Source organism: Chryseobacterium sp. CP-77 (genome assembly GCF_036362765.1).
GTDB lineage: Bacteria > Bacteroidota > Bacteroidia > Flavobacteriales > Weeksellaceae > Chryseobacterium > Chryseobacterium cupriresistens.
Genome location: NZ_CP143637.1, coordinates 3,114,258 through 3,171,928 on the forward strand (window position 1 = coordinate 3,114,258; position 57,671 = coordinate 3,171,928).

Annotated in this window: 50 protein-coding genes and 2 riboswitches (2 of these 52 cut by a window edge); of the genes, 18 read left to right on the forward strand and 32 right to left on the reverse strand. The window is 37.6% G+C overall.

Annotated features, from left to right (window positions below):
* The 4 genes in view from V0410_RS13840 to V0410_RS13855 are tightly spaced (at most 53 nt apart) and all read left to right on the forward strand, a layout consistent with a single transcriptional unit that may run on beyond the window.
* On the forward strand, positions 1 to 445 hold the 3' portion of the coding sequence (locus V0410_RS13840; protein ID WP_110009877.1) for an enoyl-CoA hydratase/isomerase family protein. Its footprint begins 323 nt before the window's first position; 445 of the gene's 768 nt are visible here — the last part of the coding sequence; the start codon falls outside the window, past its left edge; the stop codon is at positions 443 to 445.
* 53 nt (positions 446 to 498) lie between these two features.
* Positions 499 to 921 (forward strand): deoxycytidylate deaminase, encoded by a 423-nt coding sequence (locus tag V0410_RS13845; RefSeq protein ID WP_007844123.1) that lies wholly within the window; start codon positions 499 to 501, stop codon positions 919 to 921.
* 6 nt (positions 922 to 927) lie between these two features.
* Positions 928 to 1,842 (forward strand): site-specific tyrosine recombinase XerD, encoded by a 915-nt coding sequence (xerD, locus tag V0410_RS13850; RefSeq protein WP_047428930.1) that lies wholly within the window; start codon positions 928 to 930, stop codon positions 1,840 to 1,842.
* Entirely contained in the window at positions 1,839 to 2,351 is a 513-nt protein-coding gene (locus V0410_RS13855) for an NUDIX hydrolase (RefSeq protein WP_330744236.1), read from the forward strand. The genes xerD and V0410_RS13855 overlap by 4 nt, the downstream gene beginning before the upstream one ends.
* A 101-nt stretch (positions 2,352 to 2,452) precedes the next feature.
* Here V0410_RS13855 and V0410_RS13860 read toward each other — a convergent pair whose 3' ends face one another.
* The 8 genes from V0410_RS13860 to V0410_RS13895 all read right to left on the reverse strand — a co-directional run bounded on the left by V0410_RS13860 (position 2,453) and on the right by V0410_RS13895 (position 11,976).
* Positions 2,453 to 2,911, reverse strand: coding sequence for a heme-binding domain-containing protein (locus V0410_RS13860; protein ID WP_330744238.1), 459 nt, complete (start codon positions 2,909 to 2,911; stop codon positions 2,453 to 2,455).
* Positions 2,912 to 2,915: 4 nt separating this feature from the next.
* Positions 2,916 to 4,715, reverse strand: a complete 1,800-nt coding sequence (locus V0410_RS13865; protein ID WP_330744240.1) for an Ig-like domain-containing protein — start codon at positions 4,713 to 4,715, stop codon at positions 2,916 to 2,918.
* Positions 4,716 to 4,740: 25 nt separating this feature from the next.
* Positions 4,741 to 6,003, reverse strand: a complete 1,263-nt coding sequence (locus tag V0410_RS13870; RefSeq protein ID WP_330744241.1) for a serine hydrolase domain-containing protein — start codon at positions 6,001 to 6,003, stop codon at positions 4,741 to 4,743.
* A gap of 177 nt (positions 6,004 to 6,180) precedes the next feature.
* Positions 6,181 to 7,110: a 2-hydroxyacid dehydrogenase gene (locus tag V0410_RS13875; protein ID WP_330744243.1), complete on the reverse strand. Its 930-nt coding sequence runs from the start codon at positions 7,108 to 7,110 to the stop codon at positions 6,181 to 6,183.
* A gap of 163 nt (positions 7,111 to 7,273) precedes the next feature.
* The gene (locus tag V0410_RS13880) at positions 7,274 to 7,816 is read right to left on the reverse strand and encodes an acyl-CoA thioesterase (protein ID WP_002983813.1); all 543 of its coding nucleotides are present in this window, start codon (positions 7,814 to 7,816) and stop codon (positions 7,274 to 7,276) included.
* Entirely contained in the window at positions 7,804 to 8,556 is a 753-nt protein-coding gene (locus V0410_RS13885) for a hypothetical protein (RefSeq protein WP_330744245.1), read from the reverse strand. Before V0410_RS13885 ends, V0410_RS13880 begins: the two co-directional genes overlap by 13 nt.
* Positions 8,557 to 8,732: 176 nt before the next feature.
* Positions 8,733 to 10,850, reverse strand: a complete 2,118-nt coding sequence (locus V0410_RS13890) for a TonB-dependent receptor (RefSeq protein WP_330744247.1) — start codon at positions 10,848 to 10,850, stop codon at positions 8,733 to 8,735.
* 355 nt (positions 10,851 to 11,205) lie between these two features.
* Positions 11,206 to 11,976 (reverse strand): WG repeat-containing protein, encoded by a 771-nt coding sequence (locus V0410_RS13895; protein WP_330744248.1) that lies wholly within the window; start codon positions 11,974 to 11,976, stop codon positions 11,206 to 11,208.
* A gap of 287 nt (positions 11,977 to 12,263) precedes the next feature.
* Between V0410_RS13895 and V0410_RS13900 the strand changes: the two genes are divergently transcribed.
* Complete coding sequence (locus V0410_RS13900; RefSeq protein WP_330744251.1) at positions 12,264 to 15,047, forward strand: bifunctional aconitate hydratase 2/2-methylisocitrate dehydratase; 2,784 nt, start codon at positions 12,264 to 12,266, stop codon at positions 15,045 to 15,047.
* Positions 15,048 to 15,363: 316 nt separating this feature from the next.
* The gene (locus V0410_RS13905) at positions 15,364 to 17,631 is read left to right on the forward strand and encodes an aconitate hydratase (RefSeq protein ID WP_330744252.1); all 2,268 of its coding nucleotides are present in this window, start codon (positions 15,364 to 15,366) and stop codon (positions 17,629 to 17,631) included.
* A 154-nt stretch (positions 17,632 to 17,785) separates the two neighbouring features.
* Here the strand turns inward: V0410_RS13905 and V0410_RS13910 are convergent, their stop codons facing one another.
* Positions 17,786 to 18,460, reverse strand: coding sequence for a LytR/AlgR family response regulator transcription factor (locus tag V0410_RS13910; RefSeq protein ID WP_330744254.1), 675 nt, complete (start codon positions 18,458 to 18,460; stop codon positions 17,786 to 17,788).
* Positions 18,453 to 19,472, reverse strand: coding sequence for a sensor histidine kinase (locus V0410_RS13915; protein WP_330744256.1), 1,020 nt, complete (start codon positions 19,470 to 19,472; stop codon positions 18,453 to 18,455). The genes V0410_RS13910 and V0410_RS13915 overlap by 8 nt, the downstream gene beginning before the upstream one ends.
* Positions 19,473 to 19,661: 189 nt before the next feature.
* On the opposite strand from V0410_RS13915, the gene V0410_RS13920 reads away from it, so the two are divergent.
* Both V0410_RS13920 and V0410_RS13925 read left to right on the forward strand, forming a co-directional pair.
* Positions 19,662 to 21,785, forward strand: a complete 2,124-nt coding sequence (locus tag V0410_RS13920) for an outer membrane beta-barrel family protein (protein WP_330744258.1) — start codon at positions 19,662 to 19,664, stop codon at positions 21,783 to 21,785.
* Positions 21,786 to 21,819: 34 nt separating this feature from the next.
* Positions 21,820 to 22,659, forward strand: a complete 840-nt coding sequence (locus V0410_RS13925) for a DUF5694 domain-containing protein (protein ID WP_330744260.1) — start codon at positions 21,820 to 21,822, stop codon at positions 22,657 to 22,659.
* Positions 22,660 to 22,714: 55 nt separating this feature from the next.
* Here V0410_RS13925 and V0410_RS13930 read toward each other — a convergent pair whose 3' ends face one another.
* A complete protein-coding gene (locus tag V0410_RS13930) occupies positions 22,715 to 25,459 on the reverse strand; it encodes a TonB-dependent receptor plug domain-containing protein (RefSeq protein ID WP_330744262.1) in 2,745 nt (914 codons plus the stop codon).
* 297 nt (positions 25,460 to 25,756) lie between these two features.
* A riboswitch (SAM-I-IV-variant riboswitch) is annotated at positions 25,757 to 25,854 on the reverse strand.
* 118 nt (positions 25,855 to 25,972) lie between these two features.
* Here V0410_RS13930 and V0410_RS13935 point away from each other — a divergent pair.
* Positions 25,973 to 28,198 carry an outer membrane beta-barrel protein gene (locus V0410_RS13935; protein WP_330744265.1) on the forward strand — a complete coding sequence of 742 codons (2,226 nt, stop codon included), beginning with the start codon at positions 25,973 to 25,975 and terminating at the stop codon, positions 28,196 to 28,198.
* 272 nt (positions 28,199 to 28,470) lie between these two features.
* Here the strand turns inward: V0410_RS13935 and V0410_RS13940 are convergent, their stop codons facing one another.
* The 12 genes from V0410_RS13940 to V0410_RS13995 all read right to left on the reverse strand — a co-directional run bounded on the left by V0410_RS13940 (position 28,471) and on the right by V0410_RS13995 (position 38,045).
* Positions 28,471 to 29,187, reverse strand: coding sequence for a HesA/MoeB/ThiF family protein (locus V0410_RS13940; protein WP_330744267.1), 717 nt, complete (start codon positions 29,185 to 29,187; stop codon positions 28,471 to 28,473).
* Between the two features lie 130 nt (positions 29,188 to 29,317).
* Positions 29,318 to 30,436, reverse strand: a complete 1,119-nt coding sequence (thiH, locus tag V0410_RS13945) for a 2-iminoacetate synthase ThiH (protein ID WP_330744269.1) — start codon at positions 30,434 to 30,436, stop codon at positions 29,318 to 29,320.
* An 8-nt stretch (positions 30,437 to 30,444) separates the two neighbouring features.
* Positions 30,445 to 31,221 carry a thiazole synthase gene (locus tag V0410_RS13950; RefSeq protein WP_330744272.1) on the reverse strand — a complete coding sequence of 259 codons (777 nt, stop codon included), beginning with the start codon at positions 31,219 to 31,221 and terminating at the stop codon, positions 30,445 to 30,447.
* Positions 31,218 to 31,832, reverse strand: a complete 615-nt coding sequence (locus V0410_RS13955) for a thiamine phosphate synthase (RefSeq protein ID WP_330744274.1) — start codon at positions 31,830 to 31,832, stop codon at positions 31,218 to 31,220. Before V0410_RS13955 ends, V0410_RS13950 begins: the two co-directional genes overlap by 4 nt.
* 4 nt (positions 31,833 to 31,836) lie before the next feature.
* On the reverse strand, positions 31,837 to 32,574 hold the full coding sequence (locus tag V0410_RS13960) for a hydroxymethylpyrimidine/phosphomethylpyrimidine kinase (RefSeq protein ID WP_330744276.1): 738 nt from the start codon (positions 32,572 to 32,574) through the stop codon (positions 31,837 to 31,839).
* Positions 32,550 to 33,137 (reverse strand): thiamine phosphate synthase, encoded by a 588-nt coding sequence (locus V0410_RS13965; RefSeq protein ID WP_330744279.1) that lies wholly within the window; start codon positions 33,135 to 33,137, stop codon positions 32,550 to 32,552. Before V0410_RS13965 ends, V0410_RS13960 begins: the two co-directional genes overlap by 25 nt.
* Positions 33,134 to 34,945: a phosphomethylpyrimidine synthase ThiC gene (gene thiC, locus V0410_RS13970; protein ID WP_330744280.1), complete on the reverse strand. Its 1,812-nt coding sequence runs from the start codon at positions 34,943 to 34,945 to the stop codon at positions 33,134 to 33,136. The genes V0410_RS13965 and thiC overlap by 4 nt, the downstream gene beginning before the upstream one ends.
* Positions 34,946 to 34,969: 24 nt before the next feature.
* Positions 34,970 to 35,176 (reverse strand): sulfur carrier protein ThiS, encoded by a 207-nt coding sequence (gene thiS, locus V0410_RS13975; protein ID WP_227942644.1) that lies wholly within the window; start codon positions 35,174 to 35,176, stop codon positions 34,970 to 34,972.
* Positions 35,177 to 35,233: 57 nt separating this feature from the next.
* A riboswitch (TPP riboswitch) is annotated at positions 35,234 to 35,330 on the reverse strand.
* Between the two features lie 117 nt (positions 35,331 to 35,447).
* Complete coding sequence (locus V0410_RS13980) at positions 35,448 to 36,125, reverse strand: RluA family pseudouridine synthase (protein WP_114821650.1); 678 nt, start codon at positions 36,123 to 36,125, stop codon at positions 35,448 to 35,450.
* 11 nt (positions 36,126 to 36,136) lie between these two features.
* On the reverse strand, positions 36,137 to 36,451 hold the full coding sequence (locus V0410_RS13985; protein WP_047377337.1) for a hypothetical protein: 315 nt from the start codon (positions 36,449 to 36,451) through the stop codon (positions 36,137 to 36,139).
* Positions 36,452 to 36,454: 3 nt separating this feature from the next.
* On the reverse strand, positions 36,455 to 37,270 hold the full coding sequence (panB, locus tag V0410_RS13990; protein WP_110009902.1) for a 3-methyl-2-oxobutanoate hydroxymethyltransferase: 816 nt from the start codon (positions 37,268 to 37,270) through the stop codon (positions 36,455 to 36,457).
* Positions 37,271 to 37,331: 61 nt separating this feature from the next.
* A complete protein-coding gene (locus V0410_RS13995) occupies positions 37,332 to 38,045 on the reverse strand; it encodes a Crp/Fnr family transcriptional regulator (protein ID WP_047424695.1) in 714 nt (237 codons plus the stop codon).
* A gap of 88 nt (positions 38,046 to 38,133) precedes the next feature.
* Here V0410_RS13995 and V0410_RS14000 point away from each other — a divergent pair, with 88 nt between their 5' ends.
* The 9 genes from V0410_RS14000 (at position 38,134) to V0410_RS14040 (ending at position 47,716) form a co-directional block, all read left to right on the forward strand.
* On the forward strand, positions 38,134 to 40,512 hold the full coding sequence (locus V0410_RS14000; protein ID WP_202839973.1) for a heavy metal translocating P-type ATPase: 2,379 nt from the start codon (positions 38,134 to 38,136) through the stop codon (positions 40,510 to 40,512).
* Between the two features lie 109 nt (positions 40,513 to 40,621).
* Positions 40,622 to 40,834, forward strand: coding sequence for a cbb3-type cytochrome oxidase assembly protein CcoS (gene ccoS, locus V0410_RS14005; RefSeq protein WP_110009904.1), 213 nt, complete (start codon positions 40,622 to 40,624; stop codon positions 40,832 to 40,834).
* A 21-nt stretch (positions 40,835 to 40,855) separates the two neighbouring features.
* The gene (ccoN, locus tag V0410_RS14010) at positions 40,856 to 43,117 is read left to right on the forward strand and encodes a cytochrome-c oxidase, cbb3-type subunit I (protein ID WP_227942646.1); all 2,262 of its coding nucleotides are present in this window, start codon (positions 40,856 to 40,858) and stop codon (positions 43,115 to 43,117) included.
* Between the two features lie 22 nt (positions 43,118 to 43,139).
* On the forward strand, positions 43,140 to 43,340 hold the full coding sequence (locus V0410_RS14015; RefSeq protein ID WP_002983870.1) for a cbb3-type cytochrome oxidase subunit 3: 201 nt from the start codon (positions 43,140 to 43,142) through the stop codon (positions 43,338 to 43,340).
* Between the two features lie 10 nt (positions 43,341 to 43,350).
* Positions 43,351 to 44,232 carry a cbb3-type cytochrome c oxidase N-terminal domain-containing protein gene (locus V0410_RS14020; RefSeq protein ID WP_062676011.1) on the forward strand — a complete coding sequence of 294 codons (882 nt, stop codon included), beginning with the start codon at positions 43,351 to 43,353 and terminating at the stop codon, positions 44,230 to 44,232.
* Positions 44,233 to 44,326: 94 nt separating this feature from the next.
* Positions 44,327 to 45,781 carry a cytochrome c oxidase accessory protein CcoG gene (ccoG, locus tag V0410_RS14025; RefSeq protein WP_202839975.1) on the forward strand — a complete coding sequence of 485 codons (1,455 nt, stop codon included), beginning with the start codon at positions 44,327 to 44,329 and terminating at the stop codon, positions 45,779 to 45,781.
* Positions 45,782 to 45,791: 10 nt separating this feature from the next.
* Complete coding sequence (locus tag V0410_RS14030; protein ID WP_227942648.1) at positions 45,792 to 46,244, forward strand: FixH family protein; 453 nt, start codon at positions 45,792 to 45,794, stop codon at positions 46,242 to 46,244.
* Positions 46,235 to 46,960 carry a sulfite exporter TauE/SafE family protein gene (locus V0410_RS14035; RefSeq protein ID WP_330744299.1) on the forward strand — a complete coding sequence of 242 codons (726 nt, stop codon included), beginning with the start codon at positions 46,235 to 46,237 and terminating at the stop codon, positions 46,958 to 46,960. The genes V0410_RS14030 and V0410_RS14035 overlap by 10 nt, the downstream gene beginning before the upstream one ends.
* A gap of 18 nt (positions 46,961 to 46,978) precedes the next feature.
* A complete protein-coding gene (locus tag V0410_RS14040) occupies positions 46,979 to 47,716 on the forward strand; it encodes a hypothetical protein (protein ID WP_330744302.1) in 738 nt (245 codons plus the stop codon).
* 64 nt (positions 47,717 to 47,780) lie between these two features.
* On the opposite strand, the gene V0410_RS14045 is transcribed toward V0410_RS14040, so the two are convergent.
* The 9 genes from V0410_RS14045 to V0410_RS14085 form a co-directional block, all read right to left on the reverse strand.
* The gene (locus tag V0410_RS14045) at positions 47,781 to 48,479 is read right to left on the reverse strand and encodes a hypothetical protein (RefSeq protein ID WP_330744303.1); all 699 of its coding nucleotides are present in this window, start codon (positions 48,477 to 48,479) and stop codon (positions 47,781 to 47,783) included.
* 334 nt (positions 48,480 to 48,813) lie between these two features.
* Positions 48,814 to 50,082: a serine--tRNA ligase gene (gene serS / locus V0410_RS14050; RefSeq protein ID WP_330744305.1), complete on the reverse strand. Its 1,269-nt coding sequence runs from the start codon at positions 50,080 to 50,082 to the stop codon at positions 48,814 to 48,816.
* 65 nt (positions 50,083 to 50,147) lie between these two features.
* Positions 50,148 to 50,666, reverse strand: coding sequence for a hypothetical protein (locus V0410_RS14055; RefSeq protein WP_330744307.1), 519 nt, complete (start codon positions 50,664 to 50,666; stop codon positions 50,148 to 50,150).
* A gap of 38 nt (positions 50,667 to 50,704) precedes the next feature.
* A complete protein-coding gene (gene asnB / locus V0410_RS14060) occupies positions 50,705 to 52,603 on the reverse strand; it encodes an asparagine synthase (glutamine-hydrolyzing) (RefSeq protein ID WP_330744309.1) in 1,899 nt (632 codons plus the stop codon).
* A 66-nt stretch (positions 52,604 to 52,669) separates the two neighbouring features.
* Complete coding sequence (locus tag V0410_RS14065; RefSeq protein WP_330744311.1) at positions 52,670 to 53,923, reverse strand: lipopolysaccharide biosynthesis protein; 1,254 nt, start codon at positions 53,921 to 53,923, stop codon at positions 52,670 to 52,672.
* An 8-nt stretch (positions 53,924 to 53,931) separates the two neighbouring features.
* Positions 53,932 to 55,062: a glycosyltransferase gene (locus V0410_RS14070; RefSeq protein ID WP_330744313.1), complete on the reverse strand. Its 1,131-nt coding sequence runs from the start codon at positions 55,060 to 55,062 to the stop codon at positions 53,932 to 53,934.
* Between the two features lie 98 nt (positions 55,063 to 55,160).
* Positions 55,161 to 55,649, reverse strand: coding sequence for a hypothetical protein (locus V0410_RS14075; protein WP_330744314.1), 489 nt, complete (start codon positions 55,647 to 55,649; stop codon positions 55,161 to 55,163).
* A gap of 86 nt (positions 55,650 to 55,735) precedes the next feature.
* Positions 55,736 to 56,872: a hypothetical protein gene (locus tag V0410_RS14080; protein ID WP_330744316.1), complete on the reverse strand. Its 1,137-nt coding sequence runs from the start codon at positions 56,870 to 56,872 to the stop codon at positions 55,736 to 55,738.
* 20 nt (positions 56,873 to 56,892) lie between these two features.
* Positions 56,893 to 57,671, reverse strand: partial view of a (Fe-S)-binding protein gene (locus tag V0410_RS14085; protein ID WP_076595410.1) — the 3' portion only. The gene runs 7 nt beyond the window's last position; only the last 779 of its 786 coding nucleotides appear in the window; its start codon lies off the right edge, out of view; its stop codon occupies positions 56,893 to 56,895.

Below are 57,671 nucleotides of genomic sequence, written 5' to 3' on the forward strand. Positions count from 1 at the left end.
TGCATTAGGAGGAGGTTTGGAGCTTGCTATGGCATGCCACATCAGATATGCATCGGAAAACGCCAGATTAGGGCTTCCTGAAGTAACACTTGGATTGATTCCGGGATATGGAGGAACCCAGAGGCTTCCGAAGCTTGTAGGAAAAGGTATTGCCAACGAAATGATCTTCTCAGCCAAAATGATTCTGGCTCAAAAAGCAAAAGAAATCGGACTGGTGAATGAAGTTTACCCTATTGAAGAATTATTAACCAAAACGAGAGAATTAGCAAACACGATTGCCTACAATTCACCAATGGCAATATCGAAGGCTATAAACGCCGTGAATTTATCGGATACGGAGAAAGGTTTTGAAACTGAAATCAAATATTTCGGAGAACTTTTTGAAATGGAAGATAAGAAAGAAGGAGTTACTGCGTTTCTAGAGAAGAGAAAACCTAACTTCTAAATCTTTCTAAAAGATTTTAATCCAAATTATTTCGAAAAAAACAATGCTGCGGTATGAATAAGTTTGATAAAGCTTATCTAAAAATGGCTCAGGAATGGGCAAAACTCTCCTACTGTAAGAGAAAACAGGTGGGAGCTCTTATCGTAAAAGATAGGATGATTATTTCAGATGGTTACAACGGGACTCCTTCGGGATTCGAAAACTGCTGTGAAGATGAAGACGGAAAAACACACTGGTACGTATTGCATGCGGAAGCCAACGCTATATTAAAGCTGGCGGCCTCTACCCAATCTGCAAAAGGAGCAACGTTATATTTAACGCTGTCTCCCTGTAAAGAATGCAGCAAGCTGATTCTGCAGGCAGGGATTACAAGACTGGTGTATATTAATGAGTATTCGGATGACGATGGAATATCGTTCCTGAGAAACCATAATATTGAAATAGAACAAATATCGGACTGTGAACTAAAAAAATAAGCACAAATGACTTGGGATGAAAAGATCAAAGATTTTGAAATATTTCTTCGTTTCGAAAGAAATTTTTCAGAAAACACGCTCGACGCCTATGTTCGGGACATTAAGAAATTAAAAGATTACGCAGAAGAGGATCTGGAAAACGTCGGTCCAGACTCCATCGGTTACGAAAACCTGCAGGAATACATTTTCAATCTTTCCAAACAGAAATTCAGTGAGAGATCACAGGCAAGATGGATATCTTCCATCAAAGCTTTCTTCAAATTTCTGCTGGAGGATGAATATCGTGAAGACAATCCTGCGGCGTTACTTGAAGGCCCTAAACTGGGATTATATCTACCTGATACTTTAAGCCTGCCTGATATCAACAAAATTATTGCTGCTATTGAGGTGAATACAGATCTAGGAAAAAGAAACCAATGCATTATAGAGGTTCTATATGGCTGCGGACTTCGTGTTTCCGAACTGATCGATCTGAAGATATCCAATATCAACTTCAAAGAGCAATACATCAAGGTACACGGAAAAGGAAACAAAACCCGTTTTGTCCCTTTAGCTGATTATACGGCTGATCTGCTTGAAAGTTATATCAAAGAGGTTCGTTCTAAAGGTAAAATCAATAAGAAATATGAAGATACTCTGTTTTTGAACAGCCGTGGAACTTCCATGTCCAGGGTAATCGTATTTCTTATTATTAAAGAACTTACAGATAAAGCAGGGGTTAACAAAAAAATATCGCCACACACATTCAGACATTCATTTGCAACCCATTTATTACAGAATGGGGCCGATTTACGTTATATTCAGGAAATGCTGGGACATTCCAGTATTACAACAACGGAGATCTACACGCACCTGAAAACAGAAGAATTAAGGGATGTTATTTTGAGTTATCACCCGAGAAATATTAATATTACTCAATGAAACTATTGAAATATTGCCCAAGCTGCGGCAAAGAGTCCTTACACTGGGATGGTGAAAAGAAATGGAGCTGTCCGGAATGTGGTTTTACTTTGTATAATAATGTGGCAGGCGCGGTAGCGGTTGTCATCAGATGTGGAGACGAAATTTACCTTACCAGAAGAAACAGAGACCCTAAAAAAGGAAAGCTGGATCTCGCGGGAGGATTTGTTGACCCTAAGGAAAGTGCAAAGGAAACCTGTAAAAGAGAACTTTTTGAAGAGCTTCAGCTTGATATCGATATTTCTAACCTGAAATACCTTACCAGTCTTCCCAACATTTATCAATATAAAGAAATTGATTACAATACGATCGATCTCTTTTATGAATACAATGTTCCGGAAAAATTTGAGGTAAGTCTTGAACTCTCTGAAATCTCAGAAGCAGTCTGGATTCCTTTACAGGATCTGGATCTTGAAGATATCGCTTTCGATTCTCAGAAGAGATTTTTTGAGAGCTATATAAAGAAATAATTTTTGTAAAATATTCTCCCGTAGATTTTACAGATCAGGCAGATCATTGTTTAAACAATATGCTTGGTTTGTAAAATCTGCGGGAGTTTTTTTAGGAGAAACTAATAGGTTTTAGTCTTCAGCATTTCTTCAAAATACTGAATCAGCAATGCTCTTTCAGCTTCTGAAAGATTGGCTTCTTTATGATAAACAATATAACCGGGCATCGGCATTGTTTTATTCTGAATGGTCTGAATGGATTTAGTCAGCATATTCTCCTTCAAATCCTTATTATAAGTTCCCCAGGTAGAAAAATTAAGATGTTCCCTACCTTCATTCACATGGCTTTTTACAGACCATGAAATGGGTGCGATAAAAGCATATTTCGGATAAACCGTTTCATTGGAATGGCAGTCATAGCAAGCGTTTTTAAGCAACGTTCTGACTTTTTCCGGTGATTTCCTTGAATCAACAAAGTTAACCGCAGAAACAACAGGTTTATTCACCCTGTCAACAGGGAAAAACTGAATCAGGGCAAACGCCACCAATGTCCAGAATACTATTTTCTTAGCCATCTTCATCTGCTTACTTAGCTGGAGTTAAAACAGCATTACCGGATTTAAATTCTTTTTTCTGCACTTGCTTCGTTGCTGCAGGTTCTGCAGATACCGGAGTTTCTGACGGAGATGGAGTGGCAGGTGCCGGAGCCGGCGTTGTTACAGTTGGTAATTTCGGACTATCAAGTGTTCTGGTATCTTTCAGATCCCAGTCCTCTCTCGTTTCCCATAAGGCTCTGACAACAACTTTTTTATAGAATATGTAAGCATCTTCAGCAAAAATATCATTCGCGAAATCTGCTTCGTCCCAATATTTATTTCCGTTATTATCCACCAGAATCCTTACGACATATTCTCCAGGTCTGAGTATATCAAACTTTACCTTATCTCCTTTAGTATATTTCTGATAAGCTACCTTGTCAGAATCCATTAGCTGAATCCAATAATTCGCTTCCGGTGCATTGGAAACAGAGAACTCAACACTTCCAAACTGATCTACTTTGGCGACATCAAAGTCAAAACGCTTTGATTGGGTATTTTTGGCATAGAATGAAGATACGGTTTCCTTAGGAACTGTAAGTTCATAGCTTTTGCCCATCACAAAGTCGGATTGAACATGAATCTGGTAAGGATTTGTTTCCGATATTTTAGCAGTGAACGGTAAAGTTGTTAAACTGTCTCCTTTGGCTCTTAAAGTCCATTTTGAAGGGTCAATTTTATCAACAATATAGTTTGATGCAATTTTCAGATCTGCCTTTGGAGCGATAGAAGTTCCGTCATTATCACTAAAGACATCCATAGCATTTTTCTTATTATATCTGTAAAATAAAGAAACGCTGTAGGCACTGTCTTTTTTCGGACCTTTATTATGGGTGAAGATCAGCTTTTCATTTGCTTCCTGCCCTACATTATCCTTTACAGCATCAAACCAGATTCTTACAGAGTCTGATTTCGGATTGTGTGTTATCTTGACATCCTTTAATTTGTCGTTCAGCGACTGTACCTTTACTTCATCAGGATTTCCTTCAAAGGTCATCAGAACTCCTCCGGCTATCTCTTTCATTTCTACATACTTCACCGGTTTTTTGGAAGGGTATACCTTTAAGTTTAATCCTGAAATGGATTTCTCAACATTCACCGGATCTTTCTGGAACCCTACTTTTTCTTTTCCGGGATCATACATTGAATTTCCGTTCTCATCTTCAAAAGCAATAATTTTGTATTTTCCGGGAGTCAGATAATTTAATTCGTAATATCCATCTTCATCTACCTTAGTGATATAGTAAGGCTTTTTCTTGTAATCCATGGTGTCTTTTACCTGATACAATCCTACCACTAGCTTATTTTCTGTTGTAGTTCCGGTTTTCTTTTTAGTATCGAGGGCATCCTTTACTTCGCCACTGATATACAAATCATCCAATTTGTCTCCTGTGGAAAAAGCAAAATTGAAATACCTAAGTATATTAGATTCGTTATTATCAACAATTGAATTTCCAAAATTGAAATTATATGTGGTATTGGCCTGAAGGGTATCTGTCCACTGAATCAGAACAAATTTGTTGGCAATATTCGATGGAAGTATCCTCGTTATTCCTTTAATAGGAGGTGAAATAATCAGGTTTTTATTGATATCCTTCAATGTCACATATTCATCAAAATCCAGACGGAGTTCACGAATATCTCTTTTGACATTGATTCTTGTTGTATCAATGTTTGAGCTTAAAAACTTTGGTGCCAGAGTATCTTTAGGCCCTCCGACAGGAGATCCTACTCTTGCACATGAATGTACAAGAAAACAGATAATGAGTAATAAAAGAAACCTTTTCATGAAAATGTTTAGGCAAAAGTAAACATTATTCTCCAAAAACTTCCTGTCCGGAATTCAAAGTATCTTTATTGTCGTGCATAACGGTATGCAGCTTTTCCTTCTGCAAAGGGAAATCTTCGAATAAACCTGACAATGCAAGAGCCGTATATACTTTGTTTGAATATTTATTTCCAATAGCTACAATGGTAACCTTAGATTTTAAAAGATGGGCAAATACAGAGTTTGTACCATGCCACCATCCGTTGTGATAGGTCAGCTTCTCCCCATTATCGAATATTTTCATTCTGAAACCTAATCCATAATTATTCATTCCTGCTTTTTCATTGCTGTAAGGAGTGAATACCATCTGCATCAGTTCCGGTTTCAGGAAATTTTTGGAAAACATTGCTTTTGAGAAGTTGTATAAATCTCTTGGCGTAGTGTACACATTTTTATCTCCGTAAATCAGATCAAGTCTGTCTAAAGGATACAACTTATTTCCTCCATAATAGAAAGACTGTGAAGCTGTAGGAATATCTTTTTCCTGAAAGATGTACGTGTTATTCATTTTCAATGGTGTGAAAACCATTTCTTTCATCGCCTGAGGGAAAGGAGTTTTAGTCACTTTCTCAATTAATAAAGCCAATAAAGCAAAATTCGTGTTGCAATACATGAATCCTGTATCCGTATCTCTTGCCAGATCTGGTTTATACTTGATAATCATATTCAAAACATCTTCGTTGGTAATGAAAGGTTTTGAAAGTTCTGCCGGAGCAGGCTGTATTTTGGTGATAAAATATTCGTATTTCGGAAGACCGCTTCTTTGATCCAGCAAAGTCTGAACGGTAACATTCGGGTATGGAAACCCCGGAAAAAACTGAGTAAGATGATCCGTTAATTTTATTTTTCCGGCCTCTATCAGCTTCATCATTGCCATTGCCGTTAAAGTCTTTGAAACTGAAGCTACATGCAACGGTGTATTTTTGTCGATCGGCATCTGGTTTCCTTCTCTTCCGAAGCCTCTGTAATTTTCGTAAAGGATTTCATCTCCTTTGGCAACAAGAATTCCACCGCTAAGATCTCCTCCTTCCCATATTTTTTTATAATACTGGTCTATATAGCTTACGGTAGTCTGCCTGTTCAGAAGCTGTCCGTCACCTTTAGTAAAAATATCACCCAGATCTACATTTCCATAGTTGGGCAGATTGGTTGCATTTTCAGCAGAAACTTCTTTAGCTTCAGCCTTTTTTTTACAGGAAAATATAGATAAAAAAACAGTTAGGATAAGTACAAAATTACGCGTCGTCATGAGATTCAAAAATGAGCGGCAATTTAATAAAACTCAAAATAAATAATAAATATGAGGTGGATATTATGAATTATTTAACACATATGGATGGAGAAGTAAAAGTTGGAAGGGTAAAATCACAAAAAACGGATTCACTTTTTGTAAATCCGCTTTTTGTATTATATTTTTTTCAATTGCTTAACAATGTGAAGCTACAATCTTATCTACAATAAACTGAGCCAGTTTTTCTTTACTTTGATGGGTCCATCCGGCAATGTGGGGTGTGACAATGGCTTTCTCCGATTCAAGAAGATATTTCAGATCTTCATTTTCTGATTCAATGTTCTCGAAAGAAGACTTTTCATATTCCAGTACATCAAGACATGCACCTTTTACTTTTCCGGACTTCAATCCTTCTACTAAACTTTTAGTTTCCACGTTTTTTCCTCTTGCTGTATTGACAAAATAAAAATCGTTTTTCATCTCTGCAATGAAAGCTTCGTCAATAAGATAGTGGGTTTCTGAAGTTAAAGGAATATGCAGGCTTACGACCTCTGCAGACTGTTTCAGTTCTTCCAGTGAAACCTGTGTTGCATATTCATCTGAAAGATCAGGAAGAATATCGTGGAAAATCACCTTACATCCGAACCCTGAAAGTCTTTTTGCAGTAGCTTTTCCCATGTTACCATAGCCAATCAATCCCACTGTTTTTCCCAACAGTTCATCTCCTCTGTTTTCTTCACGTTTCCAGATCCCGTTTTTCACTTCCTGGGAAGCAATAAAAAGTCTGTTCATGATCACCAGAAGCATTCCCACAACGTGTTCGGCCACGGAATCTCTGTTTCCTTCAGGAGAATTGATCAATTGAATTCCCAGTTTTTCTGCAACAGGAATATCAATATTTTCCATTCCGGCCCCTACTCTTGCGATGAACTTCAGATTCTTCCCTTTCTCCAGAAAATTCCGGTCTAATGGAATACGGCTTCTGATGATAATTCCGTCGTAGTTCTCAATTTTATTGCAAACCTCATCATAAGACGATGTAAAATCCTCTTCCAGGATAAAATTCTTAGCCAAAAGCTGTTCAGTGATGAGAGGATGGTTTTTATCTAAAAGAAGTATTTTCATTTTTTATTAATGATTTTAGAGATAGGAACAGATTCCTAAATGATTACAATTTTATTCTACCGCAAAGTTCGCAAATTTCTGAAAAAACAAATGCTTTTAAGCTCGCAAAGGCGTTAGCACTCAGCAAAGTTTAAAAGCATTTTTATTGATAAAGTATATAAGCTTACTTTTTATCTTTCTTAGATTCCTGTGGTTCCTGGAATAGTTTTTTAAGCTCTACAGACTCCAAAGGTTTCATTCTTCCGGAAAGGATTAATGAAAGTTCTTTTCTACGAAATGCCGCTGCAAATCTTTCTTTCTCCTCATCTGTTTCAGGAATCATTTCCGGAATAGGAATCGGACGGTTGAATTCATCTACTGCAACGAAAGTATAAATCCCGGCATTCGTATGAACTTTCTTCTGGTTGATTGGATCATCCAACCATACATCTACATACACTTCCATGGAAGTAGAAAATGCTCTGGAAACTTTAGATTCCAGTACAACTACACCACCTTCCGGGATCGGATGGTTGAAAGATACGTGGTTTACTGAAGCTGTTACTACTCTTCTTTCGCAGTGTCTTGCTGCTGAAATAGACGCACAACGGTCCATTTTTGCTAAAAGCTCACCACCGAAAAGGTTTCTTAAAGAGTTGGTTTCGTTCGGAAGAACGATATTGGTCATAATGGTCAGAGATTCTGACGCTTTTTTTATTTTTGCCATCTAGTCTTAGTGTTGTTTGGGACAACCGGAGCAGATTGTTTTTCTTTTCCGGCGGGTTTTACTAATGAATCTTTTTTCAAAGAATCTGTAACGGGTGTTTCCGGAGTATGTACTTTCATCTTCACCGTATCTTTTACGATTCTATGGGTAGAGGTCTGTACTGAAACATTATTGAAAGATTTTTTTCCGAAAAGAAGTTCCTGCTGGGTAAACGCCAGGTATACAATTCCAAGAACCGGGATAATCAGAAGGAAAAGCCAAAGAATTGTTTTTTTGAATTTAAAATCCTTTTCACGATTCACTGAAGCATTTACTTTTTCCCCGTTATTGATATCTGAAAATCTGATTTCTTCCAATCCGTAAAAGTCCGGACGTCCGGATTCTATTCTTTTTCCCTTAAAATGGGTATGTCCTTCTTCAATGAAAACGGTTCCAAGATTCTGAATGTCAAGAACCTGTTCGGCCTGAAGTTTTTTCTTCCAAAAATCAGTCTGAATTTTAAGATCACTTCTTGAAGCTTCCAGAGACATCTGTTTTTGTTCTGCAATAAAAGCAGTAAGGTCTTCAGCCCGGACTTCATAGTCTATGGCAAATTCAATCTGACTGGCCGGAGGTAAGATACTTCCGTTTTCAGAATTGATAATTGCCTTAGAATTTTTCAGTGAAAACACCCCAAAGCCTGGAACTGTGGCAGTTCCAAATTGTTTTAAGTATTCTAAAATATATGCTGAAATATTCATTTGGCAGCAAATTTATAACTTTTTCGGGACTTTTTGTAATATTTAATGGATATAAAAAAGACTGCCGGAACAGTCTTTTGATTATTCTGTATTAAAACAGATATACTGTTATTTAAACTGCTTTTTTTAAGTTTAAAAATGGTAAATCTACTAAAAAGCAAACACCGATTTGTCAATTACTGAATTTTCCAGCTTACTCCAAACATAAAGTTCGTTCCTGCCTGTGAAAAATAATATGGCTGTCCTTCATAAACAGATCCATTGTTCACATATTTCTTATTGAACATGTTATTCACCAATAGCTTTAATGCAATTTCATTATTGGCAATTTTAAACTGGTACTGAGCATTGAAATCTGTCAGGAAATAATCTTTAAGCTGAAGATTGGCATCTGCGGTATTGTCCAGATATTGTTTTCCAACATACTGATTCATTAAAGCAAACTGGAAATTTTTTGTAGGATTGAATTTCAGTCCTAAATTGGCTATAACATTCGGGGAAAAAGAAATCTGGGTATTTCCAAGGCTCTTAGGCACATCTCCATTCTGAATATTAAAATCCTGGTTTCTGTTCTGGCTTAATGTTACGTTACCGGAAACCTCCCATTGTTTGGATAATTTTGCCAAAGCACCAATCTCAATACCTCTTCTGTAGCTCTTCCCTGAGTTTGTTCTGATAAATGCTCCTACGTTATTCAGTTCTCCGTTCAGAACCAACTGATTGACGTAATACATATAATAAACATTGGCCGTCAATGAAACAATTCCGAACTGTTTTTCAAAACCGGCTTCAATATCATGAAGCTTTTCTGCTTTTACATCATTATTGGCCATCAGGTCATCTCTGTTAGGTTCACGATGGGCGTGGGCGTAGGAAAGGAATATTTTACCTCCGTCAATTCTGTAATTTACTCCGGCTTTTGGATTAAAAAACAGCCAGTTTTTACTTAAATCTGCTCCTTCACCATCACCGGCCGTCAGAATCTTTGTGTTGTAATTGATTTTTCTGAGCTGCAAATCACCAAAGAATTCAAAATTATTCAATCTTAATAAAGCTTTTGCAAAACCAGACACCTCATTCTTTACAGAGCGGTTTCTGTAGTATTCACTTTCCTCAATCTGAGGAAAAAATACCCCTGTTACATTTCCATAGTGTCTTCCGTAATACTGATTGACCACAGCTCCAAAGTTCAGATCGAGATTTTCAAATTTCCCGTAAAGCGTTGAAACCATTCCGTAGAAATCGTTGTTCAGCCATTTTTTTCTGATAAAGTCTGAATATTTTACCGTTTGTCCTCCTTCTGTTATATTGGGAAGGTTATATCTTGAAAAAGGATCTCCCTGCTTGTAATTTTCGTAATATCCTTTTCCTTTTGTATAGTGAAATGTGGTTTCAAGATTCCAGCGGTCGCTGAATTTTTGTTCCCACAGCAACTGATAATGATTCTGTCTGTAGTTATCCGTTTCATTATCATAGAAACTTACAATATTCTCCCAACTGGCATCGTAAATAGCCCCTGAAATATTGAATTTGGGATCAGTCTCCCAGGTTTTACGATCAATCCCGTTCCATGCCTGATAGGTTTTCTCTTTTCCACCAAAAGCCATTAAACGTAATTTTGTATTTCCTTCTTCAAATAAAGCGGTGAAATTATAAGAATGTAAGCTGGATGAAGCCCTGTCGATATAGCCGTCGGAGTGAATATGGGTATATCTTCCCATCACAGAAAGTCGGTTTTTCCAGAATTTCCCTGAGCCAATTTCTGCTGAATATTTATAAGTATTAAATGATCCGTAGCTGTCATCCGTTTTAAAATAAAATTTCTCTTCAGGATCCTTAGAAAGTACGTTAATACTTGCTCCGAAGGCAGAAACCCCGTTATTGGAAGTTCCTACTCCTCTCTGAATGACAATCTGTGAGGCAGAACTTGTCAAATCCGGAACGTTGACAAAAAACGTTCCCTGGCTTTCAGAGTCGTTGTATGGAACACCATTCATCATCACATTGATGGCACTTCCCGAAACACCACGAATTCGGAAACCTGTATATCCTACCCCGTTTCCGGCATCTGACGTCGAAATAATGGAAGTTTGGTTTTTCAAAAGAATAGGAAGATCCTGTCCCAGATTCTTACTGTCCAGATCTTTCTGTACATTGATGATTTCCTTTGCTACCGGCAGCCTCTTGGTAAAGTTGACAGCTTCAATTTCCCTCACCTTTAGGGAATCTTTATTCTGAGCCTGTATAAAAGCTACTGAGGCTACACTAAGCCCTAAAAAAAATAATCCTTTCATTCTATAAATCTTTAACATTTAATGAATAAAAGGGGTTGAGCAATAATGTAACAATTTTATTAATTTAACAGTCTAGCAATTGGTATATTGTTATACTGTTTCATTGGTACATTTTCAATTCCCTAAACAGCATTACCTGTTCCAGGTTCATTGGGTATAATCTCAGCCTGTTAAAGCACCCCTTTATTTCAGTGGCAAAATTACAAAAAATATATGAATTGGAATTCGGGTTTCGAGATGCGGGATAGTGGGTTGCGAGGTGCGAGATGCGGGGTGTTAGGTTGCAGGTTACGTAATGGAAAAATACTACGAAAAATAGGAGTTATCAAATGAATCATTTATCATTTATCATTCTCTAGTAAGTTTTGTTGTTGGCATCGATATAATAGTAATTTGAGCCGTCTTTTGTCACCTCAAACATTTTACCCAGTTTCCAGCTGAAATTTCTTTTAATATTGGAATATTCAAACGGAATGATAATTTTATTATTAACGTCAATGATTCCGAATTTATCATTATTGGAGGCAACAATCATCGGATTCGCAACATCATCCCCCTCAAGAATAAAAAGATACTGATATTGTGGATAGATCTGATACTGTCTGTAGTCGGCCGCATTTACAAATTTTGATTTTTCAATAATTCCATAAAAACCATTGAGGATATACGCCTGGAATAGCTGTTGTTTATATTCTTCAAATTTACATTTTCCAAAATCGGTATCTTTGAATTGATAGACTCTCTTCCCGGACTGATCTATACGGTAAGAAATCATATTTTTCTCTACGGTTGCATAATCTTTTGTTCCAAATTTTCTCACTTTTTCATTGGGTGAATTCAGAAGATTACAGTCTTCATAAAAAAATACGGCAATATGATATTCCGGCTGGATAATAAATTTCCCGTTCTGATTGACATACCCGAACTGATCTCCTTTTTTCTTAGGAATCAAAACAGGAAGATCTTTATTGATCACTACCAGATCAGCATTAGGTTTGCTGGCTGAAGCTGCTTTTTTAAGCGTGGTTCTTGTTCCTTTTTTCACAGGAATTTTCTTCACAGATTTGGTCTGCGAGAAAACGAAAATCGAAATAAAAACACATAAAACATTCAGGATATTTTTCATATTCTCCATTTGATTACAAAAATACGACCAAAAATAGATATTATAAAATTCATATTTATAAAGAATCTAAATAATTTCGTTCTTATAAAATTGTAAAATTTCGTAATTTTGGGAACATTTTGAAATGTTTGATAATTTTAAAAAACTTTTGAAAAAGTGTGGATTATGCTGACTTTATTCGGTTAATGTTGCATCAAAATGCGAGAACTCAAAATGTCATTAATTGTATTTATACACACCGGTAAAGAAAAAGCTGACCTAGCTTTAATTTTGAAAGACCTTCTATTATGAGTATTTATAAGGATTACATCAAAGAGATTGAAGAAAGAAAAACCCAGGGGCTTCATCCAAAGCCAATTGATGGTGCTGAATTACTAAGCGAAATCATTGCACAAATTAAAGATTCAGATAATGCTGACCGATCGGACTCTCTTAAATTTTTCATTTATAACACACTACCCGGAACTACGAGTGCAGCGGGAGTAAAAGCAAAATTTTTAAAAGAAATTATTCTGGGTGAATCCGTAGTAGAAGAAATTTCCCCGGCATTTGCCTTTGAATTATTATCTCATATGAAAGGCGGACCTTCTATTGAGGTTCTGCTGGACCTTGCTTTAGGCAACGATGCAGCTATTGCTAAAGAAGCTGCCAACGTTCTTAAAACTCAGGTTTTCCTTTATGAAGCAGATACGAACCGTTTGAAAGAAGCATTCCACAGCGGTAACGAAATTGCAAAAGAAATCCTTGAAAGCTACGCAAAAGCTGAATTCTTCACTAAACTTCCTGAAGTTGCTGAAGAAATCAAAGTAGTTACTTATATTGCTGGTGAAGGAGATATTTCTACAGATTTACTTTCTCCGGGTAACCAGGCTCACTCAAGATCAGACCGTGAACTTCACGGTAAATGTATGATCACTCCTGAAGCTCAGGAAGAAATCAAAGCTTTACAGGCAAAGCATCCTGATGCAAGCGTTATGCTTATTGCTGAAAAAGGAACAATGGGTGTAGGATCATCCAGAATGTCAGGAGTAAACAACGTTGCTCTTTGGACAGGAAAACAGGCAAGCCCATACGTACCATTCGTCAACATTGCTCCTATTGTAGGAGGTACAAACGGTATTTCTCCGATCTTCCTTACCACAGTAGACGTTACCGGAGGTATTGGTATTGACCTGAAAAACTGGGTAAAGAAAGTAGATGAGAACGGAAACCCGGTTCGTAATGAAAACGGTGACATTGTTCTTGAAGAAGCTTACTCAGTAGCAACAGGAACTGTTTTAACGATTAATACAAAAGAAAAGAAATTATATAACGGCGATAAAGAACTGATCGATCTTACCAAATCTTTCACTCCGCAAAAGATGGAATTCATCAGAGCAGGAGGATCTTATGCAGTCGTATTTGGTAAAAAACTACAGACTTTTGCAGCTCAGCTTTTAGGTATTGAAGCGCCAACGGTTTTTGCTCCGTCAAAAGAAATCTCTCATGAAGGACAAGGACTTACGGCTGTAGAAAAGATTTTCAACAGAAATGCTGTTGGAACTACTCCGGGAAAAGTATTACACGCCGGTTCTGACGTTCGTGTACAGGTCAATATTGTTGGATCTCAGGACACAACAGGTTTGATGACCGCTCAGGAATTAGAATCAATGGCAGCAACTGTGATTTCTCCAATCGTAGATGGTGCTTACCAGTCGGGATGCCACACGGCTTCTGTTTGGGATAAAAAAGCTCAGGCTAACATTCCTAAGCTGATGAAATTCATGAACGAATTTGGTTTGATTACAGCCCGTGACCCGAAAGGTGAATACCACGCCATGACTGACGTTATCCACAAAGTTCTTAACGATATCACTGTAGACGAGTGGGCTATCATTATTGGTGGTGACTCTCACACCAGAATGTCTAAAGGAGTGGCTTTTGGAGCTGACTCAGGAACTGTAGCGCTTGCATTGGCTACCGGTGAAGCATCCATGCCGATCCCTGAATCTGTAAAAGTAACTTTCAAAGGTGAAATGAAGCCTCACATGGATTTCCGTGATGTGGTACATGCAACGCAGGCTCAGATGTTGAAGCAGTTTGGAGGAGAAAACGTATTCCAGGGTAGAATCATTGAGGTTCATATCGGAACACTTCCTGCTGACCAGGCATTTACCTTTACAGACTGGACTGCTGAAATGAAGGCAAAAGCTTCTATCAACATTTCTGAAGATAGCACTCTGATCGAATCACTGGAAATTGCAAAAGGCAGAATCCAGATCATGATCGACAAGGGAATGGATAATAACAATAAAGTTCTCCAGGGATTAATTGACAAAGCCAATAAGAGAATTGCAGAAATCAGATCAGGTGAAAAACCTGCTTTGACTCCTGATGCAAACGCTAAATATTATGCTGAAGTTGTTGTAGATCTTGATGTAATTGTTGAGCCAATGATTGCTGACCCGGATGTAAACAATGACGATGTATCTAAAAGATATACTCACGATACCATCAGAGATCTTTCTTACTATGGAGGTGAGAAAAAAGTAGACCTTGGTTTCGTAGGATCCTGTATGGTTCACAAAGGAGACCTTAAGATCGTTTCCCAGATGTTGAGAAACCTTGAAAAACAACAAGGAAAAGTAGAATTCAATGCTCCGCTTATAGTGGCTGCTCCTACTTATAATATCATTGATGAATTAAAAGCTGAAGGAGACTGGGAATTACTGGAAAAATATTCCGGTTTTGAATTTGATGACAACGCTCCAAAAGGAGAAGCCCGTACGGAATACAAAAACGTAATGTACCTAGAGCGCCCGGGATGTAACCTTTGTATGGGTAACCAGGAAAAAGCAGCTAAAGGAGATACTGTTTTAGCAACTTCTACCCGTCTTTTCCAGGGAAGAGTAGTTGAAGATTCTGAACGTAAAAAAGGAGAATCCCTGCTTGCTTCAACTCCGGTTGTTGTTCTTTCCGCAATCATCGGAAGAATTCCTAGCATCGATGAGTATAAAACGGCTGTTGAGGGAATTGACCTTACGACTTTCGTTCCTTCTATTAAAGAATTAACAAGTACAAGCGCTCACTAAGAGATTGATAATAAGTCGCAAGACTATTGAATAACTATATTATTGGAAGATTTTAGTCCTTAAGGATTTAAAATCTTCCAATTTTTTGTTTAGAACGTTTCTATTTTAAGATAATTACGTTTTTTTTTCGATAAAAGCCGGAAAATAAATTCTAATTTTTCTTAAATTGAAAGTTATAAAATCTATTGATTTTAGAATCAAAAATGCCCTGTTGATAGATTATAGGAACGTTTTTTGATGCATAGATAAATGATTTTTCTTTTTCAACATCTGAGAAAGAAGCATTAAAAGAACAAGAACAAAACTAAAATACGATATGACTTTTGATATTGATATGATCAAAAAGGTGTACGAACGTTACCCTGAAAGAATTGCAGCAGCAAGACAAATCGTGGGAAAACCTCTTACCCTCTCAGAAAAAATCCTTTACACCCACCTTTGGGAAGGAAATGCTACACAAGCGTATGAAAGAGGAAACTCTTATGTGGACTTTGCACCGGACAGAGTAGCGATGCAGGATGCTACCGCACAGATGGCACTTTTACAATTTATGCAGGCAGGAAAAGCTAAAGTAGCGGTTCCTTCTACTGCACATGCAGATCACCTTATCCAGGCTAAAGTAGGTGCTGATAAAGACTTACAGGAAGGGATCAACAAAAACTCCGAGGTATTCAACTTCTTAAGCTCTGTATGTGATAAATACGGAATCGGATTCTGGAAACCGGGAGCAGGTATTATACACCAGGTTGTTCTGGAAAACTATGCATTTCCCGGAGGAATGATGATTGGTACCGACTCGCATACGGTAAACGCCGGCGGACTGGGAATGGTAGCCATTGGTGTAGGAGGTGCTGATGCGGTAGACGTAATGGCAGGAATGGCCTGGGAGCTTAAAATGCCTAAACTTATCGGAGTAAAATTAACCGGTAAAATGAACGGATGGACCTCAGCAAAAGATGTCATCTTAAAAGTAGCAGGGATCCTTACGGTAAAAGGAGGTACAGGATGTATTGTAGAATATTTCGGTGAAGGTGCAGAATCTCTTTCCGCAACGGGTAAAGGAACGATCTGTAACATGGGTGCTGAAATCGGGGCTACCACTTCTACTTTCGGATATGATGATTCTATGAGAAGATATCTTTCCGCTACAGGAAGACAGGACGTAGTAGATGCCGCTGATAAAATTGCTGAACACTTAACGGGGGATGCTGAAGTATATGCTAACCCTGAACAATATTTCGATCAGTTAATAGAAATCAACCTTTCTGAACTGACGCCTCACTTAAACGGACCTTTCACTCCGGACTTAGCGACTCCTGTTGCTGAATTCAGAGCTAAAGCTGAAGCTAACGGATGGCCTTTGGAAGTTGAATGGGCTCTTATCGGTTCCTGTACCAACTCTTCTTATGAAGATTTATCAAGAGCGGCTTCAATTGTTGAAGATGCCGTTTCAAAAGGAGTAAAACCTAAAGCTATCCTGGGAATCAACCCTGGTTCTGAACAGGTGAAATTCACTGCGGAAAGAGATGGTTTCTTAGATTCTTTCAGAAAATTCGAAAACGCAAGAATCTTTACCAACGCTTGCGGACCATGTATTGGACAATGGGACAGAGAAGGAGCAGAAAAAGGAGAGAAAAACTCTATTATCCACTCTTTCAACAGAAACTTTGCCAAAAGAGCTGACGGTAACCCGAATACCCATGCTTTTGTAGCTTCTCCGGAAATGGTTGCTGCAGTTGCAATATCAGGCAGACTTGACTTCAATCCAATTACAGATACTTTAACTAACGAAGCTGGCGAGCAGGTAAAACTTGATGAGCCTAAAGGGTATGAACTTCCTTCAAAAGGTTTTGCAGTAGATGACAATGGATATCAGGCGCCATCAGAAGATGGATCTAAAGTTGTTGTTAACGTAAGCCCAACTTCAGACAGGCTTCAGTTACTGGAAGAATTCCCGGCCTGGGATGGTAAAAACATTACCGGAGCCAGAGTATTGATCAAAGCTTTCGGAAAATGTACTACCGACCACATTTCTATGGCTGGACCATGGCTGAAATACAGAGGTCACTTAGATAATATTTCAAACAACATGTTGATCGGGGCGGTAAATGCTTACAACATGGAAACCAATAAAGTTAAAAACGAATTAACCGGTGAATACGGTGAAGTGCCGGCTGTACAGAGAGCTTACAAAGCTGCCGGGATCCCGACAATTGTTGTGGGAGACCAGAACTATGGTGAAGGTTCTTCAAGAGAGCATGCTGCCATGGAGCCGAGACATTTAGGAGTAAAAGCCGTATTGGTAAAATCATTCGCGAGAATCCACGAAACCAACCTTAAAAAACAAGGAATGCTTGGAATTACTTTCGCTAATGAGGCAGACTATGACAAGATTCTTGAAGACGATGTTGTTAATTTCTTAGATCTTGATCAGTTCGCTCCGGGAAAACAACTTACTTTAGAGTTCATTCATACTGACGGAACTAAAGATATCATCATGGCAAACCACACTTATAACGATCAGCAAATTGATTGGTTTAAGGCAGGTTCTGCTCTGAACCTGATCAAACAACAGGAAAAATAAGATTAATTGTTAGATTAATTAATATAAGACGGCTTCAAATGAAGCCGTCTTTTTATTTTAAATGTCTTTAAATTTTCCTTTGCTGAACTTCGTGGTATATATTTCAAACCTTACAGGTTTTAAAAACCTGTAAGGTTTGGCTCTCATATGTATATTATGATATTCTATCAAGAAGACCTGCTCTATAGCTTTCTCCAATAGGAATCTCATATTCAGAAAGAATCACTTTTTTAGCCCCAATACTTTTCACTTTATCCAGATTGACAATGAAAGATTTATGAATTCTTACAAATTTTTCAGGAAGCTGGCTTTCCATTGATTTAAGAGTATCCAGAACGATAAACTCATCATTTTCCGTCCGGATATTAATATAGTCCTTGATACTTTCAACGTAAAGAATCTCGTGAAAGCCTATGCGATGTTTTTGTCCCGATGACTTCACAAAGAAATGGGTATTTTCTTCCTGAAAAGAAAAACGCTCCTGAGCCTTTAAAACACTTTTTTGAAATCTTTCAAAAGAAACAGGTTTCAGAAGGTAATCCACGACATTATGCTCATAGCCTTCCAGTGCATATTCAGAATAGGCTGTTGTTAAAATATATTTCTGATGGGTTCCTACAATTTTCATAAAATTGATTCCCGTAAGCTCCGGCATCTGAATATCGAGAAAGATAAGATCTGAATCATTTTTCTGAAGGTATTCAAGGGCGTGAATCGGATTTTCTGTGGAAAAAACCAGTTCAAGAAAAGGAATTTTTTCCACATAATGTTCAAGAAGTGAGATGGCCAGCGGCTCATCATCCACGATAATGCATTTTAACTTATTCATCCCTTAAATCAATTTTTAAATCTACAATAAATTCCGTTTCCGAATCTTTGATCTCAAGCTGGTGTTTGGGATACAGAATTTCCAGTCTTTTTTTCACATTTTGAATTCCTATTCCTGAAACAGTATCTTTTATTTTCTGTGTTTTAAAATTTAAAAGATAAAAATGCAGAACTTTATGATGATCTGAGATTTTCATTTCAAAACCTTTATCACGGAAATCCCCATGTTTAAAGGCATTTTCCACGAAAGGAACCAACAGCATCGGAGAAATTTTAAGGTGAGGATGCTGAATATTTTTCTCTATGATTAACAGTTCGGGATTTCTGATCCTGAGTTTCTCCAGTGCAATAAGACTATCAATATATCCGATTTCTTTATCAAGCGAAATGGAATCTTTTTCAAGGTCTTTCGTGCTGTACCTCAGCAGCTGCCCCAGTTCTTCAATAGCCGGAAGCGCCTTATCCGATTTCTGATAAACCAGCGAGTAGATATTATTTAATGAATTAAAAATAAAATGAGGATTGATCTGGGTTTTCAGAGCCTGAAGTTCAGCCTGTTTCTTTTCGATCAGAAGCTGCTTTTTATCATTTTCAGCCACTCCATATTTCTCCAGAATCCATAGAATCCCGGCAATGAAAGTAGTCAGAGAGCTATTATATATATTATCAAAAAGATAGTAGAGAAGTCCTGTATTTTCATCATAATTGCGAAAGCCAAGAGTAGAAGGCAGAATAATTTCTTCCAAAGCATATCTCATTCCTGCAAAACATAACAGGGTCAGCATAAAAACAAAAACTGCCGAATACAGTTTCTCAAGTTTAAAAACTTTTGGGAAAATAAAGAAATAGGATATATAAAATGTCACAATTTTCACAATAAAAAATGTAACCCTCAGAATGTGTATTTCCCGACGGTTAGTTTCCGGAACAAAAAAATTAGGAGTAATGACAGTTCCTATGAAATTGAAGCTCCAGTAAATAATTTGAAGCCAGATAATTTGCTTTTTATTCATAATCAAATATAAATCTCTAAAGGCATAATTCGTTAATTGTTTTCGACAAAAACCTGTTTTTTTCCGACGAAACTTTTTTGACATGAATAATTGTCTTCTTCATCTAAATGCTGTTTTCTCATAGAACCTCTTCCGGTACTTTTGTCAGAGAAATGTAATATAAATATCATTCAATCTGTCATTTATAATATGGAAAAACACATTGTATTTATAGCCACCCTGATTTGTTCTTTTTCGGCAGCACAAACCAAAGACACCGCCAATATCAACAAAATAGAAGCAGTTACGGTGAACGGTAAAAAAGTTCTGGTGGAGCGTAAAGTGGACCGTCTTGTTTACAACGTTCAGAACTCGATGCTTTCACAGGGTAGTTCGGGAACTGAAGTTTTGGCAGGAACACCTTTACTGCAGGTTGATGAAAATAAAGGGCTGCTGTCCATTGCCGGAAAAAATGGCGTTGCTGTGATGGTTAATGACCGGATGCTGAATCTTTCCGGATATGAGTTGATTAACTATCTTCGAAACCTTCGTTCGGAAAACATATTGAAAGTTGAAGTAATCACCACTCCTCCTGCCAAATACGAAGCTCAGGGAAACAGCGGGATAATCAATATTGTTCTTAAAAAGAATCAGAATCCTGGATGGAGCGGCTACCTGACCACGAATTATACCCAAAAGACTTATGCAGCATTCAGCACAGTAGCAGGAGTAAACTATCAGAATGAAAAAGTGAAAGCATCTATCAAGCTTCAGGGTTATGACGGAGATAAAAGATCAGTGGAAAATTATAAAATTACCGGGCAAAGCTCTTCTGTAAGCAGGGATGAAAGACGGGATATGAATGACGGAGTAGGATTAAACGCCAGTTTTGATTATTCCCTTTCTAAAAATTCCAATATCGGACTGGTATATGATATTTCGAGAGGACATTCCAATATGGATATCAATTCAAAACAAAATTACTTTACCGGGACCACTCCTACTTTGCAAACAGACACAGATTCAGAGCACCGTTCTTCATTTACTTCACAGATGCTTAATGTATATTTTGATCAGAAATTTGAGGAACATAAGCTCAGCATAGGTGCTAATTATTATGGAAATCTGCCCGATACAGAGGTAAATTTTACCACAAGAAATGTAGCTAACAACTCAACACAGGTCGTAAAAAATCTTTCTTCAGTAGATTATAAGATTTATTCGGGGCAGGCAGATTTATCTTTAAATTTCAAAAAAATACAGTTGGAAACCGGAGCAAAATACAGTCAGTTTTCCAATAATTCGGACATCGGATATTTTAATTTAATCAATGGAAATTACACCATAGACCCTGCAAAAAGTAATCTTTTTGATTATAATGAAAAAAATTATGCCGCTTATATCAGTGCCAGTAAAGATCTTGGCGAAAAATGGTCTGTGAAAGCAGGACTTCGTTATGAATATTCACAATCCAGCGGTTTCTCTCCTTCCACACAGGCAAAATCTGAGAATAATTACGGTAAATTCTTCCCTACGGCTTATCTTTCTTATAAAGCCAATCAGGATAATCAGTTCAGCATTAATTATTCCCGAAGAATCAACCGTCCTTATTTCCGGGCTTTGGATCCGTTCCGATGGTATTCCAATCCAAACACGTATTATTCAGGAAATCCGAGCCTGCAGCCTTCTTTTAACCATAATATAGAACTTAACTATATGTTTAAAAGTAAATTTTCGGCCAATCTTTATTATCAGAGAACAATAAATAATTTTGATCAGATTACATTCCTGACCGGAATTAACCTCGTTAGCACGTTTGAGAATTACTATAATCAGGATAATTATGGTATCAATCTGAATTACACAGATACTTTCTTTAAAATCTGGGAAAGCAATATTTCGACTTCGTTCAGTTATAATGAGACTCAGATTACAAGGTTCAATCTGGTTCCTAAAAACGGACAGTCGTTTTATTATTCCGTCAATAATACATTCCAGCTCAATAAGGCTAAAACGTTAATGCTATTTGTCAACTACTGGCATAATCTTCCTTCCCGTGACGGATACACCGCTGTAAGAAACAGAGCAAGTTTTGACACCGGAATCAAGATGAGCTTTGTGGAAAAGGCACTCCAGGTTAACCTTTCGGTGAGTGATATTTTTAAACAGTCCGGATATAAGGGAGATATGTATTTTACAGATAATACACAGTCATTCAACAACTATTGGGATGCCCGAAGAATGACACTCAGCGTTACCTATAATTTGGGGAACCAGAAAATCAGATCCAATAACAGAGCGGTGAATTTCGAAGAGAAAAACCGTGCACAATAATAATTTAACAGTAATTTTTAAAAAAAATAAACTCATGAAAACCTTTTTTTATATTTTTCTTGTATGCCTTTCTACATCAGTATTCGCTCAAAAAAAGCCTTCAGATTATTTTAAAAATCCAAAGACGAAAGTTTTGGTGGTAGGCTCCTTTCATTTTGATTATCCTAATCTGGATGCCCATAAAACCAATAAGGAAGATCAGGTAGATGTACTTTCTCCTAAAACAGCAAAAGAAGTCACAGAACTGGTAGAATATATCAAAAGATTTAAGCCGACAAAGATTGCAATTGAGGCCTGGCCGGGCTGGAACGCCAATCAAAAGCTGAAGGAATACAGCGAAGGCAAACACCGTGACAAAAGAGATGAGCGTTATCAGCTCGCTATGAGAATAGCCAGTGAGTTCAAAATAACTGAATTGTTCAGCATTGACGCAGAATCTATTCTGCATGACCTTGAAAAACATTTTGGGAAAACTGATTCTGCATTTTTTAAGAACCTCAGCAAAGATTATGATTTCAGAAGTGATGACCCGATCTCCCAACAGTTTACGGCATTCTATAAGAGTTCTGAACCTAAAAATTTCAAATCTCTTCTGGATACTTTTACTTATATGAATTCCAAAGAAAGCCATCAGTACGGATACGGGGCCTATCTTAGTGGTGACTTTAAACTAAGAGAATATGACGGCGCGGATATGCTGGCACTGTACTGGTACAGCAGAAACCTCAGAATGTTCCGCAATATTCAAAACATTCCTCACAACGGTGAAGACAGAATTCTTGTGATTGCAGGAAATGGACATGCGGCGGTATTAAGACAGCTTTTTACCTCTTCCGCAGAATATGAATTCATTGAATTTTCTTCAATGAAATAAACAAAAAGACAGAGGCTCAGTCTCTGTCTTTTTTATCAAAACTTCAGTCTTTATATTAGAAGCTGAATTCAATTCTTGCGAACAAGAACCTTCCGCCTATACCGTACTGGGAAACCTGTCTGGAATACACAAACTGGTTATCAGCTGTTAACGAGCTTATAGCAGGGCTTTTAGAAGGCAAAATATTAAAGATATTATTACTTCCTACTGTTGCTGAAATATTTTTATTAAAATTATAGCCTACTGAGAGATCTGTTATCACGCGGCGGTTAAGGACGAAATGCTCTGTACTTCCTGTTACTCCATCAAAGTTAGCATCCACAACATCTGCATCGGTCACTTTACCAAAGAAAGAATTACGCAGTACGAAAGTAAAGCCGGAAACTCTTACCGTATTGCCCAATGTAGCTTTTACACGGGGTACAGCTTCTTCAAAATAGATTCTGTTCGGTTCTGAGAAATAATTATTGATTTGACTTACCAATTTAGGAGACGCGTGGATATCCCCGATTCTTTTAGTCTGATTAAAATTGATTCCCAGATTATTCTCCAGGGAAATTCCTGATGAGATTTTTGAGTTCTGGGAAATAGTAATATCCAACCCTTTTGTCTGAAAATCTACTGCATTAGCAAAAAAGTTGGCAGCGCTGGCTCTTGCAAGATCAAAAGCATCCTGTAAAACAGCCTGATCCGAGCCGGGAGTAAAATTACCATCAGGGCGATAGAAGAGATCGGTTAGTACGACTCTGTCTTTGATCTTGATTAAATAAGCATCTGCTGTGAAAGTAAGGCTTAATGCCGGAATCTTCCAGGTAATTCCTGTACTGTAGGATTGCGAAGTTTCCTGCTTTAATTTTGGAATACCCAATGCCTGTGCAGCCTCAGAATTATTTCTGAAAGTACCTACCTGCGTTGTCTTCCCCTGCTGAATCAGCGTAGAAGTAGAACTGTAATAGATTTGTGCCAATGAAGGTGCTCTGAACCCCGTAGAAACAGCTCCTCTCCAGTTGAGATTGGAAGCCAGTTTTACATTGGTTGCCACCTTATAATTGAATGTAGATCCGAAATCTGAATAATTCTCATACCGTACAGCTCCTTCCAATAACCATCTGTCCGTAATTTCCAGTTCTGCATCAGCATAAGCTGCAATACTGTTTCTGTTTCCGGAAACAGCATTTTCAGGACTGAAGCCGGGGAAAACCTGAGCTCCTGCGGGTCTTACACTTCCAAAAAAATCGGTTACTTTTTCATTTTCAGGAATTTTTGCTGTTACTACCCGGCCATAGATATCGTAAGAAGCATAAGAGTTTTCCTTTCCTGCATTTACTTTATAATTTTCATGCCGGTATTCACCACCAAACGCAATGTTCAATCCTTTCAGGACATCATATTTTTTGGAGAAATCCAGGTTGACGGTATTTTGTGAGAATTCAGATCCTCCCGCATCAAAAGTTCTTGGAGAACCATCTGTAAGTGATGCATTAAAAGTATTGACAACACCAAAACCGAACACATTTTTCCCGAATGTATTACTGAAATCCACATTCCAGCCATCCCATTTTCCTTTAATTCCGGCAGCAAGGGAATAATCATTTACAGTGGCTTCAATCTGAGGCAGATATCCGTTGGGAGTAACCGCATTAATATTCCTTTCATTGTTCGGAAGCCTGTAAAATCCTCCTGCATTTCCAAGGCGGTAACTGTAGCCACCAAATGAATAAACCTTCCATTCATCATTCACAGGAATTTCAGAGTTGAAGAAGAGCTGTCCGGACTGTAGCTTAGACTGTCCGGCTCTCAAACTGAAGTCTTTTCTCTCCAATCCTCTGTAATTAAGCTCCTCAGAGGTAAAATCTCTGCCCAATATTTTTTGAAGCTCAGAAATGCTGTTTGCCCCGGAAATCTGAGATTGGAAATCAGGTGCAAAATATCCAACCTTAGTTGCATACTGCTTAATGGTATTGATGATTTGCTGAGTATTGGAAGTATTGGTAATATTTTTATAGAGCCCGTCAATATTCACTCCATCCTGTAATGCCCGGTAATTAATGGCATTATAGGCATTGAAAATATCTCCTTCCCTCACTCCGGCTCTGGAATAAGGATCACGGTATTGTGCAGAACCTGTAATGTTAAAAAATCCTGATTTCCCTATTTTAGCACCATAATTAAGGTCTACAGAAACAGTCTGTCCGTCTACCCCTCCGGAGAAATTGTTGGCAACTGGTGAGGCATATCCACCTAAAAATACCTGTCCGGAAAGTCCCAGCCTTTTTTTCAGTCCGAGGTTTATCACTCCCGCAATCGCATCAGAGCCATACTGGGCAGCAGCTCCATCCCTTAAAACCTCTATTTTTTCTAATGCAAAGGCAGGAATAGCATTAAGGTCAGTTCCTACAGAACCTCTTCCCGGTGTAAGGGTAACATTAATCAGTGAAGACTGATATCTTCTTTTTCCGTTGAGTAATACCAAAACCTGATCCGGTCCTAACCCTCTCAACAGTGCCGGATCCACAAAATCAGTTCCGTCATTTACAGTATGTGATGTGGATGAAAATGAGGGTACGATATAGTTTAAAGCCTGGCTGATATTATTCGTCGGGCTCTGTTTTAAAATTTTAGATATATTAATGATATCCACCGGAACAGGAGTATCCGTCAAAGATCTTCCGGCCCCCCTTGATCCAAGGATAACCACATCTTCTATTTTCTTCGATTGTAAAGTGTCCGTCTGTGCGTAATAAAATGAAGAAATAAGCACGATAGAAGGAATAAAAATTCTTTTTTTGAAATTATGCATGTTTGTTGTGTACTTTTTTGTTGATGAAATTTGTTTTTTAAGCAATACAGATCCTGTAGCCCTAAATTGTAAGGTTACCATAGAATTCGAAATGTTTGTATTATTTTTTAGAAATAGAAAAGGCTAGAAACAACAACACATGCGCATGTAGAAATGGCATGAGAACATATCAGAGTAATGAAGGCTCACTTCATGATCTGAAGAATAAAAAATTACTGATGGAATGTGATTTCCCTTGTCTTTAAACATTTGATTTTAACTTTTAAAACAAAAATTCAAGATGGGAGTAATGATAGAATGATAAACATTTTTTCCGGAAGATCCGGCTTATCGATTGCAGCACCTTGCTTGTTTTTGCAGGTTGCTATCCCATCTAGAGATTCTTGATAATTACCCGGCAAAGATATAATTATTTCCGAAATAAAAAAAATTTAGCCTAAATTTTCGATTTTCAACATTTTAGCGTAACAAATTATCTTTTCCAGCGTCTAACCGGATAACAGTAAAAACATTATGAAAAAAACAATTTTCGCTTTATCCTTATTAAGCTCCGTTCTTATTTTTTCTCAGGAAAAAAATAATAAACCTCAGGAAAAGCAAATTGAAGGCGTAGTCATTACCAAAACTAAAAAAGCCGTTGAACAAAAAGCAGACCGTACTATTTTTGACTTTTCTGAGCAGCCTCACCTGAATAACGGAAACGTCCTGGAAGGAATTAAAAAACTTCCGGGACTTGTATCTACCGATATTGCCGGGATGATGTATCAGGGAAAAATGCTGGAAGTATATCTTAACGGAAGACCTCTGAACATCACTTCCAATGAATTAAACTCCTTCCTGGAAGGGATGCCCGCCAATTCCGTAGAGAGAATTGAAGTGATCACCCAGCCAGGTGCTGAGTTTCCGGCAACTTCCGGAGGTGCGATTATGAATATTATCACCAACAAAAACGCTAATAAATATTTAACCGCTACCTATTCTGGAAATTATTCTTTCACAAATTATGATCAATACAGAAGCAGAACGACTAATTCTGTTAATTTAAACGCCAGAAATAAATACTTTGGGTGGCAGCTGAATGTTGGGCAGAATTACCGTGAAAGTATGCTGAATGGCCAGCAGGATGAGCTTTTGAGCAGTCATACCGATAGATATGCACGTGGATATTTTGCAAAATCCGGATTGACTTTTGATTTAGGGCAGGACAGGTTATTATTGAACTACGATATTTATCACAATAATAATGACAACTATACTTTAAGTGACGGGCATGGAGATTTACCGTTCAAGAGAAACCCGAAAGATTTAAAAGAAGCTTTTTATACTTCTTCTGACGTTGCCCATACCAATAATTTGAGACAGGAAGCGGTTGTAACCTATCAGAAGCGTTTTGCTGACAAATCTCAAAAACTGGATTTCCAGTTTGGGTATACAAGATCAGACAGCAAATTTTCTCAGGATAATTACTTTCAGGATGGGACGTTTGTAGCTTATCCCAATGAGCCTCTTGATAGCCCTACCAGTGGATTAAAAGATATTCTGAATAATAAATCTGTGATGAATATTGCCAACTTCAAAGTAGATTACGCACAGCCGATCAAGCTTCTTGATGGTGGGAAAGTAAGTTTTGGAGGATTATATGAAAGACAGGATTATGATACAGAAAGTTTTAGACTGACCAATCTTGAATATCAGAGACAGACTGCTTCAACGTATTTAGAGTTTCAGGCTAAACTGAAAAAGTTTGATTTCACGTTGGGCTCCCGTGCTGAAAACTATGATATTTCCGGGATAACAAGATATTTTGATAAAGATGCAAAACTGGTAGAGGCTAATTTAATTCCCTTCAATAAATTTAAATTTTTCCCGAACGCAAGTGTACAGTATAACATGATGAATCAGGTTTATATTGCCGCAAATTACAACAGGAAAATCAGTCTGCCTAGTATTTCTGCCCTGAACCCGAATAACGTAACATTCTCGGGACCTAGTACAGAAGTAAATGGTAACCCGAATCTACAGCCTACTATTTTTGATAATTATGAATTGAAAATATCAGCTTTTGATTATGCGTTTATCGGGTATAGCGTAAGCTCGGCAAGCAATCAGGTAGCACAGATCATCCGAAAAGACGGAAGAAAACTCTTCAATGAGCAGGTGAATATTTCAAATATGAAAATTCACAATTTCAATGTGGGGCTACCGGTTCCTTTTATGATTTTCAGTAAGCCTTTGAGTGAAATCATGAAATTTAATTTCAATCCGGATAAAATTAACTTCATGTACTTATATGCAGGATATCAAAAGCATGAAATTGATAATCTGAACAATAAAGGGTTCTGGATTTTCAATATCATGACTCAGATTATTTTGCCTAAAGACATCAAACTGACAGCCAATTACAGCTATCTGACTCCAAAGGCAGGATATTTCTACTTCACGGCAGAAAAACCATTCAACAACTCGTTTGATATTACATTGACGAAGAAGTTTATGAACAACCGTCTGACACTTTCTGTTTTTGCAAACGATATTTTCAACGGACAGGTGATGCAGGTACGTTCTAATCCGCCATCAGGAAATCCGGTGATGATCTACAACAAATACGACACAAGAAATTTCGGACTTTCCATCAATTATAAAATTCCGACGAGAAATAAATTGGCGAAAGAAGATCCGAATATTTTAAATCAGACCAAAAAAGAAGATACCGGAGGCGTAATGCAGCAGGCACAATAATCCTTCTTTGTAATAAAATAAAAATAGAGGCTGTCTCAAAAGGTAAACTAACGCTCTGAGAATCTCTTAAACAACAAAAGTTGTCAGACAGGAGTTCGAGAGATGGGGTACTTTTGAGACAGCCTCTATTTTTTTGCAGGTAAGTTTTGGCTAAAGCCAATGGATGGTTTTATAAAAGTAAAACAGGCTAAAGCCCGTTCCTATTGATATGTATTGCTGATAAAATGGTGTTATTTGTGAAAACATTTGTGATATTAGTGTTTACATTTACATCAGAAATCTACCGTCTGAAATCTCCAGTTCAGCGTGTCTACCAATGTCAGCTGATTCAAGCTTACCGGAAGATCAGTAATAATTTTCAGGGTCTGAAGTGCCATCATACTTCCTATCATTCCGGGGAGGGCACCCAATACACCAAGGCTGTCACAATCCGGAAGATCTTCATCAAAGGGCGGTTCCGGGAAAATATCTCTTAAGTTTTTACTTCCGTTATGATTAAACACAGCAACTTGGCCTGAAAATCCTAAGATACTTCCGTAAACCAGAGTTTTATTAAGTTTTACGCAGGTATCATTCACCAGGTATCTCGTTGAAAAATTGTCTGAACTATCAATAATAATATCATATTGAGCAAGGATTTCCTCAGCATTATCTTTATTAATTTTTCCTTCAATTCCTATGAATGTAACCTGATAATTGAGTTCTTTTACAAAGGTTTCAGCGCTTTTCACTTTGGATAATCCCACTCTGTTTTCGGTATGGACGATCTGCCGGTTCAGATTATGAAGTTCAACCTCATCAAAATCTGCAACACCTAAAGTTCCTACTCCTGCTGCGGCCAGATATTGAATAACAGGACTTCCCAAACCTCCTGCCCCGATGACAAGAACTTTAGATGACCTTATTTTCTTTTGTCCTTCCAATCCAATCTCATCAATAAATATCTGCCGGCTGTACCGTGAAAAATAATCTTCTTTCATAATTATCATTGAACCGTTAAGATTCTTTAAGCTTTTAAGAATAGTTAAGTTGAGCTTCGCTTGAAACAGCTGTCTTAAAAATCTTAGATTTTTCTTAATTCAGCTTCATCTCTTCAAAATCCTTAATGGTTTAAAAATTTTAAAATCCACTGTAAACAGAGTCCCAGTCTTTCATTACAGGATCATAGCCTGCTTTTTTGATCATTGTTTTAATCTCTTCCATACTTCGTTCGTCGCTGGTTTCAAACTGTTCTAAAGATTCTTTATCCACTGCATAACCACCAGGATTTGTTTTTGAACCTGCACTCATAGCAGTTGCTCCCAGAGAGACAATATTGTTTCTGAACACTTCATTTTCTCTGGTAGAAATGGAAATCTCAAGGTCTTCATTCCATATTCTGTAAGCACAGATAAGCTGAAGAAGATCTTTATCTTCCATGATAAAATTGGGTTCAATAATCCCTTCAGCAGGTCTGAGTCTTGGAAAGGAAACAGAAAATTTACTTTTCCAGTACTGTTTTTGAAGATAATCGATGTGTAAGGCATTGAAAAAGCTGTCTACTCTCCAATCTTCAAGCCCAAGCAGAACTCCTAACCCGATCTTATGAATTCCTGCTTTTCCTATCCTGTCGGGAGTTTCCAGACGAAAATGGAAATTTGATTTTTTACCTTTCGGATGGTACTCCCTGTAAACATCCTGATGATAGGTTTCCTGATAGACCAATACGGAATGTACCCCTTCATCATGAAGCAGTTTGTATTCATCTTCCATTAAAGGCTGAACTTCGATGGAAATATTAGAAAAATGTGGCTTTAACTTACGGACAGCATTCTGAAAATAGGGTACACCCACTATTTTATTGGCTTCACCGCTTACCAGTAATACATGATTCACTCCCATTGATTTCAGAACTGAAGCTTCAATCATCAGCTCCGTATCAGAAAGGGTCTTCCTTTTCAGATTGTTATCAAGACTGAATCCGCAGTAGGTACAGATATTCTGGCATTCATTGCTGAGATACAGCGGTGCATACAACTGAATGGTTTTTCCGAAACGTTTCTGGGTAAGTGTCCTCGTCATCACTGCCATCATTTCGAGTTCCTGAGAAGCGGCTGGCGACAGGAGATTCAGGAAATCATCAAGGGTTTTATTCTTTTTCTGAAGACTGTATCTTACATCGGCAAGACTTACGTTTTCAAGCTTATTCTTTACCTCATCCCACTGGTAGTTTTCAAAAACATCTTTAAAGCTTTTCATAATCCTGATTATTCAAATAAAAATGAAGTCAGCGGACTTGAAGCTTCAGCATGGCTGGAAATTGCTCCCAACCCTGATTCAAAAGCTCTTCTTCCGGCAATGACACCTTCTTTGAAAGCAACAGCCATATTCAAAGGATTTCTGGCTACAGCAATGGCAGTATTCACCAAAACGGCATCTGCTCCCATTTCCATTGCTTTTGCGGCATCTGAAGGTGCCCCGATTCCGGCATCTACCACTACAGGAACGTTGCTCTGGCTGATGATTATTTCAAGAAAATCCTGTGTTTTTAGTCCTTTATTCGTTCCAATAGGCGCTCCCAATGGCATTACCACTGCGGTTCCGGCGTCTTCAAGTCTTTTGCACAGAACCGGATCGGCATGAATGTAAGGCATGACAACAAATCCTAATTTCGCCAGTTCTTCAGTGGCATATAAGGTTTCAATGGGGTCCGGCAGTAAATATTTCGGATCGGGATGAATTTCCAGTTTTACCCAGTTGGTTTCCAGTGCTTCTCTGGCTAATTGAGCTGCCAATACGGCTTCTTTGGCAGTTCTGGCTCCGGAAGTATTAGGAAGAAGATGAACATGGGTTTCTTTTAATGAATCAAGCAGATCATCTTCATTGGATTGGGCATCAATCCTTTTCAGCGCCATTGTCACCATATTGGTTTCAGATGCCATGACAGATTGCACCATATCTCTCATACTTCCGAATTTTCCTGTTCCTAAAAACAGTCGTGATTCAAAAATTCTTCCTGCTATTTCTAAATTCTGATTGTTCATATCATTACTTTTTTTAATTCGTTAATAATAGCGGGCTGCCTGGTAATAATCCCGGAAACAGCAACACCGTAAATTCCGATTTCCTGTAGCGGTAAAATATCTTCAGGATTAACGCTCCCGATGGCAAATATTTTAGGTATATCAATGGATTGCTCTCTTAATCCATCTATGATTTTCTGATATCCTTCATACCCAAGAACAGGACTTAACTTTTCTTTCGTTGTAGTAAACCTCAATGGTCCCAAACCGATATAGTCGCAGGATTCATTGATTCTATGAATGACATCCGAAAGTGTATTGGCTGTTCCGCCAATAATTTTATTTTCTCCCAGAATCAGTCTTGCTTCATCGACAGAACAGTCACCCAATCCTAAATGTACTCCGTCAGCATCTATTTCTTTAGCGATCTGTACATGGTCATTGATGATACAAACCGACTGATATGCTGAGCAAAGCTGTTTTGAAATTTCACAAAGACTGATTAATTCGTTTTCAGGCGCATTTTTCCATCGAACCTGTACCCATTTGATTCCATTATCCAAAGCGTTACGGATATGCTGTTCCTGTTCCTGTATTGTATTTCCCTGTGATATGTATTGTAATTTTTCCATGTTTCTATGAATACGTTCCCAATAAAGAGGAATTGCTTTTTAAAAATTTTTCGATGTATAATTTCCCATTCCGACAGGCCGTTTCCATATTTTTCCCCTTCGCCAGTTCTGCTGTAATGGCTGAGGATAAAACACAGCCGGAACCATGCTTTGGAAAATAGGTTGTATTCCTTTCGGCTGGAGCTAAAAGAATCTCTTTTCCGTTTTCAACTAAAATATCTGTTCCCAAATGATCTTCTCTATGTCCTCCTTTGATCAGTAATGCGCATTGATGAGTGTCCGGCAGAAGATCATTTTCCTTTAAAACACTGTATTCGTTATAATTGGGCGTAATCAAACTGAGTTTATGAACAATTTTTTTTAATTGAGGAAGAGTTTCAAGATCAAAAAAATTAAAGTCCGAAGTGCTTTTCAAAACGGGATCCCAAACGATTTTCACTTCGGGATTTCCTTTTTGAATTGTTTCCACAATCTTACCCAGAAATTCGGCATCCTTCACTATTCCAATTTTCACGGCCGAAACGAAATAGTTTTCCATCAGCACCTGAATGGCTTCAGTTACTTCATCTATAGGCCGCCATTCCAGGCTTAAGCACTTGGAAGCGGTCTGTAATGTTAATGCCGTACACACTCCCAATCCCATTACTTTTGAATGTTCAAAAGTTTTACTATCTGATAATAAACCTGCTCCGCCACTGGGATCGAAGCCTGCGATACTTATGACATAAGGACGTTCCTGCATTTTTTGAATACTTTTAAGGGGTCTTCACTCTCCCAAATGGCACCTAATAAAGCGGCTCCATCGATATCTGACTCGAAAATTTCGGAAATATTACCCTGATCAATTCCTCCGAGGGCAATCAATTTGACATCCGGATTATTCCGGTGTTTTATTTCTTCCTTAATGGTAGAATCCAGTCCATACCCTTTTTTCGATATACTTGGAAAGAACGGGCTTATGAAAGCATATTCCCATTCTTTATCCAAAGTATTATAGGTTGTGATATCATGTACCGAAGTTGAAATGGTATTTTCTTTCACAAAAGACTTATACATTTCTTCCTGCCGATCAATCTCCCTGAAATGAAACCTTGAAATCGTAAATTCCTTCCCAAGATCATAATACGTATGCAAAACCAGCTGTGAATGAAAGGTTTCGTCAATCTGGGTGAGGAATTCAATCATTTCATTACGACTGATCCATGGTTTACGGATGTGAAGCAGGTCAAGACCTTCCTGAAACATCTGATTAATACGATCAGTTTCGTTCGGAACAATCCATTCAGGAGTGATAACGAGGATCATATATAAATTTCTTTCCCTTTTTCGATGAACTCCTGCGATTTATCCAGCATCCCTTTTTCTGCAGATTCACGGATTTCCTGGGTAATTTTCATCGAGCAGAATTTTGGTCCGCACATGGAACAGAAATGGGCAATTTTTGCTCCTTCTGCCGGAAGGGTTTCATCATGATATGCTCTTGCTGTTTCCGGGTCTAATGACAGATTGAACTGATCTTCCCATCTGAATTCAAACCTTGCTTTACTTAATGCATTATCTCTGTATTGTGCGCCCGGATGACCTTTTGCCAAATCTGCCGCATGCGCTGCCAGTTTATAGGTTATTACTCCAACTTTGACATCATCCTTATTCGGAAGCCCCAAATGTTCTTTTGGAGTTACATAGCAAAGCATCGCACATCCAAACCATCCGATCATGGCAGCTCCAATCCCTGAAGTAATATGATCATAACCCGGTGCAATATCCGTTGTTAAAGGGCCTAAGGTATAAAATGGAGCTTCATGGCATTCTTTCAGCTGTTTATCCATATTTTCTTTGATCATATGCATTGGTACGTGCCCGGGACCTTCAATCATTACCTGTACATTGTGCTTCCAGGCAATTTTAGTGAGTTCACCTAAAGTTTCCAGTTCTGCAAACTGCGCTGCATCATTGGCATCTGCAATAGATCCCGGACGAAGACCGTCTCCCAGAGAGAAAGCCACGTCGTACTTCTTCATGATTTCGCAGATCTCCTCAAAATGGGTATACAGGAAACTTTCTTTATGATGAAATAAGCACCATTTTGCCATAATTGATCCTCCTCTGGATACAATTCCGGTTACTCTGTTGACTGTCAGGTGAATATATCTTAGCAAAACGCCTGCGTGGATGGTAAAATAAGAAACTCCCTGTTCAGCCTGTTCAATCAGTGTATCTCTGAAGATTTCCCATGTAAGATCTTCAGGAACACCTTTCACTTTTTCCAGTGCCTGATAAATAGGAACGGTACCAATCGGAACCGGACTGTTTCTGATGATCCATTCTCTTGTTTCGTGAATATTTTTACCGGTTGAAAGATCCATAATGGTATCAGCTCCCCATCGGCAGGCCCATACTGCTTTTTCTACTTCTTCTTCAATACTGGATGAAACGGCACTGTTTCCGATATTCGCATTGATCTTTACCAGGAAATTTCTCCCGATAATCATAGGCTCGCTTTCCGGGTGGTTGATGTTATTGGGAATAATAGCTCTTCCGGCAGCAATTTCGTCTCTTACAAATTCCGGGGTGATCTTACCTTTCGGAGTATTGGCTCCAAAGCTGTGTCCGGCATGCTGAAATGCCATTTCTTTTGATACGGATTCAAGCTGCTCTATTCTTTGATTTTCCCTGATGGCAACATACTCCATTTCCGGAGTAATGATTCCCTGCTTCGCATAGTAAAGCTGGGTAACTTCTTTTCCTTCCTGTGCCACTTTAGGTTTATGATCATAGGAAAACCTTAGTTCATCCAGACGAGGATCGGCTAAACGGGCTTTGCCGTATTCAGATGTAATTCCGTCTAAGATATTCACATCATTTCTATCCAGAATCCATTGTTCTCTGATTCTTGGAAGCCCTTTCTGAATGTCAATGACTGCATTTTCATCGGTATAAGGCCCCGAAGTGTCATAAATGGTTACCGGAGCATTATGTTCAAAGCCGCCATTGGTCAATTTTGTGGGGCTAAGCTGTATTTCACGCATGGCTACATTGATTGGGTGTAATTTTCCTTCAACATAGATTTTCTTTGAGTTCGGAAATGGCGAACATGTAATGGAGTGAGCCATAAGTATTGGTATTAAATATGAGAATTAACCGCCCTGAGTGGCAGTAATGATTAACACTGAATCGTTGTTATTGAGGATGGTTTCCGCCCAGACAGACAGGGGAATAATGCGATTGTTGACAGCTACAGCAATACCTTTCTTTTTTCCAGGCAGCTCAATAGCCAGTAATGCTTCCAGGTTGGCAGGAAGTACATCAAATGTTTTTCGGGTGTGGTTGATTATAAGTTCCATTCCTAATATTTTACATATACTTTAGGAATGGCCATTATTGTACAATAGAATGTACAACAAAAGTCATCTACTTTTCCCTACGCTGGTATGATCCAGATCAGGTTCAAAGGGTAAAGTCTCAGTCTGTTGGTAACAGACACCCCTAAAGTTGGGAACGAAGTTAGACATTTTTTTAGAATGGGCAAAATCTGAAATGATTTTAAAGAAAAAAGACCATCTCAATTTTGAGACGGACTTTTATGTTTTCCTTTGATTAACTAAAAATCTTTAGTTATTCCTCACAAGCTCTCCAGATCGCATCATTTTGAGGTACCGGAGCTATAATTTCAATATTTTCTTTGGTAACGGGATGAATAAACTCCAGTTTTCTCGCATGAAGATTGATTCCTCCATCCGGATTGGAACGCGGTGCACCATATTTCAGATCACCCTTAATTGGAACTCCAGTCTTGGATAACTGAGCTCTGATCTGATGATGTCTTCCTGTTTCAAGATCAATTTCAAGAAGGAGATAATTATCCAGTGTTTTGATCACATGATAGGTAAGAATAGCTTCTTTCGCCCCTTCAGTAGCTTTTGGAAAGACAATAGCCTTATTATTTTTTTCGTTTTTCTTTAAATAATGCACCAGTCTCTGGCTTTGCGGGATCATTTCTTTTCCTACAACTGCCCAATATGTTTTTTTCACTTCCCGGTTTTTAACCATCTGCGTCAAACGGGAAAGCGCTTTGGATGTTTTTGCATAGATCACCAGCCCGGAAGTTGGGCGGTCTATACGATGCACCAAGCCGAGAAAAACATTTCCCGGCTTAGCATCTCTTATTTTTATAAAGTTCTTGATGGATTCTAATAGTGATTCATCGCCGGTCTTATCGCCTTGTACAAGCTGACCGACCTTTTTATTAATCACCAGAAGATGGTTGTCTTCATATATAATCTGCTCCTTCATACTTGTTCCGTCTATCTTCTTCTGTTGGATAAAGACAGGATAATCCCTGCCAGAAGGCCTACCGTTTTAACAGCTGAAAGTTTTGAGCCTTCCGGAATAAATGCTCCGAATACACAGATAGCCGCTGCAGCATACATGGCATAAACAAAATTCTTATTCGTAAGTAACGGAGCCTGGATAAAGAAGCTCGCTCCGATCAAAACATAAAATACTTTTCTTGAAAGCAAATGATTGATTTCCGGGGAAAATAAATTAAACCATCCCACAGCAAGACAAATTAAAGCTGCGATAGATAATATTCCCTGAATAGATTGTTGGTTCTGCATGGATTAATAGCTTTCGTTTTCGTTTGGAAACTCTACATTTTTCACATCTTTCACATATTGAGAAACGGCTCCTGTAATTTCTGTGTAGAGGTCAAGGTATCTTCTTAAGAATTTCGGGCTGAAGCCTTTGTTCATTCCCACCATATCATGATACACCAAAACCTGTCCGTCACAATCTGCACCGGCACCAATTCCGATGGTTGGAATAGAAATGCTTTCAGTTACTTTCTTAGCTAAATCAGCAGGAATTTTTTCCAACACAATAGAAAAACAGCCAAGTTCTTCCAGAAGCTGTGCATCAGCAATTAGTTTTTCAGCTTCTGCCTCTTCCTTAGCTCTTACTTTATACGTTCCGAATTTATAGATAGACTGGGGTGTTAATCCCAAATGTCCCATTACCGGAATTCCGGCATTGATAATTTTTTTGATTGACTTGGAGATTTCTTTTCCACCTTCAATTTTCACAGCATGCGCTCCACCTTCTTTCATCATTCTTACCGCAGACTCCAATGCTTTTTCAGGATTACTCTGATAAGTTCCGAAAGGTAAATCTGCTACCACCAAAGCTCTGTCGGTTCCTCTTACCACACTTTGAGCATGATAGATCATTTGATCCAGCGTAATAGGCAATGTAGTTTCAAAACCAGCCATTACATTCGCTGCAGAGTCTCCAATCAAAATAGCATCTACTCCCCCTGCGTCTACCATTTTTGCTGTGGTAAAATCATAGGCTGTAAGCATTGTTATTTTTTCCTTGTCGAATTTCATCTTACGCAAGGTTTCAGTCGTAACTTTTTTAATTTCAGAGTGAACAGACATAATTTATCTATTTTTAAAAGTTAAAAAGTCGGCCTTGAGCCGACTTAAGTTTTTGTATGATTTATAAAACTACGTGACCGAGTTTCATGAGTTTGTCGTGATTTAAGATCTTGATATTTCTTCCGTCCACTTCAATCAGACTATCCTGTTTGAATTCTGAGATCAGACGGATGGCACTTTCTGTAGCAGTACCGATAATATTGGCAATTTCTTCTCTCGTTAAGGAGATCTTGATAAATCCTTCAGGATCTACTCCCAGTTTCTGTTCCAGCAGCAGCAGAATTTCTGCCAGCCTTTCTCTTACTGTTTTCTGCGCAAGGAAAGTAATGGTGTTGGAAGATTCTCCTAATTCATAAGAAATTTTCTGAAGCATTACGAAAGACAGCTGTGGATCTACTTCCAGAAGATACATAAATATATCTGCAGGTAAGAAAACACATTCAATATCTGTCATTGCTTCTGCTTTGGCCTGGAAGTTTTCCCCGCAAAGCAAGGAACGATAGCCGATGATATCCCCTTCTTTGATAAATCTTAAAATCTGATCTTTCCCGAAAGCTCCTGACTTTGAAAGTTTGGCAGCACCTTTTTCCAGGACAAACACTCCTTTTGGAGTTTCCCCATCCTCGAAAATAGTTTCATGTTTCTGAAAACTCAGTTTCTTTTTGCCATTAATATATTTTTCAAAATCTGCGCTAGAAAGTCTTTCTTTAAATGATTTATCATTAAAAACTCTGGCGAACCTCTCTTCAATTGCTATCTGTTGTTCCTGCGGCATTTTATATGATATTTATCACAAAAATAGAACTTTTTAACGCGATAAACAAAAAAATTTGTTATAATTTTGTAGTTCAATATTTTATGGGGTGAGCGAGAACTGTTTTCATTGTGGTCAAGGTATAGAAAAAGAGAGAATTTTATTTGATGAAAAGACTTTCTGTTGTAATGGATGTAAGTCTGTTTACGAAATTCTGAATTTAAATAATTTAAGCAATTTCTATGAGCTTAATAAAGGAGCAGGAATTCGTCCGAATGATGAAAATTCTACTCAGTTTGATTACCTGGACACACCGGAAATCTTTGAAAAAGTGACTGATTTTTCTGAAGGAAACACCAGCCTCGTCACTTTCAAAATCCCTGTAATACACTGTTCCTCATGCATCTGGCTGTTGGAAAGTCTGCATACCTTAAATAAACATATCAAATATTCTCAGGTTAACTTCACAAGGAAGACTTTGCAGATTTCATTCAATCATAATGATCTGAAATTGAGTGAACTCGCTAATTTCTTAACCAATCTGGGATACAAACCTGTTATCAGTCTTGAAACTGCAGAAAAAAACGTAGACCACCTTGATAAATCTTTGCTGGTAAAATTTGCTATTGCAGGTTTTGCCTTCGGAAACGGTATGTTTCTCGCCTTTCCCGAATATGTAGGAGGCGAAGATTATTGGATGGAACATTACAAGGGGCTTTTCAGAACACTGATGTTCTTATTAGCATGCCCCGTAGTATTCTATTCAGCATCAGACTATTACAAATCTGCATGGTACGGATTAAAAAATAAAATCGTCAACATAGATGTTCCTATTGTACTGGGAATTTTTGTTCTTTTCGGGAGAAGTATTTATGAAGTAGTGACGGATTACGGTCCGGGATATTTTGATACCCTTTGCGGTCTTCTTTTCTTCATGCTGATGGGGAAAATTTTTCAGAAAAGAACGTACAGTGCCCTTTCTTATGACCGGGACTACAAATCGTTCTATCCTATTGCCGTAACGAAGGTAGACTTTGAAGGAAAACAGGAAAACATCCTTCTTTCTGCTGTAAAAGTAGGAGACAGAATTTTGGTTAGAAATCAGGAAATCATTCCGGTAGATGCAATTCTTATTAACGGAGAAGGAAATATCGACAACAGCTTTATTACCGGAGAAAGTGAAAGCATCAGTAAACAGCCGGGCGATAAGATCTTTGCCGGAGGTAAGCAGATCGGGTCATCTCTGGAGCTGGAAGTTATTAAAGATGTAGACCAGAGTTACCTTACTCAGCTTTGGAATAAAGAAGCTTTCAAAAAACATGAAACCGGACTGGATACATTAACAAACAGCATCAGTAAATATTTCACATTCATCATTTTAGGTATTGCTCTGGCTGCTGGAATTTATTGGGCATTTATTGATTTGGAGAAAATGTTTCAGGTTATTTCAGCCATTCTGATCATTGCATGTCCTTGCGCACTTGCACTGTCCGCACCGTTCACTTTCGGTCACATTATGAGGATTTTAGGCCGAAATAAGTTTTATGTAAAAGATACTTTAACGATTGAAAAAATCGCGAAACTTGATACGATTGTTTTTGACAAAACAGGAACGATTACACACAGAAAAAAATCAAATATCAAATACGAAGGATCTGAGATCAGCGAATTTGACTCTTTGAATATCAAAACTTTATTAAAAAATTCCAACCACCCGCTTTCAAAATCATTGTACGAATTCATAGAGGTGAACGATGAATATTTCCCTGTAGAGAAGTTTGTTGAAATTTCAGGAAAAGGATATGAAGCCAGTGTAAGAGGAAATCTGTATAAAATTGGTTCTGCCCGCTACAACAACCAGGAACCTAAAAATCTTGAAACAGCCGTTTATATCAGTAAAAATGGTGAATACCTGGGTAAATTCATCTTTAAAAACGAATATCGTCCAAGACTGAAAGAACTTTTCACAAAACTTACCCACTACAAAATATTTATCCTGAGCGGAGACAACTCCTCAGAAGAAAACCAGCTTAAAGAGCTTATTCCGAATTACAAAGGAATGGCCTTTAATCAAAGCCCGGAAGACAAACTGAACTACATCAAATCCCTTCAGGATCAGCACTTAAAAGTGGCAATGCTTGGAGACGGGCTTAATGATGCGGGAGCCTTAAAACAAAGTAATGTAGGAATCGCCATTGCTGATGATACGAACAGTTTTACCCCATCTTCCGATGTCATTATGAACGGAGATAAAGTAGTTACTCTTGACAATTATCTGAACGTTTGCAAGGGTTCCATCACGATTGTGAAAATGACATTTATAATTAGTTTTCTATACAATATTGTTGGTTTAAGTTACGCTGTTACAGGCCATATGCATCCGCTCTTCGCAGCAATCATTATGCCAATCAGTTCGATTACAGTGGTTACCTTTACTACAGTTTCAACCTGGATTTTAGGTCGTAAATATTTCAAAAAACAGGCGTAAAAGCCCTTATTTAGACTGATTTTAAATTAGCTGAAATCGGCATTTCGTGATGAATGTCATTATTTTTCACTAAATTTGAACCCCGAAAATAGGTTAATTTTGTTGTCCAATGGATATTCTATATTTAATGATCCTCTGCAGTGTTTCTTTGGCTGCGATTTTCTTGGTCGTATTTATAGTGTATGCCCGAAAAGGACAGTTTGAGGATGATGAATCTCCGGCTGTCAGAATCCTTTTTGATGACGAAAAAGTTGAAGAAAAAGATGAAACCGGCAACAAAAATAAAGACGAGAAAGAAATAGGAGAAAATAATAAAAATTGAGAAAAATAGTGAATAGTTGATATGGAAACACAGAAGTTTAGTTATGACAATAGTATTGTCCGTGCGTTCCTTTATGCGACCTTAGTTTTCGGTCTCATTGGATTTACGTTCGGGCTTACGGCGGCATTAATGCTTTTCTACCCTGAATTACCTGAATTCTTTTTCGGGACAGATGACACAACCATTAAAAGTTTGGCATCGGGTAATATTGAAGGGTTAATAAACACTCATGGTGCATTTGGTTTTGGTAGAATCAGAATGCTGCACACCAATACCGTAATCTTTGCATTCGTTTGTAACATCGTTTACACGGGTATTTATTACTCATTACAAAGATTATTAAAAACAAGAATGTACAGTGACACCTTGTCTTGGCTACATTTCTGGACCTGGCAGTTTATGATTGTTGCTACGTTCATTACCTTCTTTATGGGGATCAATACCTCTAAGGAATATGCTGAACACGAGTGGCCGATCGACATATTGATCGCATTCTCATGGATCATTTTTGGTATCAATATGTTCCTGACTATTTCAAAGAGAAGAGTGAGACACCTTTACGTAGCCATCTGGTTCTACATCGGTACCTGGATTGCAGTAGCAATGCTTCACATCTTCAACAACCTTGAAGTACCTTTATCTTTCACAGGCTGGAAATCTTATTCAGCATATGCAGGGGTAAAAGATGCTATTGTACAGTGGTGGTATGGACACAATGCGGTTGCATTCGTATTGACGACTCCGGTTCTTGGTTTAATGTATTACTTCCTTCCGAAGGCTGCAGACAGACCGGTATTCTCTTATAAATTGTCTATTATTCACTTCTGGTCATTAATTTTCGTATATATCTGGGCTGGTCCTCACCACCTTCAGTATACAGCTCTTCCGGCTTGGGCTCAGGCGGTAGGAACAGGGTTCTCTATCATGCTTATTGCACCATCCTGGGGAGGTATGTTAAATGGTCTTCTTACACTAAGAGGAGCATGGGATAAGGTAAGAGAAAATCCTATACTTAAGTTCTTCGTAGTAGCTGTTACATGTTATGGTATGGCAACGTTTGAAGGACCGCTTTTGGCAACTAAAAACATCAACAAAATTGGTCACTTTACAGACTGGGTTATCGGTCACGTACACTTAGGAGCTCTTGGATGGAATGGTTTCATGGCATTCGGGGTTATCTATTACCTGGTACCAATTATGTGGAGAACGAAACTTTGGTCTGTAAAATTAGCTAACTGGCATTTCTGGTTAGGTACTTTAGGAATTATCTTCTATGCAGTTCCAATGTATATTTCAGGATTTACACAAGGATTAATGTGGAAGCAATTCAACCCGGACGGAACCTTATTATGGAAAAACTGGCTGGATACGGTAACTGCAATTATTCCTTACTTCAAAATGAGATTTGTAGGAGGTCTATTCTATATTTCAGGATCTATCCTGATGATTGTAAACGTAATCGCTACAGTAAGAAAAGGATCATTCCAGAAAGAAGTTCCTGCTGAAGCTCCTGCGTTGGCAAACATCAGCAAAAACAGAAAAGAAGGAGAAGGTACTCACCTTTGGCTGGAAAGAACTCCTGTATTATTAGGTATCTTATCTTTCATCACGATATCTATCGGTAGTTCAATTGAAATTATCCCTACACTATCTCTTAAGAAAAGTGTACCTACGATTTCTGCCGTGAAGCCTTATTCACCGCTGGAACTTGAAGGTAGAGATATTTATATCCGTGAAGGATGTAACGCTTGTCACTCTCAGATGATCAGACCATTCAGAGATGAGATTACAAGATTCAACGGTAAAAACGGACAGTACTCCAAAGCTGGAGAATTCGTATACGACAGACCATTCCTATGGGGTTCTAAGAGAACAGGACCGGATTTACATAGAGAAGGTGGTAAAAACCCAAGTTCTTGGCACTACAAGCACATGTACAACCCAAGATCTACATCTGCTGGTTCCATCATGCCACGTTACCCTTGGTTAATTGCTACTGACTTAGACAGAACCAAGATGGTAGACAAAATGAAACTGATGAAGAATGTGTTTGATGTACCTTATACTAAGGCTGAAATCGATTCTGCAGACAAATGGGCTAACAACCAATCAGCAAAAATTGTGAAAGATATCTTCTCTGAAGCTAATGACCTTAAGCAGGCTTACGCTAAGAGACCTCAGGGAGAACTAGAGAAAAAAGAAATTGTAGCTCTTATTTCTTATCTTCAGAGATTAGGTACAGATATCAAAACAACTGAAATCAAAACAGCAAGTAATAACTAAAAAACATTAAAAAGTTCATACTATGATTCCTCAGAACTTTAAAGATATATTATCCAATACTGAAAATGCTGGCTTCTACCAGACACTGGCTCTGATTTTCTTTATGCTGTTCTTCATAGCTTTAGTAATCTATGTTTTTAGCAGACCTAAAAAATATTACAAAGAAGAAGAAGAGGCACCTCTTGGGGATGATGAAGATGACGATTTTAATTTAAAAAATTAAACTATTTTTTATGAAACAAAGAACACCTGTTGTTATAAACATCTTAATAATAATCGGACTTTTAATAGTTTTTTATTATTTATTTGTACAGAGCTACGCGTTCCTTTCTTCACCTTACTTCTGGGGAACTGTTGTGATCGCTGGTATCCTGGCTTACATTCATGGAGCTATCGGAGACCTTATTGAGAACAACAAATTCAAGAAATTATCTCCTGAAGAAAAGGCAGCTTATTTAGCTGAAAAGAAAGTTCCTTATTTCAAAAGATTGTACCAAAGTGCATTCAAAAAGCAATCTGCTTCTGAAGAAAAGGATATCCTTATCGACCACGGTTTCGACGGAATCATGGAGTTGGATAACCAATTACCGAAATGGTGGGTAGGTTTATTCTATTTTGGGACCGCTTTTTGTATTGTATATATTGCAGCTTACTCTTTCACAGACTTCGCTCACCCGTTAAGCGAATATGAAAAAGAATATAAAGAGCAGTTGGCAAGTATTGAAGAATATCAGAAATCTCAGCCTCCAGTAACCATTGAAACAGCTAAGTATTCAGCTGATAACATTGCAGAAGGTAAAGAATTATTCAAAACAAACTGTGCATCTTGTCACAAAGAAGATGGTAGTGGAGGTATCGGACCTAACCTTACTGATAACTACTGGATCAACCAGCCTGAGAAGACGTTATTCAAAAACGTATTTCATATGGACTGGAATGGTTCTCCTACTAACCCTGCCATGAGAGCATTCGGTAAAAACGGAGAAGTTTCAGGTGCAGAGATTGAGAAGATTGCAGCTTATGTATATCACATCAACCAGGAACAACCACCAGTGACTCCGGCTCAGGGAGGAGCAGCTCCTCAAGGAACTGAAGCACATTGGGAAAAAGAATAATTTAAAAAATTAGAAACATATGAAAAAAACATAATTTGTTATTAGATTAAAATAGTAACGAATTATGTTTTTTCTTTTTTAAAACCTATTACATATGTCAGACATAGAAGATATAGAAGTACGCGGCGGACAGGGACAGGTTCTGGACCCTGAGACTTACAGAGATTCTATAGGGACAATGGAGCAATCCGGAAAAAGAAAATGGGTCTTTCCAAGAAAACCTAAAGGAAAGTACACCAACTATAGAAACATTGTAAGCTATTTACTATTAATTATTTATTTTACATTACCTTTCATCAAAATCAATGGTAACCCATTGCTGATGTTTAATGTAATAGACAGAGAGTTTTTCATTTTTGGACAGCCTTTCTATCCACAGGACTTTTTTATCCTTACTTTAGGTGCTATTGCCTCTTTGATCTTTATTATTGTTTTTACGATTGCGTTCGGAAGAATTTTCTGCGGGTGGATCTGCCCTCAGACAATTTTTATGGAATCGATATTCCGTAAAATCGAATACCTGATTGAAGGTGACAGAAATAAGCAGATGAAGCTGGACAGACAGGAGTGGAACAGTGAGAAGATCTGGAAAAGAAGTTTGAAATGGACTATTTATGTCATCATTTCACTCATTATTACCCACTTTATGTTCATGTATATCGTAGGATATGAAGAAGTATTTAAAATTGTTGGGGAAGGGCCATTTGCACATCCTACCAATTTTATTGTAATGATTCTTCTTACCGCAGCATTTTACTTTGTATTTGCGTGGTTCAGAGAGCAGGTTTGTACATTGGTTTGTCCTTACGGAAGACTTCAGGGTGTATTGATCGATAAAGATACCATCAATGTTTTCTATGACTTCAAAAGAGGAGAAAACAGAGCAAAATGGAGAAAGGGCGAAGATCGTAAAGCTGCAGGAAAAGGTGATTGTATCGACTGCCACCAGTGTGTTGTGGTATGTCCTACCGGAATTGACATCAGAGACGGGCAACAGCTGGAATGTATCAACTGTACAGCATGTATTGATGCCTGCGATGAAGTAATGGAAAAAGTTGGCCTTCCGAAAGGACTGATCCGTTATGCTTCGGAAAACGAGATTGAAAAAGAAACTCAGTTTAAGTTTACAGGAAGAATGAAAGGGTTCTCTATATTCCTGTTACTTCTTGTAGGATTCTTAGGATATCTTCTTTACAGCCGTGGTGAGATGGAGGCTAAATTCATTAAACCTGCGGGAAGTACATTCTTTGTGAGAGACGGTAAAATTACCAATACTTATAATTATACCTTCCTTAATAAAACGAACGAGAAAAAAATCGTTACCATCAAAGTGATAGATCCGGCACATGGTGAAATTACATATAGTGCATCAAGTAAGATTCAGGTAGACAGAGATAAAATTTCCAAGGGAACCATCAATATCAGCTTCCCGGAAAATGATATGAAACTCTCTAAACAGAATATAACAATTGGTGTTTACGATATGAAAGGTAAACTGATTGATTCATACCAGACTTATTTTGAAGGACCTTTTAAACTGCAATTTTAATTAGAAAAGAATGAAGAACTTTAGTTGGGGACACGGTGTTGTAATTGCATTACTAGCATTTATAGTTTTTATATTATCCATGATGTTTCTTTTCCCGAACGGACAGAAGAATTCTGAAATGGTAACCGATAATTATTACGAAGAAGAATTGAAGTACCAGGATGTGATTGATGCTAAGAAAAAGGCAGATGACCTGCAGGAAAAACCTGTATACAGCCAGGATACCAAAGGCATTACAATCACTTTTCCAAAAGAATATAATAATTCAAATACTACGGTAAAATTTGTTTTAAACAGAACCGACGACCAGAATTTAGACATTAAAAAATCTGTACAGCTTGATGCCAGCCAGTCTTTCACCATTCCTGCACAGGTATTGAAAGTAGGAAACTATACGTTAAGATTAAGCTGGACAAAAGATAAAACAGACTACCGAATGGATTATGACGTGATATGGAAATAGGACTTATTGTATCGGCTATTGCTTTAGGCTTTGCTTCCGGTTTTCACTGTATCGGAATGTGCGGACCTATTGCTTTATCGATGGGATTAACCAAAAAACAGGCTGCCAATTTCTATCTTCAGAACCTTACCTATCAATTCGGAAGAATTTTTACCTATTCATTATTAGGTGCTCTTCTGGGGATTATCGGGCAGGGATTTGAAATGGCAGGCTTCCAGAAATATCTTACCATTACTGCAGGAATCCTTCTAATCATTATGGCTGTATTTTCATTTGGTGGAAAAGATTTTGCTTCAAAAATTCCTTTCCTATCCAAGTTTCTGTACAATGTAAAAATGAATTTAGGAAAATTACTTCAGAAAGCGGATTACCGTTCGAGATTTACAACAGGTCTATTAAATGGCTTTTTACCATGCGGAATGGTGTATATGGCACTTACAGCCAGTCTTGCAGGCGGAGGAATATGGCAGGGAGCTTTATATATGGCTTTATTTGGGCTGGGAACCCTTCCGTTCATGTTTGCCATTGTTCTGGCCGGAAATCTCATGAATCAGGCCTTCAGAGTAAGAGTTTTAAAAGCAGTTCCTGTGATTATGATTATTTTGGGAGGATTATTCATTCTGAGAGGTCTTGAGCTGGGAATACCGTATGTTTCTCCTAAGGCGGAAGCCATGACAATTAGTAAAGATCCGAACGGAGCAGTTAACTGTCATTAATTTGTATTTAAATCTACCATGAAGAAAACCATTGTCTTATTTTTGATAAGCCTTTTTACATTGCAATCCTGCAGTGTGAATTCTGAAATTGTATATCATAAGGATGCCGCTTCTACTTCTGTTACCGATATCGATACCAAAGAATTTATGTCGGAAATGATGGCAATGACACCGGATTCCTTAAAGCAGAAAGAATTCGGCGAAATGGATAAGCTTCCGACTGCCTGGACAAGTATGTATGATCTTGCCAAACAGGAAGGAAAATTGAAAACCGAAAATCCGGATTCGATTCGGATTATGAAAAAGGTCTTCATGAAATCAACAAAGGAAGATCAAAAGCTGGCTGGATTTTCTTTCAAAATGGAGCATTTTACTGCGGAAGATTATCAGGCTCTGAAAAACTTCACGAAAACTGAAAAAATTCCTCTGGATCAAAATATTTACAATAATTGGGACGGAAAGACTTTAATGATTAATACAGATAATTTTAATCTTAAAAGTATTGAAGAAGCTATCAAAACCAAAAGCTCAAAGGAAGAAGCTGAGAAAGTAGCAGGTATGATGGTCATGTTTTTCAAAAAAATCGGTACAACCTTAAAATTTGAAAATAAAATACAATCAATTTCAGGTAAACATGATTGGGTAAAACAGATTGACGACCATTCAATAAGAATAGATTATGATCTGAAAGCCATCTATGATCAGGATACAAAACTCAAAAACGCAGATAAAAAGATTATTATCATTACAGAATAAAATTATAAAAAACAAAGGCCGAATCTGTGATCCAGGCCTTTGTTTTTTATCTTAAATAATGTGCTTAATTAGTAATCAACGTTGCTACAATAGAAGATTGTGAAGAATACGTACTCCAGTTAAATGTACCCGCATAAGCACCGGTAGTACCACTAAATTTATAAACATCCTTTGCTACCACATCAAAAGCATATGCCGCTCCTTTGGTTACATTTATCTTACCAATAATGACTGTCGTTTCAGGGTTCATAGCCGCTGGAGGATTACCGCTACCGATTGGTGTTGACATTCCAAAAAATGTTTCTGTCCCGTTAACCTTTATGGCGATCTGGGTATTGGAAAAAACAAGGCTTCCTGATCCCGAGTTTGCTCCTAATGCTGTATAAACATTAGCCTGAATAAGTAGAACACCATCAGCAGGTGCTATATACGTATAATTCAATCCTGGAATCGAATTAAATGTTGTAGAACCATTTACACTCTTTCCCGTACTAAAAACATTGAAAGCTATAGAGCTTTGGCCACTAAGCCCCTGCAAAGAATTCCAGGTGGGTGGTGCTCCTGCCCCCTGAGAGACCAAAATCTGCCCCGCTGATCCCGCAGAACCAGCTTTTGATGCATCTCCGCCTACATTTAATTCATTAGTGATCTGCAATGAACCATTAACATGTAATGATTTTTGTGGTGTATCTGTTTTTATCCCAACCTGTCCATATATTGTAATTGAAAACAATAATGCTCCAGAAATTAATTTTTTTTTCATTTAATTGTGTTATTTTAATATTAAAAAAGTATTAGCAAAATAATTCCTTAAATAAAATTGCGTCGACCTATCAATGGCTTGGCAAAACTAAATAAACAAATAAAAAAAACATAATTTAATTCCCATAAATTTGAATAATTGCTAAAATCCTTATTAAAATCTATAAATGATATAATAAAATAAACAGTAAACCTAAAAATTTAGAACAAAAAACTAAAATTAAGAAACTATAAAAAAGTTAGTAAGCCCACTCATACTAAACTATCACAGACAAGCATTTTATAACAAAAAAAACCACCTTAATGGTGGTCTTTTAATCTTAAAATATAATTGCTTAGTTAATAACATCAAACCTTGCATATTCAGCAACCTTCTTAGGAAGCTTGATTCCTTCCGGTGTCTGGTTATTCTCCAGCAATGCAGCCATAATTCTTGGTAATGCCATTGCAGATCCGTTCAGAGTATGAACCAGCTGAGATTTACCATCTCCTTTGTAACGGCATTTCAATCTGTTGGCCTGGAATGTTTCAAAGTTGGACACTGAGCTTACTTCCAGCCACATTTCCTGAGCTGCACTCCAAACTTCAAAGTCATAAGTCATGGCAGATGCAAAACCTGTATCACCACCACAAAGTCTTAATACTCTGAACGGAAGTTCAAGATCTGTAAGAATTTCTTTGATGTGTTCTACCATTTCTTCCAGCACAGCATAAGAATTTTCCGGTTTCTCAATTCTTACAATTTCTACTTTTTCAAACTGGTGAAGACGGTTCAATCCTCTTACATGGGCGCCATAGCTTCCCGCTTCTCTTCTGTAGCACTGGGAGAATGCTGTATTCTTAATCGGAAGATCCTTCTCATCAAGTAATACATCGCGGTAAAGGTTTGTTACAGGAACTTCTGCTGTAGGGATCAAATATAATTTATCTTCATTAATATAATACATCTGTCCTTCTTTATCCGGCAACTGTCCGGTTCCGAAACCTGAAGCCTCATTCACAACGTGAGGAGGGTTCACTTCTGTATATCCTTTTTCCACATTTTTATCTAAGAAATACTGAACCAAAGCTCTCTGTAATCTTGCTCCTTTTCCTAAATAAACAGGGAAACCGGCTCCCGCAATTTTTACTCCTAATTCAAAGTCGATAAGGTTGTATTTTTTTGCCAGTTCCCAGTGAGGAATAGCTCCTTCACCAAGACCTTCTACCGGATGAGATTGGAAAATGATTTCGTTATCATCCGCAGAAGCACCACTCTTTACCAATTCATTGGGAATGTTGGGAAGCTGATACAGAATATTCAGTAAGTCGTTTTCTTTACCTTCTAACTGGGATTTCAATTCTGAGCTCGACTCTTTGTATTGTGCTGTTTTAGACTTTGCAGATTCCGCTTCTTCTTTTTTTCCTTCTTTCATCAAAATACCGATTTCTTTCGAAATTTTGTTGATTTCGGAAAGCTGGGAATCTAGTTCAAACTGGATTCTTTTTCTTTCGTCATCGGCAGCGATAGCCTCGTCTACCAACTCAAGATTTTTGAATTGTCTTTTCTTAAGACCTTCTAAAACGCGTTCTTTGTTGTCGCGCAAAAAATTGACTTGTAACATTTTATTTAGATGTTAAATATTAGATATTAGCTTATAATCAGCTAACTGTTGTACAAATTTAAAAATTATTTTGTGACCGTGACAGTATTTATCGAAGTTGGTGCATCTGCCTCTTTTGAAAATACCGGAACTCGGTTATACAAAACTTTTGAAACCTGGAATACCGTTGGGGTATTGCGATACTGAATTTCCAAAGTATCAATCACATTATCGCTTGCATTTGTGCTTTTTGTATACGTAATCTTCATTCTGGAATAATAGGAAGTTCCTGTACCTGGTTGATCCGGGCTGATAGAATCCAGTCTTCTTCTTTTGGCTCCTGCCAGATATTCCATATAAAATAATGAATCTGTAGTCATTTTCAATGAAATGTTGATCGGAGCAATATCTTTAGTTCCAAAAATATCATTCACGGAATATCCCGTATAAGATCCTGTAAGTTTACTGTTCAGCAAATCCTGACCAGCACTGTTCCTGATATAGATATTCATTAACTGATCTATTCTCTGCAAAGAATCATCATCACTTTTACAACTGATCAGTGCAAAAACTGCTACAAGTATACACCAAAAATATTTCATCATAAATACAAAGGTAAAATATTAATCTTTAGGCTCCTTCTTTATTTTTCAAAATATTTCTGATACCACAGCTCAAAAGTAACCAGCTGCCAGATCTTTACCCAGTCATACTCATGTCCCTGATCATTCCACCAATGATCAATCACCGCCGCATTGAAGAAGTTCCTCCTTTTTAAACTCTCAAGATTTTCAGTAATAAATTCTCTTACTCTTTTTTCGTTTTTGATGAAATGACTGACAGGAAATGAAAATCCTCTTTTGGGCATGTTTAAAATTTCCTGAGGAAGATATTTCTGTGCTGTTTTACGCAATAAAGGTTTATTCTGAGTTCCATTAAATCTGTTGTTTCCAGGAAGTGATGCTACATAGTCTATTAAACTGTTGCTTAAATAGGGATAACGAAATTCTACACTGTATTTCATCGCACTCAGATCATCCCGGAAAACATGGTGGGAGGATAGTGAATATTTCATGTCATATTCAAAATACCCCACATAGTTTTTTGCTTCTGAAAGGTGGTATTTTGAAAGATGTAAATCTATTTTACTATAAATATCCGGGTTTGTAAGGCTTTTAATTTCCAGCGGTCTCATACTGATCTGGCTCTGTCTGAAAAAATCAAACATATAATCCTGGGAAAAGTAATTTTTTACCCGTTGTGAAAATTTATCCTTCGTAAATATCAAAGGGCTTACAAAATTAAAATGTCTCATCAGAAGCCATCTGCTCAGCTTCAGTGTATGAGAATAACCGGCAAAAAGTTCATCAGCGCCATTTCCGCTTAATACGACTTTAAAATTCTGATCATGTGCATATTTTGCAGCATTGATCAAGACTTCGAAGCTGCTGTAAGGTTCTTCAAAGTGCTGGATATTTTCTTTAAGGTCTTCCAGCGCTTCTTCGTCACTCACTACTTTCACCGCATGCGAAACACCAAAATGTTTAGCTGCCAATGAGGCGTTTTTCATTTCTTCTTCAGAGAACGGATACGATATGGTGTATGTATTAACATTGGTATTAAAAGATCTTGATTTTGAAGCAATTAAAGTAGAATCAATACCTCCGCTCATCATGACTGCTACAGGAACATCTGCATATAACTGTTCAGAAATACTTTCAGAAAGCAGTTCATCTATTGTTCTTACAGCTTCTTCCTCAGAAATATTTTTTTGAGACGGCGAAGGCAGCTCCCAGAATTTTTCTTTGGTGATGTTCTGATTGTTTAAATCAACGGTCATAAAAGTAGCGGGTTCCAGAGAAAAAATATGCTGAAAACAGGTTTTCGGAGCCAATGTTGTCTGAAAAAGAAAATTGGTATACACTCCGTCCCAGTTGATTTCAGCTTTTACCAGCTCATTCTTCAGCAATGATTTTATTTCTGATGCCCAAACCAATCCCTGTTCGCTCTGATGGTAAAAAAGAGGCTTCATCCCTACTCTATCTCTTGCTAATATAAGTTTCTGACCGGAAAGATCAACAATACAGATGGCAAACATTCCATCTAATTTTGCAAACGTAGAATTTCCCCACTCCTGATAGGCTTTGAGAATGACTTCAGTATCTGAAGTACTGTGGAAAGAATACCCTAAAGATTCAAGTTCTTTCCTTAATTTTTTAAAATTATAGATCTCTCCATTAAAAGTAATAATGATCTGTTGATTTTCTGAGAGCATAGGCTGATGGCCTTTTTCGGACAGATCAATAATGGATAATCTACGAAAACCTAAAGCAATATCATAGTTCCCCTCTTTTAAAACCGGAAACTGCTCTTTGATTTTTTGGGTGGAATCATTCCCTGAAAAAGAAATTCCTTCATTGGCATTATACAGCCAGAATCCTTCATCATCAGGCCCGCGGTGTCTGATCGCCTGATTCATTTCCAGAATATTTGTAGAGGAAATACTTTTATGAAATGAATAATAACCGCTGATTCCGCACATAGTAAAGAGGTAATAGATTTGTAAAAATAGGAAAATGACTTTATTTTATGGGGGTGCCGGAAATAATTATTTCTTCAAAAATTTCTTTTTTAAAAGCTGTATTTCCCGTTTTGAAACCATATAGTCTTTCAAAATAAACGGAGTAGACCTATAAAATTTCCTGAACAACAGGAAGGCCGAAACAAAGTAAGATGATGTAGTTGCTATACAAGCTCCGATAATTCCCCATTTCGGTATTGCAATGAAAGAGAGTACCACTGTAACCACCAGCCCTACAATCGATTTGATATTGAGAATTTTTAAATCTCTCATTCCTGAAAAGTAATGTCCTACCATATCACTTACTGCAATGGCAAAAATGCCCGGTGATAAAAGGAGCATTATTTCTTTGGTATCTCTGAACTCTTTCCCGAAGATGACCTCGTAAACCTGAGAGGGTATAATAATGATTCCCAGCACAAAACCAATCATCAGAAAAAAGGTCAGCTTTAAAGATTCTTTGGTTTTCTCAATAGATTCTTCCCTGCTTTTACTATTGACAACATCCGAGTATAGAATCACTGCAATACTGCGGGTAATAGTCCATATAGCTTCTGAAAAAGTAACTCCGATAGAAAATATTCCAACACTGGCGATGCCTTCAAAATATTCTAAGAAATAAAACGAAAGCCTGTAATTCAAAAACTGAACAAAAGCACTCAGCTGGGTCTTCCAGCCGTATTCAAACATGTTCCTGCCTACCTCTTTACAGAATGATATCTGAGATATATTGCATTTTTTAATGATCTGGAAAAAGCTGGTAAGAAAAAGAAGCGCTAGACATATAATCTGGGCAAGAAAGTATACGGAAACATCTTTCTTTCCGAAAAGATAAACCAATATTCCAATAAATACAATATGTACAAGCTGTTGCAAAACAGTATACAAATTGAACTTTTTAATATCCTGTGTTCCAATAAACAAGCTGATATTGGTAGATAAAAGTGAAGAAAAAACAGATATTCCGATAAGGTACAGGAGATATTCACCCTGAATAGAAGCAATACTGAATAAAAAAGGAATTAGAAGCCCCGTCAGGAGAGACCAAAGATAGGCATACAATAATACCTTTTCTATTTTAAACCTTGATGCAAAATACGAAGCGCTGCTTCCGGAGAAGATATTGCTGAAAAAACTTACTGCTGCTGCATTGGCCACCACGATAGAAATGGTTCCCTTTCCCTCACTTCCCCACATATTCGTTGAATAGATCACCAGCCCGAAGCTGAGGATCAGAATAAGAAAGCGTGAGACAAAGGTTTTAATAATAGTAAGCTGCATGGTGGTTATTAATCCATAGATTTTTTTACAAAATCAACGAAGTTATCTTTTATAAGTTCCCAATTATATTTTTCTTTAAATTCTTTTCGTGCATTGAGAGTATGGGATCGATACAGCTCCGGATTCCTGATATAATTGACGATAATATCCGAGATTGCTTCTGCATCATGAGGATCAACAAGGCTTCCAAACGAAAGCTCTCCCATATGCTCCCTGATCCCTTTCAAATCTGAATAAATCACAGGTTTTCCTGCTCCCATAAAATAAAACAGTTTTATCGGCAGCGAATGATTGTTTTCAAAATTAATTTCCCGAAGATCAAAACAAAGGTCAGCCTCTGCAAACGCTCCTGTAAATGTTTCAAAACATGTGGGCTTTCTGATCTCAATATCATCAAAAGAATATGTCTTCAATAATGATGAAAAATAGAGATCATCGTTTTCCTGTACCGTTGAACCGATAATCAGAATCCTGATATGAAGTGCAGGCAATTTCCGACGAAGGCTATCTATTGCTTTAAAGAAATTTTCAATTCCCTTATCTTTGGAAATCTGACCCGTGTAACATAATGTGATGCTTCCCGGAGTGAGTTCTTTTATACTTTCATCAATATAAACAGAAGCCGGATAATAAGGCAGAATCATTTGTTTTTTAAATCCAAAAAAATAGGCCAAAGGGAATTTTTTGGTGGTTTCTCCAAAAATGAAATGAGTACTTAAAAATCCAGCATACAGCTGAATAAGAGAAAACTTTATGGCCTGAAAAATGGTAGCCGGAAATCTATACTTTTGAAGCATTGACATGGAAGGATACCATTCGGTAACGTCATAGATACAACTTATCTTATGTTCTTTTACAAACTTCTTTACTGCCACAACAGCCAATGGTTCAGAACAAATGATACATTCGGGATGAAAAGAATTGCAAACCTTACTGAAAGTTTCCATTTTTGTTTCTATACTTTCTTCCAGAATGGCAAAAGATTCTATTTCAATTCCTTCTATATAGCCTTTATAGTCTGCGTATAAACTGCATATTTTTACTTCATACCCATTATCTCTAAGAGCTTTCGCCTGATGATAAAAAATGCGGTCATCATTATAGCTGTGGGAAGTCGTTAAAAAAAGTACTTTAGGCATTAGTCACTGCTCGAATCTTTACAAATATACATTAAAACAAAAAAGTGGAAATATATTTTCCACTTTATGATTATTCTTTTGTATCAGCTTTATAGCGATTATTTTATAGAAGCCGCCCAGCTCTTTTCCAAAGGAAGAAGGAAGTGGCTTAAAAAGTCCAGATACGTATTTTTAGAGAAATCAAAGACCTGGATGTCTTTTGTAAGTTCTCCGTTTCTCAACTTTGTTTTAAAATCAATTAATTTTAAAGTTTTTACTTCACCGTTCTCCACAAAACTCGCTTTCATCCTGTCGAAAAGGCCTAGCTGATATTCTTCGTCAATTTCTCTCATTACCTTTCCTAATGCATCAATGCTGCATCCTGAAGCCATTTCTTTTTCTTCATCCACACATACGATGATAAACTGGTTCTTTTCAATTTTAAAAGAAGAAGAAAGCGGTTTTCCATGAGCGGCCCATGTTGCAAGGAAATCAAATAGTTTCTCGGTAATGGCTTTTGCTTCTTTTGTTTCGAAAGGTCTTGAAGCCGGGTATATAATGACTCTGTAGTCGTTCGTTTCTACAATATTAGATTCTTCGATTTTCATAATGTAAATATTTATTTTTCAAGATATTAAACAGTCAATCTTTATTTTACTTACCATTGAATGCTCCTATCATTGTAAAGACAAAATTACGCAATTTTCCCGAGTTTAAGATCATTGTATTTTTTACTCAATACATACAGCATCATAATGAAAACCGGAAAGATAAAAGGAAAGAAGAACCTTAAAGCTGCCGACTGCGGAAAGAAAAAGAATTTGATATAAACATTCACCAGGAAAAGAACAGAAATCATTCTCACCCATACATCTTTGGAACGCCAGAAGATCACTCCGATCATAATAGCTAATGATAAAGTGACCTTTTTGAAATAAATAATCTTAATGTAAATGATACTCAGATAGTCCATTAAGCTCACGTCTATCGGGTGTGTGGAAATAATAGGCCTTCTATCGATAAAGGTATCATAGAAGAGGTCTTTCCATCCCGGATAATGATAAAACTTAATGATGGCCAGATAAATGACCAGAAGAACTGTTCCCTGTGCAATAAAAGAAACATCAATTTTCTTTTCCTGAAAATAATGAAAGAAGAAAACAGCGACAATATAAGTAAGCGTGAATGTAATATAATCCGGTCGTATAAAGGTAATCCCAAACAAAAGTACAAACATGGCCCATTTGCTCCATTTTTTAATTAAGCCAATCATAAAGATCAGCATAAACTGGAAAATAAACATGTCCGGTGTGGAAACCCTCGACATATAGGTCATTGGCGGCAAAAGCATTGCAGCAATGGTTAATATGATAGCAAGCCAATACTTCTCCGGGAAAAGGAGCTTCAGAATATAAAACAATAATAACCCTGAAAAAAAATAAGAAATGAGACTGGTAAACAGGACTGCCATTGGCGCTGTAAACCCTAGTTTGTAAAAAAGAGTTATCACAAGAATATACCCTACTTTGATCTGAAAATAGGGTAATTGTTCTGTAAAAGATTGTGTATTTTTAACGAAATACTGCCTTGGAATATCCCATTGCTTTATTCCGATGATGTCTGTATAGTGTTCTGCGGGCGCCTCTTTTTTTATTTCCTCATACGTAAGGATCCGGACTTTATCAGGAGAATCCGGGAACTCGGAAGTGTACATACATCCCATATAGCCCGGCATATCCCAGTCATATACTCTGTTCTGATAATTCCAGAATGTAAGAAGAGCAAGTACCGAAATGATAAACAAAAAGGAGAGTCTCCATTCCCGCTTCATAAGCCTGTATAAGATTACAATTATAAGTCTTCTGCTTCAGCAAGAAGTTCTACGATATCTTTTACGGCTACCTCAGTATTTTTATTAAAATGTTTTACTCCATCCGTCATCATGGTGTTACAGAAAGGACATCCCGTTGCAATTACCTTAGGTTCAAAAGATAATGCTTCTTCCGTTCTTTCAATATTGATGTCTTTATTTCCTTTTTCAGGTTCTTTAAACATCTGTGCACCACCTGCTCCACAGCAAAGCCCGTTGGTCTTGCAGCGTTTCATTTCTACAAGCTCAGCGTCCAGTTTCTCAAGTAGCATTCTTGGCGCTTCATATTCGTCATTGGCACGTCCTAAATAACATGGATCATGGAAAGTAATTTTTTTCCCTCTGAATGCACCTCCTTCAATTTTCAGTCTTCCTTCCTCCATTAAAGTTTTAAGGAACTGAGTATGGTGAACTACTTCAAAGTGCCCTCCCAGGCTAGGATATTCATTCTTCAGGGTATTGAAACAGTGTGGGCAAGCCGTTACGATTTTCTTTACTTCGTAAGCATTCAACACTTCAATATTGGTAAGCGCCATCATCTGGAAAACGAATTCGTTTCCGGCTCTTTTTGCAGGATCTCCGGTACAACTTTCTTCCTGACCGAGAACAGCAAATTCAACGCCTATTTTGTTTAATATCTTACAGAATGCTTTTGTAATTTTTTTGGCACGGTCATCAAAACTTCCCGCACATCCAACCCAAAATAAAACTTCAGGGGCTTTTCCTTCGGCAGCATATTCTGCCATTGTTTTTATAGTGA

Bases quoted from the DNA above. Each gene is read 5' to 3' on its own strand.
- thiC (WP_330744280.1), bottom strand. From the start codon at position 34,945: ATGGCTCACTCCATTACATGTTCGCCATTTCCGAACTCAAAGAAAATC.
- V0410_RS13960 (WP_330744276.1), bottom strand. From the start codon at position 32,574: ATGCAGGAACGTCCTTATGTCATAAGTATCGCAGGCTTCGATCCCAGT.
- V0410_RS13950 (WP_330744272.1), bottom strand. From the start codon at position 31,221: ATGAACAATCAGAATTTAGAAATAGCAGGAAGAATTTTTGAATCACGA.
- ccoS (WP_110009904.1), top strand. From the start codon at position 40,622: ATGGATATTCTATATTTAATGATCCTCTGCAGTGTTTCTTTGGCTGCG.
- serS (WP_330744305.1), bottom strand. From the start codon at position 50,082: ATGTTACAAGTCAATTTTTTGCGCGACAACAAAGAACGCGTTTTAGAA.
- V0410_RS14080 (WP_330744316.1), bottom strand. From the start codon at position 56,872: ATGAAGCGGGAATGGAGACTCTCCTTTTTGTTTATCATTTCGGTACTT.
- V0410_RS14020 (WP_062676011.1), top strand. From the start codon at position 43,351: ATGAAACAAAGAACACCTGTTGTTATAAACATCTTAATAATAATCGGA.
- ccoG (WP_202839975.1), top strand. From the start codon at position 44,327: ATGTCAGACATAGAAGATATAGAAGTACGCGGCGGACAGGGACAGGTT.
- V0410_RS13900 (WP_330744251.1), top strand. From the start codon at position 12,264: ATGAGTATTTATAAGGATTACATCAAAGAGATTGAAGAAAGAAAAACC.
- V0410_RS13925 (WP_330744260.1), top strand. From the start codon at position 21,820: ATGAAAACCTTTTTTTATATTTTTCTTGTATGCCTTTCTACATCAGTA.
- V0410_RS14055 (WP_330744307.1), bottom strand. From the start codon at position 50,666: ATGATGAAATATTTTTGGTGTATACTTGTAGCAGTTTTTGCACTGATC.
- V0410_RS13920 (WP_330744258.1), top strand. From the start codon at position 19,662: ATGGAAAAACACATTGTATTTATAGCCACCCTGATTTGTTCTTTTTCG.
- V0410_RS14065 (WP_330744311.1), bottom strand. From the start codon at position 53,923: ATGCAGCTTACTATTATTAAAACCTTTGTCTCACGCTTTCTTATTCTG.
- V0410_RS13865 (WP_330744240.1), bottom strand. From the start codon at position 4,715: ATGAAAAGGTTTCTTTTATTACTCATTATCTGTTTTCTTGTACATTCA.
- thiH (WP_330744269.1), bottom strand. From the start codon at position 30,436: ATGAAAAGCTTTAAAGATGTTTTTGAAAACTACCAGTGGGATGAGGTA.
- ccoN (WP_227942646.1), top strand. From the start codon at position 40,856: ATGGAAACACAGAAGTTTAGTTATGACAATAGTATTGTCCGTGCGTTC.
- V0410_RS13955 (WP_330744274.1), bottom strand. From the start codon at position 31,832: ATGGAAAAATTACAATACATATCACAGGGAAATACAATACAGGAACAG.
- V0410_RS13880 (WP_002983813.1), bottom strand. From the start codon at position 7,816: ATGGCAAAAATAAAAAAAGCGTCAGAATCTCTGACCATTATGACCAAT.
- V0410_RS13940 (WP_330744267.1), bottom strand. From the start codon at position 29,187: ATGATAATTATGAAAGAAGATTATTTTTCACGGTACAGCCGGCAGATA.
- V0410_RS13860 (WP_330744238.1), bottom strand. From the start codon at position 2,911: ATGAAGATGGCTAAGAAAATAGTATTCTGGACATTGGTGGCGTTTGCC.
- V0410_RS13885 (WP_330744245.1), bottom strand. From the start codon at position 8,556: ATGAATATTTCAGCATATATTTTAGAATACTTAAAACAATTTGGAACT.
- xerD (WP_047428930.1), top strand. From the start codon at position 928: ATGACTTGGGATGAAAAGATCAAAGATTTTGAAATATTTCTTCGTTTC.
- V0410_RS14045 (WP_330744303.1), bottom strand. From the start codon at position 48,479: ATGAAAAAAAAATTAATTTCTGGAGCATTATTGTTTTCAATTACAATA.
- V0410_RS13965 (WP_330744279.1), bottom strand. From the start codon at position 33,137: ATGATCCTCGTTATCACTCCTGAATGGATTGTTCCGAACGAAACTGAT.
- V0410_RS14030 (WP_227942648.1), top strand. From the start codon at position 45,792: ATGAAGAACTTTAGTTGGGGACACGGTGTTGTAATTGCATTACTAGCA.
- V0410_RS14015 (WP_002983870.1), top strand. From the start codon at position 43,140: ATGATTCCTCAGAACTTTAAAGATATATTATCCAATACTGAAAATGCT.
- V0410_RS13895 (WP_330744248.1), bottom strand. From the start codon at position 11,976: ATGAAAAATATCCTGAATGTTTTATGTGTTTTTATTTCGATTTTCGTT.
- V0410_RS14040 (WP_330744302.1), top strand. From the start codon at position 46,979: ATGAAGAAAACCATTGTCTTATTTTTGATAAGCCTTTTTACATTGCAA.
- V0410_RS13845 (WP_007844123.1), top strand. From the start codon at position 499: ATGAATAAGTTTGATAAAGCTTATCTAAAAATGGCTCAGGAATGGGCA.
- V0410_RS13980 (WP_114821650.1), bottom strand. From the start codon at position 36,125: ATGAAGGAGCAGATTATATATGAAGACAACCATCTTCTGGTGATTAAT.
- V0410_RS13910 (WP_330744254.1), bottom strand. From the start codon at position 18,460: ATGAATAAGTTAAAATGCATTATCGTGGATGATGAGCCGCTGGCCATC.
- thiS (WP_227942644.1), bottom strand. From the start codon at position 35,176: ATGGAACTTATAATCAACCACACCCGAAAAACATTTGATGTACTTCCT.
- V0410_RS13915 (WP_330744256.1), bottom strand. From the start codon at position 19,472: ATGAATAAAAAGCAAATTATCTGGCTTCAAATTATTTACTGGAGCTTC.
- V0410_RS14035 (WP_330744299.1), top strand. From the start codon at position 46,235: ATGGAAATAGGACTTATTGTATCGGCTATTGCTTTAGGCTTTGCTTCC.
- V0410_RS13855 (WP_330744236.1), top strand. From the start codon at position 1,839: ATGAAACTATTGAAATATTGCCCAAGCTGCGGCAAAGAGTCCTTACAC.
- V0410_RS13890 (WP_330744247.1), bottom strand. From the start codon at position 10,850: ATGAAAGGATTATTTTTTTTAGGGCTTAGTGTAGCCTCAGTAGCTTTT.
- V0410_RS14070 (WP_330744313.1), bottom strand. From the start codon at position 55,062: ATGCCTAAAGTACTTTTTTTAACGACTTCCCACAGCTATAATGATGAC.
- V0410_RS14075 (WP_330744314.1), bottom strand. From the start codon at position 55,649: ATGAAAATCGAAGAATCTAATATTGTAGAAACGAACGACTACAGAGTC.
- V0410_RS13995 (WP_047424695.1), bottom strand. From the start codon at position 38,045: ATGCCGCAGGAACAACAGATAGCAATTGAAGAGAGGTTCGCCAGAGTT.
- V0410_RS13930 (WP_330744262.1), bottom strand. From the start codon at position 25,459: ATGCATAATTTCAAAAAAAGAATTTTTATTCCTTCTATCGTGCTTATT.
- V0410_RS13875 (WP_330744243.1), bottom strand. From the start codon at position 7,110: ATGAAAATACTTCTTTTAGATAAAAACCATCCTCTCATCACTGAACAG.
- asnB (WP_330744309.1), bottom strand. From the start codon at position 52,603: ATGTGCGGAATCAGCGGTTATTATTCATTTCATAAAAGTATTTCCTCT.
- panB (WP_110009902.1), bottom strand. From the start codon at position 37,270: ATGTCTGTTCACTCTGAAATTAAAAAAGTTACGACTGAAACCTTGCGT.
- V0410_RS13985 (WP_047377337.1), bottom strand. From the start codon at position 36,451: ATGCAGAACCAACAATCTATTCAGGGAATATTATCTATCGCAGCTTTA.
- V0410_RS13905 (WP_330744252.1), top strand. From the start codon at position 15,364: ATGACTTTTGATATTGATATGATCAAAAAGGTGTACGAACGTTACCCT.
- V0410_RS13935 (WP_330744265.1), top strand. From the start codon at position 25,973: ATGAAAAAAACAATTTTCGCTTTATCCTTATTAAGCTCCGTTCTTATT.
- V0410_RS13870 (WP_330744241.1), bottom strand. From the start codon at position 6,003: ATGACGACGCGTAATTTTGTACTTATCCTAACTGTTTTTTTATCTATA.